Here is a 57671-nt window from a genome sequence, read left to right as displayed (position 1 = left end):
GAATTGTAGATATGAAAAGATCCCTGGTTTGGTGAAATGTTTTTTAAAGGGAAATATTTTTCCCCAGCGTCTTCGGCAACAAAAGCCGCATGTCGATGTGCGAAGGTTCCCCGCTCGCTGTCCTGCCCGCTGATGCGTACGGGGTGCCCTTCGTCAACCAGGGTCCCATAAGCCAAGAGTTCCGCCATTCCCCAGTCCAGCCGATCGTCGAGAATCATTTGTCGACGATCGGATAAGATTCGGTTGATTTTATTGAAAAACTTCATTCCCTTGGGAACTGAATTGATCTTCTCCGCCAATTCAACCAACCTGGTCCGTTTAACCCCAGTCTTGATAACCTCCGAAAAATCAATTTTGTGTGGCTTTTCAAACGATTCGTACTCGTTCACCAAAAACTGTTTGATCTTCAATTTGTCAATCTCTTCCGAATCTTTATATTTTGAGTTCATCAACTCATCGAAGGCTTTAATCTCCTCTTTAATTTCTTCGGAGGTCATAATCCCTTGCCGAATTAGTTTTTCGGCATAAATATCGCGTGGATTTTTGTGGTCTGCAATGGCCTTATATAATTGAGGCTGTGTAAAACGGGGCTCGTCTCCCTCATTATGTCCATATTTTCGATAGCACAAAATATCAATGAAAACATCGCTATTGAATTTTTGCCTGAACTCCATGGCCAGCTTGATGGTGTATATGAGCGATTCAACATCATCGCCATTTACGTGAAACACCGGAGAACGGGTTACCTTAGCCACATCGGTACAATAAGTACTGGACCGGGCATCGAGATAGTTGGTGGTAAAACCCACTTGGTTATTAATCACCAGGTGAATGGTACCGCCAGTTCTGTAGCCATTCAGTTGCGACATTTGAATAACCTCATAAACAACACCTTGTGCAGCAATAGCGGCGTCACCGTGAATGATAATGGGGGCCAATTTATCGTAGTCTCCATCGTAAAGCGAATCAATGCGTGAGCGCGACATTCCTTCAACCAGGGGAGCAACCGCTTCCAAGTGCGAAGGATTAGGCATTAAGCTTAGCTTTATCTTCTCACCATGATCAGAAGTCACCTCATTTTCAAATCCAAGGTGGTACTTCACATCGCCCAAGGCAATATCTTCTTCGTATTCCGTACCATAAAATTCCTTAAAAATATATTCGTAAGGCTTATTCATGATGTTGGCCAGAATGTTTAACCTCCCGCGGTGCGCCATGCCGATGATAAATTCACGGATCCCCAGATCAGCTCCCTGTTCAATCACAGCATCCAAGGCTGGAATCAACGACTCTGCACCTTCCAGCGAGAAGCGCTTCTGCCCCACAAATTTTTTATGAATAAAACTTTCAAACCCAACTGCTAATTTTAGATGGTAGAAAATATGCCGTTTCATTTCATCCGTAAACTCCTGCGAATTTTTCGATCCTTCCATCTTTTCCTGAAGCCAGGTCAACACTTTTGGATCACGCACAAACACATATTCAACCCCGATAGAGTTACAATAAGTAGCTTCGAGGTGGGCAATAATGTCTTTAAGCTTCGCCGGACCAATGCCAATATTTGTACCAGCCTGAAAAATCTTATCCAGATCGCTTTCTTCCAGTCCGAAATTCTCGATAGATAAAGTCGGTGTGTAGGTTCTTCGTGAACGAACGGGATTTGTTTTTGTGAACAAATGGCCTCGCTGACGATAGCCATGAATCAGGTTTAGTATAGCAAATTCCTTATCAATGGGCTCATTCCATTGGATCTTTCTGGAAGTATAATTTGCCCTCGCCAGTTCAAAACCTTTAAAAAAGTTTTTCCAGCTTTCTTCAACGCTATCAGGGTCATTTAAAAAATCCTGGTAGAGTTCTTCAACAGCAGCAATCTCTTGATTACCTACTTGTGAAAATTTATCCATATGTTGATTTTATGGTTGTTTACGGTTCTGTAAAAATAGTTTTAATTGCTTTGGTACATTAACAATCCATTTGTTTTTAATGTTTATAGGGGTTTTAAGTTTCAACCCGGCAATGTCGGTTTTTTAAGCCTGAATGAACCAAGACTGAAAAGCAAATAGATTTTCGAAAGCAGCTTGGTTACAAAGCCAACCACTGTTCAATTAATCACAGCTGAGTTTCACCATGTAGTTAAACACATTTTTTGCTATCTTGGTGACCTTTCAAACGTATCGAAATGAATAAAATTTTACGTGCATTGATCGTTCTCGTGCTATTTACAGCCTTTATTTATACAGTTGGTCCCAAACCAGATGAGCCGGTATTCAATCCTGAGCTGGAAGAGTTGAATCTATCCTTGGATGAGTTGGAGAATTTCATCCAGGAGAAAGAAGCCAATTTGCCAGTAAAGTCAGACAATGAATCGAAAGTAATTTGGCACGATGATCTGTTAAAGGGCCAAACAAGCTACTGCCTGCTTTATCTACATGGCTTTTCAGCTTCTGGTTTCGAAGGAAATCCAACCCATCTGAACTTTGCCCGGTATTTTCAGGCCAACGCCTACATCCCAAGGCTGGCTTCGCATGGCCTTGATGTGACGGATCCATTGCTGGACATGACACCCGATCGTTTGTACGAATCAGCGAAAGAGGCATTGCAGATCGCAAATCTGCTGGGCAAGAAGGTGATTATGATGGGTACGTCAACCGGCGGCACACTTTCTTTGAAGTTGGCGGCCGATTTTCCTGAACTAGTAGAAGGCCTGATTTTACTGTCTCCCAATATTCGGATCAATAATCCGGCAGCTTTTTTACTGTCCAAACCCTGGGGCTTGCAAATCGGGCGTCAATCGGTCGGCGGAATCTATCGGTATACAAACGACGATTTAGGCGCTGAAGAATGCCTGTACTGGAACTGCTTCTACCGCATGGAAGCCACGGTTTACCTGCAACAACTGGTTGAATGCACCATGCAAAAAGGCGTATTTAGAAAGGTTAAAGAACCGGTGTTTCTGGCTTATTATTATGAGGATGAAGAGCATCAGGATGATGTTGTTCGGGTTGATGCCATGCTGAAAATGTACGATCAGCTGGGAACTTCGGGATCGCTCAAACGAAAACAGGCGTTTGATGCCGGAACCCATGTGATTGGCTGCGGAATGTTCTCAAAAGCCCAAACCGAAGTTGAACAGGCCTGTATTGATTTTGCTGAAGACATTTTGGGAATGTGATCCACTGACTTCAGCAGCTTAAACAAAAGAAGCATCGCCATATTTCATCAGGTTGTTCCTGAAAATATGGCGATGCTTCAAAAATAGCTTTATCGGATCTGCTGATCAGGAAACTTTCCCAATCAAGTCAAACTCGGTTGAGTCGGCGATCTGAATCGGGTAGAATTGACCAATTTGAATTGATTCCTCTTTTTCAACCAACACTTCCCCATCCACTTCAGGTGAGTCAAATTCAGTCCGGCCAACAAAATAATCTGCCTCCTCGCGATCAATCAATACTTTTAGGGTCTTCCCTACTTTCTCTGTATTTAGTTTTTCAGAAATGTTTTGTTGGAGTTCCATCAGTTCTGCCGCGCGTTCCTGTTTTACGTCTTCCGGAACATCGTCCTCGTACATTTTAAAAGCGTAAGTATCATCTTCGTCCGAATAGGCGAAAACGCCCATGCGATCGAATTTCTGCTCGGCAACAAAGGCTTTCAATTCTTCAAAATCTTCTTCAGTTTCACCCGGGTGGCCAACCAAAAAGGTAGTTCGCAACGCAATTCCCGGTACTTCCTCACGGATCCTGTTGATCAGGCTGATGGTTTCGTCTTTGGTAATTTTTCGGCGCATACGCCCCAGCATTCGGTCGCTTATGTGCTGTAATGGCAAATCCAGGTAGCTGGCCACGTTATGTCGTTCACGGATCACTTTCAGCAAGTCCATCGGAAATTTAGACGGGTAGGCATAATGCAAGCGGATCCATTCCAATCCTTTAATATCGGCCAACCGGTCAATCAGTTCGGCCAACTTGCTTTCGCCATACATATCAATTCCGTAGTATGACAAATCCTGCGCAATGATCAGCAGTTCTTTAGTTCCACTATCAACCAGTGTTTGGGCTTCTTCCAGCAAACTCTCTATGCTGCGCGATTTATGGATTCCGGTAAACTGGGGAATGGCACAAAATGAGCAGTGCCGGTTGCATCCTTCACTGATTTTCAGGTAAGAAAAGTGGCTCGGTGTTGTTTTCAGGCGGTGATACATCTTCTGTTCAAAGAAGTTGGCATTCAAATCCTGAATAATTTGCTTGTAGTCAAATTTGCCGTAGAATTTATCTACTTCCGGAATTTCCTTCTCCAAGTCTTCCTTGTAGCGCGCCGACAAACAACCCATAACCAGCAGCTTATCCAACTTTCCGCTTTTTCGGGCCTGGGCGTGGCTCAAGATCGAATTGATGGATTCTTCCTTGGCATCCATGATAAAGCCACAGGTATTCAGAATAACAATATTGGCATCATCATCTTCACTGTCGTGAACCACTTTAAAACCATTCAGATCAAGCTGGTTGAGCAGCATTTCCGAATCAACCAAATTTTTCGAACACCCCAGGGTGGTTATATTAACTTTTCCTCGTTTCATCTTTTATCTTCTTTTTTTCTCCACCTCTACAACAAACTAAATCCATGGTGGTTTTTTAATTTTCTTTATGGGAATGAGTCATTCCGAACTTATTTTCGGAACCTAATAAGGCGACGGTTCCTGAAACAGGTTCAGGATGACATTCATCCGCTTACGAAGAGATATCTACGAAAACAGTGACTCTACAAACTCTTTTCGCCGGAAAACCTGCAAATCTTCCATTTTTTCGCCAATTCCAATGTATTTGACGGGAATTTTAAATTGATCGGAAATCCCAATAACCACACCTCCTTTGGCCGTTCCATCCAGCTTGGTCAGAGCCAAAGCCGAGACTTCCGTTGCTTTAGTGAACTGTTTGGCCTGTTCAAAAGCGTTTTGTCCGGTCGATCCATCCAAAATGAGCAAAACCTCATGTGGCGCATCAGGCACAATTTTTTGCATCACATTCTTAATTTTAGTTAGCTCATTCATCAGGTTGATTTTATTGTGCAAACGGCCTGCTGTATCAATAATCACCACGTCGGCACCTGAGGCTTTTGCCGAAGCCAGGGCATCGTAGGCCACGGAAGCAGGATCAGATCCCATGCTTTGCCTGATCAGCGGAACATTGACGCGATCGGCCCAAATTTGCAACTGGTCTATGGCCGCCGCACGAAAGGTATCGGCAGCTCCAAGCACCACTTTTTTTCCGTTCTTCTTGAAGTTATAGGCCAGCTTACCGATAGTGGTTGTTTTTCCAACCCCATTAACTCCCACGACCATAATTACATAAGGCAGGTCACTCTGCGGAAGATCAAAATCGGCATCATCGCTGCTGTTATTTTCGTCGAGCAGTGCGGCAATTTCTTCTTTTAAAAGCGTATTGAGTTCATCAACTCCAAAGTATTTATCTTTCGAAACGCGCTCTTCAATTCGCCGGATAATTTTCAACGTTGTATCTACACCAACATCGGAGGTAATCAATACTTCTTCCAGGTTATCAAGGACTTCATCATCAACCTTTGACTTACCAACAATGGCTCGTCCCAACTTTTTGAAAACACTCTCCTTGGTTTTTGAAAGGCCCTGATCCAGGCTTTCTTTTTTCGATTTTGTAAATGATCCGAATAGACCCATAGCTTTCTGAATTTGAGTGGCGCAATTTACAAAAATTGACTGACATAATTCGATTGAAATTTAGGAGCGATGGAAGAGTTAACAAAGGGGAAACTTCATGGTGGCTATTTGACTTTTTCGTCAGACAACAAACGAGCGTAGTGGAAACTCTTAAAATATTCGTGAAACATAAATCATACCAGCTATTGATTTCTCAGCTTCCGAATCTCATCCTTCACTTCCTTCAAAACAGACGAAATATGGGCTGATCTCATCATTTCGGGCTTTGGAAGTTCGAAGCTTAAAACGCCTTTGGCTTTCCACAATTCCAACACTTGCTCCAAGCCAATTACATAAGAATCGTATTCCGGATTATCCGACTTCAGCAGTAACTGGCTGGCAGCTTTCAAAAAGACACGTTTATAAACCAGACCTTCATCTTTGGTGATGAGGATATACGTTTGTCCATTTTTCAAATCTTCCAAATCCGGCACATATTCACAAAACAGATAAGATTCAGGCAGCACAGGTAACATGCTGTCGCCTTTGATCTGAAAGACACGATAGGTGCGTTCGCGCGACAATTCGGGAATAGGCATATAAAAGCGAGGCAGCGACTCCACATAATGCGGGTCAGCAAAACCGTTTAGGTACCCTGCCGAAGCTTTTGCAGGAACAATGGGAATCAATTCTTCATTATTTTGATCCACCACAATGGACAACACCTTGGCTGAAGGTGACCTGCCTTCTTGTTTTTCTTCCAAAGGCCTGCCCAGCAGGTCATCCAATTTCGTATCCAGCAAGACAGCCAGCCGCTGAAGTACGGCGATTTTAGGCGTTGCCCTACCCTCTTCGTACGAACCAACCAATGCACGTTTTATCTGAAGTTCATCAGCCAACTGTTGCTGCGTCCACTGCTTTGTTTTTCGTAAATACTTGATATTCTGTGCTAAAAAATTCATCCACCAAATATACCTAATCCTATTAGTAATTACTAATTTTATTAGTAATTTTATCATCTCGTTTGCCAATAAAAAAACAAGAATCATACAAGCTTATCGATTATGAATGCGACCATTCAAGAAAAACTAAAAATATTAGCCGATGCAGCGAAATACGATGTATCCTGCTCATCGAGCGGAAACAGCCGGAACAACAACGATGGAATTGGAAATGCCGTGGCAGCAGGTATTTGCCACAGCTTTACCGATGACGGACGCTGCATCAGCCTGTTTAAGATTTTGATGACCAACCATTGTATTTACGATTGCGCCTATTGCATTAACCGGCGAACCAACGACCGCCCTCGCGCCGCTTTCACCGTTCAGGAAATCGTTGATCTGACCATTGGTTTTTACCGAAGAAATTACATTGAGGGTTTGTTTTTAAGCTCCGGCGTAATTAAAAATCCGGACTACACGATGGAGCGCATGATGCTGGTAGCCAAAAAACTGCGCTTGAAGGAACGCTACTATGGTTATATTCACCTGAAAGCCATTCCGGGAGCCAGTCGCGAACTGATTTATGAAGCCGGCCGATACGCTGATCGAATGAGCGTGAACATTGAGATACCAACCGAACTGCAACTGAAAAAGCTGGCGCCCGAAAAAGATTACGCAAGTGTTCTGCAGCCAATGAACCAAATCAGCGAAGGCATTCAAGCCTATAAAGAAGAACGCAAAAAGTTTCACAGGGTACCGAAGTTTACACCCGCCGGACAAAGCACCCAGATTATTGTAGGTGCCACACCCGAAAGTGATCGGGACATTCTTCAGCTTTCCTCAAACTTCTATCATCAACAGAAACTGAAACGAGTTTATTATTCCGGTTATTTGCCTGTGAATGAATACGACAAACGGCTTCCGGCTATACAGTCACCACCATTGGTACGCGAAAACCGGCTGTATCAAAGCGACTGGCTGATGCGGTTTTATGAGTTTTCGCCCGATGAAATTCTTACGCCGGAGCGACTTTTTCTGGATCTGGAGATTGATCCGAAGCTGGCATTCGCGATCCGAAACTTACACTTGTTCCCTGTTGATATTAACAAAGCCGACTACCACCTGATTTTACGAGTGCCTGGCATTGGGGTGCAATCCGCCCGAATGATTGTCGATACCCGACGTTTTCGACGACTGACCAGCTTTCATTTGAAAAAGATTGGCGTAGTGATGAAACGAGCGCAGTACTTTATTACATGTAACGAATTGCCACCACGAATGGTCAGCTGGGAACCTGAACGCCTGAAAAATCATATTTTGGCTGAGAGCCAGATGAAACGCCGGAAAGCAGGAGATACCCAGCTGATGCTATTCCCTCCTCAGCCCAGCCCGGTGTGCGGTCCCAAACAGCTTCATTTTAAGAATTAACAGCATGGCTTATTTAATTTACGATGGAACGTTCGAAGGCTTGTTAAGCGTTGTTTTTCAGTGCTATCAACAAAAAATTACGCCAACTGACATTTGTGGCGAAGTTGATTTTCAGGAAGTCTTGTTTACCGAGAAGCAAGTTATTTCAACCAATGAGCAGCAAGCCAATCGTGTTTGGAAAGCCTTGAGGCAAAAGCTTCATCAACGAAACAAAGAATTGCCTTTCATGGCTTTCTTGTCTGCAGAGCCCGGCATCGAGATGATGTTGTTTCGTTTTGTCCGCCGTTTGTTCGACACCAAATTCAGCATTGAATCCGATTATGGCGATGCAGATGTGCTTCAATTGAAAAAGCTGGAACGGAAAGTCCTGCAGGAAACCTCTCGCCTGCTTCAGTTTGTTCGATTCCAGGAAACCAAAGATGGCCTTTATTTCGCCCCGGTTGAACCGGCATACGATGTATTGCCCTTTACCCTCCGGCATTTCAAGAACCGGTTTGCCGATCAACAGTGGCTGATTTACGACCTGAAACGCGATTATGGCTTTTATTACGATCTAAAAACGGTTCGGGAAGTGGAGATTTCGGAGAAGACCTTTTCCCGCCTGGACGGGAAGGTCAATCACAACTTGCTACAGGAGCAGGAAGCCAGCTACCAGGTATTGTGGAAGAATTACTTTGACAGCATCAACATTAAGGAGCGAAAGAACCACAAACTGCAACGCCAGCATATGCCCCGGCGGTATTGGAAGTTTCTGCCGGAGAAATCGCCGGAATGACTCGAATGAGTAATCTAAAAGACGGATAACAAAAAAGCTCCCATCAATCGATGGAAGCTTTTCTGTTTAAGCAAACAAATATCTTTACTTCTTAAAATAGTCTTTAACCATTTCATTAGGAATCATTTCTTCCTGAAATGTGAATGCTCCGGTTTTTTCAGACTTTACCATTTTAATTACTTTGGAAAAACCTTTACCGGCACCTTTTTGCAATGATGCAACTGCTTTCTTTGCCATATCTCAATTTATTTAATTTCGCGGTGAACAGTTACTTTTTTCAAAACCGGGTTGTACTTTTTCAATTCCAAACGATCAGGTGTATTTTTCCTGTTCTTGGTTGAAATGTACCGTGATGTTCCGGGCACACCACTGTCTTTATGCTCGGTACATTCTAAAATAACCTGAACCCTATTACCTTTTTTAGCCATTTTTCTACGCTTTTAAATATTCGTTACGTATCCTTTTTCCTTCGCTTCTTTCAGCGCAGCCACCAAACCTCTTTTATTGATTGTACGGATTCCTGCTGCAGAAACTGTTAACGAAATCCAACGGTCTTCCTCTGGAAGATAGAATTTCTTCTTGAACAAGTTCGGATAAAACCGACGCTTCGTTCTTCTTTTCGAGTGTGAAACATTGTTTCCCACCATCATTTTTTTACCGGTAACTTGACAAACTTTTGACATTGTCTTATTTTTTATTCAGAATCACACATTTTTCAAACAGTTCGCAAAATAAGCGCTTTTTCTTGTAAAAATCAAATTGTTTCAGAAAAAAATCGTGGTTTTTTCAACAACAAACTGTTCACAAACAAATAACTTTTTTGGTCTCTGTTTCAATGGGATAGCAAATCGTGTTTTTCCAATGATTAATAGCCGAACAAAGGTAATCTTTTTCACCACTTAAAGATGAACATATTTCTGAAAAAGAAGTTATTATGAAACCAGAACATTAATCCTAATTAAAAAAGATCATGGAAGAACAAATTAATCAAATGCCTCGGATTGGTGATATGGCTCCTGACTTTACAGCCGATACCACCTATGGGCCGTTAAAATTCTCGGAGTATAACAAAGGAAGTTGGGTCATCCTGTTTTCGCATCCGGCTGACTTTACGCCGGTTTGTACCACTGAAATGAGTGGTTTTGCCATACAAAGCGACGAATTTAAAGCATTAAACACCAAACTGATGGGTTTGAGTATCGACAGCATTCATGCTCACGTGGCTTGGGTGAACAATGTAAAAAAGAACAGCGGTGTGTTGTTCAATTTTCCGATTATTGCTGATATTGACATGAAAGTGTCGAAGCTTTACGGCATGCTGCAGCCCAACGAAAGCGAAACGGCAGCCGTTCGTGCGGTGTTTATTATTGATCCAACCGGCAAGGTTCGACTGATGATGTATTATCCGCTGAATGTTGGGCGTAACATGAATGAGATTCTGCGGGTGTTGAAAGCTTTGCAAACAGCCGACAAACATGGTGTGGCCCTTCCGTTGAACTGGGTTCCCGGAGAAAAAGTCATTGTTCCACCGCCAAAAACAGTTCCGGATATGGAGGAACGCGAAAAATCGGACTACGAAATGGTTGACTTTTACCTGGCCAGAAAAGATTTGTAGCAAAGAAACTGATAAGGAAATAAAGCAGGAGGTGCTAATTATAGCGTCTCCTGTTTCATTTTAAGGAAAAGTCCGCTATTTTAGAGCAAGTTTAAAACGAACTATGAATTCGACTCAGAGACCTTACTTCCCGACAATCTTAGGGGCGGCACATTTGGTTATTTTATACATCTTCATTCAAACCGTGGTTGATTTTCCATTGGCGATTTGGGATTATTACCATGGTACAGAGTATTTGTCGAATCCGATTAAGAAGATCGCCCTTTCGCTCGGCTCCATCTTGTTTATCCTTTATTTTGCCTACCGGAAAGCTCAAACCAAACTCGGCATCTTGTTTCCAATCAAGCGGTTTAACCTGCTTATTTTTATTCCTGTGCTGACTTTTTTAGCGGCAGCACATGTGTTTTTGGGTGAAATCAACAAGAAAATCGACCAGGTGTTTCCTCCCCCGCCTTGGTTTTGGGAGCTTTTCGAACGAATCTTTGAAAACGATTATGGCTTTTTAGGCGCCTTTTTGAAAGTCGCCATTGTTGCCCCCATTGTTGAAGAGCTGATTTTCCGTGGTGTAATTATGCATGGCTTTATGCGCAACTACCCCAAGATTATCGCCATTTTGGTATCGGCCTTGTTCTTCGCCTTGTTTCATTTAAACCCCTGGCAATTTCCGGCTACTTTTTTACTGGGCTTGCTGTTGGGCTGGGTGATGGTTATTACGCGCAATATTTTAGCCTGCATCATAGGGCACTCCATCAATAATATACTGGTACTGCTGTCCATCGAATATTGGGACGAGATCAGCCAGTTCTCCTTCTTCCTGCTTGAGAAGGAAGAGCAGCTAATGGTCAGCTACCTGGTAGCCGGACTGAGTCTGGTGTTGATTGGCCTGCTGGCCACGGTTGCCCGAAAACAAACACAACCAACAACTTAGCTATGGATTACGTTTTAATTACGTTGGGCGTTCTCTTTATCATCAGTGGTATTTTAGGGGGTATATTGCCAGTTCTTCCCGGGCCGCCATTAAGTTATGTGGGGCTGATCCTGTTACACCTCACGGAGCGCTACCAGTTTTCCACCAACTTCTTAATTGTTTGGGGTGTGATTACCATCGTCGTGTATTTGCTCGATTACCTCATTCCGATTTGGGGCACCAAAAAGTTTGGCGGAAGCAAACGCGGGGTTTGGGGAAGTATCATTGGTCTACTGGTCGGAATGTTGCTTTTTCCGCCTTTCGGAATTATTGTCGGCCCGTTTTTGGGCGCAGTGCTGGGCGAACTCAGCAGCGGCAAACAATCGCGCGAGGCTTTTCGATCCGGCTTCGGTTCGTTTCTCGGCTTTTTAGTGGGAACCCTGCTTAAACTGATTGTCTCGGGCATGATGGCCTGGTATTTTTTCGCAAAGATGGTATAGAGATTGAGGATTGATTGCTGATTCTCGATTCTGGATTCTGGATGCTTGACTCTACACTTCCATCTAAAAATTCCTACATTACACGGAAAGGTTTCTGCTTAACGAGAAGAGCTAATTGCTTTGCACCGACTTTATTGTTTGGCGGATGCCCTCTGCGTCTAAAGAAATTCCTACCTTTGTTTGATCTAAAACCATTGGATGTTTAAAATTGAAACGGATCGGGTAAAGTAAATAACCCGGGGCATTCGCCGCTGGTTATCCCTCAATTGAACTCGGGCATGTACTTGTCGGAGTTATTTTCACATCTCGATTTTAATAACCTGTTGAAATCTGAAGAGCAATCGTACATTCTTTGCTTAAGGGTTTCAATCCTATAAATTTCAACACTCATGGATAACGATCATACATCTATTCACGAATTTGACTTCGATTTAATTTGCGAATATTTTTCAAACCTGGAACGACAAGGGCCGGGAAGCCCCGAAGTGACTTTAAAAGCCTTGAGTTTTATTAGTGGACTGAGCGGTGAATCGCACATTGCTGACATTGGGTGCGGAACTGGCGGACAAACCATGGTGCTGGCACAGCATGCGCCGGGACAAATTACAGGCATCGATTTATTTCCCGTGTTTATCGACCTTTTTAACCACAACGCCGGCAAGCTGAACTTGCAGGATCGCGTAAAAGGCGTTGTAGGTTCGATGGACAAGCTTCCTTTTCAACCGGAAACCTTAGACATGATCTGGTCGGAAGGCGCGATCTACAATATCGGCTTTGAACGGGGCTTAAACGAATGGCGGAAATTTCTGAAACCTGGTGGGTACATCGCCATCACAGAAGCTTCGTGGTTCACCGAAGAGCGGCCTGACGAAATCGATGCCTTCTGGCAGGATGCTTACCCGGGAATTGACACTATTCCCAACAAGTTGGGCCAAATGCAACATGCCGGCTATGTTCCTGTGGCCAGCTTTATCTTGCCCGAAAACTGCTGGATCGAACATTTTTATGTACCACAAGTTTCGGCTCAGGATGCTTTTCGAAAGAAGCATGCAGGAAATCAAACAGCCAAAGCGTTGATCGCCAACCAACGGCACGAAGCAAAGCTGTACATTAAGTATAAAGCCTATTACGGCTATGTATTCTATGTGGGAAGAAAACTGTAGCGATAAAAAAAAAGAAGCCAAAATTGGCTTCTTTTTTTTTATCGCCGATATGATCGGTTTTGCGATTTATTTCGATTGGCGAAGAACTCCTGCTTTCGCTTGCTCTTTTCCTTTTCAAAGGCCTTTTTTTCATTGGCCGTCATAGGCTTATCCGTTTGCGGATAAGGATTTTGCTGTACGCGTTCAATCCGTTGATTGATCAGGCGCTCAATATCTTTGACATAAGCATTCTCTTCGGGCTCGCACATTGAAATGGCAACCCCCTCGTCGCCTGCCCTGCCCGACCGACCAATGCGGTGTACGTAGGTTTCAGCCACATTCGGAATGTCGTAATTAATCACATACTTCAGCTTGTCAATGTCGATTCCGCGCGCAGCAATGTCAGTAGCTACCAGCACCCTGATTTCGCGGTCTTTGAATTTAGCCAGCGCCTTTTGCCGCTGATTTTGGGCCTTATCACCGTGAATGGCAGCCGATTCAATCTTGTGCTTTTGCAGGTTACGTACAATTTTGTCTGCTCCATGCTTGGTACGGGCAAACAACAATACCGGGTCCAGTTTCTGGTTCTTCAGAATGTGAACCAGCAGGTCGTTCTTGTCGCTCTTGTTGGTATAATACAAGTACTGAGTAATAGTTTCGGCAGTAGACGAAATCGGACTGACATCAATCTTTTCCGGGTTTCTCAGGATTTTGGATGACAGCTCAACAATATTGTCGGGCATGGTGGCCGAAAAAAACAGCGACTGTCGCTTTGCAGGCAGTTTGGCAATAATCTTTTTAATTTCGTTGATGAAACCCATATCCAACATGCGGTCGGCTTCATCAAGCACAAAATACTCAATATGACTCAGGCTAATAAAGCCCTGATCCATTAAATCGAGCAAGCGTCCTGGCGTGGCAACCAAAATATCGATACCACTGCGCAAGGCATTTGTTTGGGCACCTTGCTTCACCCCGCCGAAAATCACGGTATTTTTAATGCCTGTGTACTTTCCGTAAGTCGACAGACTTTCCCCAATCTGAATAGCCAGCTCGCGGGTTGGCGTAATAATCAACGACTTGATCATGCGCTGGTGATTACGTTGCCGCTGGTCATGAAAAAGGTGTTGCAGAATGGGAATTGCAAAAGCAGCTGTTTTTCCCGTTCCGGTTTGAGCGCTTCCAAGCACGTCTTTTCGAGAGAGTATGATGGGGATGGCTTTTTCTTGTATCGGGGTTGGATTCGTGTAATTTTCTTCTTTTAAGGCCTTCAGAATTGGCTCAATGATTTCTAACTTTTCAAATGGTGTCATTCACTAATTTTTGTTCCCATCTAAAAATAGTTTCTAAAAGTGATGGGATGATAAATAAAGGACGCAAAGGTAGCATTTAAATTCAACATGGTAATCGTGACGCTTAATTCGAAAATTTTACCCCGGTGTTTTGCATCTGACAACTTTCTGATCGGCTATTTTAACATTAGATTCTTGGTGTAGAAAAAGTACAACACCCGTGTACTGTTTGCCACGTACAAAAACAAACAATCAAACTTATTATCAGGCTATTTCAGCGTACTCCGCAGGATTGAAAAATCGAACTCTTGATGGCATGGTTTTTTCAGTTTTAGATTGAAAAAAGACAGCTATGGACCAACACAAGCACTCAGATCTCAGTGATCACAATAAAAACAGAGATCAATCTGACGATCAGCATCACAAGGAGCATTCCGGAAAACATGAAAAACAAAATGAGCAAGCCCATGAAAGCAGACACGAAAAATCCGAAACGAAATCAGGAACAAAAAAGAAGCACGACCATCACAATCCCTCATTTGACAGGAACAAGCAGAACCACAACACTCCCGAAAAGAGAAGCGAATCAGCGGAGGAAAAAGAACACCACCATCATCATTCCCGGGAAGAAGAAAATGTGAGAGGGGATCATCACGATCATGGTTCTCATGACCATTCCGGGCATCATGCGGCCATGATCCAGGACTTTAAAAAACGGTTTTGGATATCGTTAGCACTTACCTTGCCGATTCTCATTCTGTCACCGATGATCCAGGATTTGCTTGGCTATGAACTGACCTTTGATGCTTCCAATTATGTCCTGTTCAGCTTGTCGTCCGTCGTCTACTTTTATGGTGGGTGGCCTTTTTTGACAGGTCTGGCTGACGAGCTTAAAAAGAAACAACCGGGCATGATGACGTTGATTGCGGTGGCTATTACCATCGCCTGGGGTTACAGTTCGGCCACCACCTTCGGACTGGAAGGCAAAACCTTTTTCTGGGAACTCGCTACATTAATTGATGTTATGCTGCTCGGGCACTGGATTGAGATGAAATCGGTGATGGGAGCTTCAAAATCGTTACAACAGCTGGTTGACTTGATGCCGTCGGAAGCCCACCGACTGAAAAATGGCGATACAGAAGATGTAACTGTTGATCAGCTTGAAAAAGGAGACCTGGTGCTGGTGCGTCCGGGTGAAAAAATACCCGTTGACGGGGTAATTAGCGAGGGAGAAAGCAACGTAAACCAGGCTATGGTTACCGGTGAATCGCAGCCGGTCAAAAAATCAACAGACGACCAGGTGATCGGTGGAACAATCAACGGCAACAGCTCGCTTAAGATAAAGGTGGAGCAAGTAGGTGAAGATGCGTACCTTGAAAAAGTCATTAACATGGTGCAGGATGCCCAAAATAAAAAATCAAAAACTCAACATTTAGCAGATCGCATTGCCTTTTGGTTGACCATTGTAGCCCTGACCATTGGCTTTGGCACCCTGGCGGTTTGGTTGGCAGCTGGCGAGCCTTTTGCCTTCGCGCTTGAGCGCATGGCCAGCGTGATGGTCATTACTTGTCCACATGCATTGGGATTAGCAGTTCCTCTGGTGGTGGCCATTTCAACATCCATATCGGCACAAAACGGCCTGCTGATCCGCAACCGGACAGCCTTTGAAAATTCGCGTAAAATATCCTTAATGGCCTTCGACAAGACCGGTACGCTGACCAAAGGCAATTTTGGGGTGACGCGCTTTCAGTCAGTCCAAGAACAGTTGTCAGATGACGAAATTTTAAAGCTGGCCGGTGCAGTCGAATCTGAATCCGAACACCCGCTGGCGATCGGCATTTTGGATAAAGTGAAAGAAGAGACAATTAAACTTCCGGACATCGAGAATTTCAAAGCCCTGACCGGAAAGGGAATTGAAGCGGACATTGGGGAGCGAAAAGTAAAAGTGGTCAGTCCTGGCTTTCTAAAGGAAAACAACCTAGATATTCCGGATGAAGCCAGTCAGAATGGGAAGGAAACTATTGTTTTTGTCGTGGTTGATGACCAGCTTGCAGGCTTTATTGCCATGGCCGACGAGATTCGTGAAGAATCGTACGAGGCAATAAAAACATTGAAAGAGAATGGAATGAAGGTTTACATGATGACTGGCGACAACGAGCAAGTAGCCAAAAGTGTCAGCGAGGAACTGGGCTTGGATGGTTATTTTGCCGGCATTCTGCCCGACGAAAAGCTGGATAAAGTAAAGGAATTTCAGCAACAAGGCGAGTTTGTGGCCATGACCGGCGATGGAATCAACGACGCGCCTGCTCTGGCCACAGCCGATGTTGGTATAGCTGTCGGATCAGGGACCGATGTTGCTGCCGAAACTGCTGATATCATTCTGGTTAACAGCAATCCAAACGACATCGTTTCGCTGGTGATGTTTGGAAAGGAAACTTACAGAAAAATGATCCAGAATTTTGTTTGGGCAACAGCTTACAACATTGTGGCGATTCCTTTGGCTGCAGGTGTTTTGTACCAATCGGGCATACTTATCAGCCCGGCACTTGGAGCAGGATTAATGAGTCTTAGCACTATCATTGTCGCCATCAATGCCCAATTGTTAAAAAAGAAACTACATATTAACCACTAATTTTTAAGAAAAGGAGACCTGATATGATGAATGGATTTGAATTTCATGGCTGGGGAATGGGCTTTGGCTGGACCATTGTTCTTATTCTGATTTTGGCCATGCTTTGGCTTCTCTTGCGCACGGTTGGAAAGCGTAAGCGAAAACCGAGAAGAAGACATAAAACGGCCTTTGATATTCTGAGAGACCGTTACGCCAAAGGAGAAATTGACCAGCAGGAGTATGAAAAACGCAGAAAGGATCTGAAGTAAATGCACAGCCTGCCCCAACATTTTTATATTCGTAAATTACAGCTAAATTCCTACTTGAGTCCTTACCGATCTGACAAATTCGACAGGAGCAAACAAAGGCGAACTCCAAACTGTTGTTAGCTTAACAACAATGAACATATGACGATTTAAACTCGATTTAAATAAATTTTATTAATCACCTAAAAGAACAATAATCATGAAGTATTACATTGATAAAGTGACGGACTACACCTTTGACGAGGCCGTTGAAAAAGTGACAGAAGAGTTGAAAAAAGAGGGATTTGGTGTTTTATCTGAAATTAACATCCACGAAAAGCTGAAAGAAAAGTTGGATGTTGACTTCCGGAAATATCGGATCCTCGGTGCCTGTAATCCACCGGCAGCCTATCAGGCCTTGCAAGCTGAAGATAAGATTGGCACCATGCTGCCCTGCAATGTCATTGTACAGGAAACCAGTAACAACAAAGTTGAAGTGGCCGCTGTGAATCCGATTGCCTCCATGATGGCCGTAGAGAATCCAGCGTTGGAGGCGATTGCTACAGATATTACTGACCGACTTAAGCGTGTGATTGCGGCTTTGTAGTTAGATGAGTCAAGAGATGAATAGCGCTGGTGGGTTGATTCAATTCGTTGAACTAAACTGCCAGCCTTTCTTTCACATGCTTCACTTTCTCACTTTTAGATGAGTACTTATTCCGATATTCGATTGGCGAAATACCAGCCACTTTTTTAAACACATCGCGAAAAGCCTTCACATCGACATAACCCACATCATACATCACTTCGCTCACAGTTTTAACTCCCGCTTCCAGTTCTTTTTTCGCGGCTTCCATTTTTACCCGCTGCATGTATTCGGCAATGGTATTCGATGTTGCCCGCTTGAACCGGCGCTCCAACGTTCGTCGCCCGACGTTCACCTGCTGCGACAATTTGTCAATGGTAATTTTATCCGAAAAATTTTGCTCAATAAACTCCTGCGCCTTCAAAACCACCTCATCCTGATGTGCTTTCTGCCCCATAAACATCATAAACGGCGACTGGCTGTAACGTTCAATGTCAATCATAAAAGCTTTCGAAGCCATGACTGCAAGCTCGCGATCAGTATATTTTTCAATGAGATACATCAGCAGGTTGGTGAATGAATATGCTCCTCCGCTGGTATAAATACCATCTGCTTCGGTCACAATCTTATGATCCTTCAGAATAACCTTCGGAAACTGCTTTCTGAATTCGTGCGCAAACTGCCAGTGGGTGGAACAGGGCTTTCCATTCAGCAAGCCCGTAGCTGCCAGAAAAAAGGAGCCAATACACAAGCTGACTACTTCGGCACCACGGTGGTAATGATTAACAATCCAAGGCGCCAGGAAAGCATTCATCCGCAGGTTTTGCCGCAGGTCGCCATGAATGGCTGGAATGATGATCAGATCGGTCTTTGTGACTTCATCAATCAGCAAATCGGGGTTAATCGTAAACAGACCATTGGTTTGGGTCATCGACCGGGAAACACCAACCAAATGCAAATTAAACAAGGGTTCGCGGTTGGTTGATTGCAGAAATTCATTCACCCAGGAAAAAATCTGGTGAGTCCCCTCAATGTTCACGAGACTATAATGTCCATTCGGAATAAGTATTGATACATGTTTCATTGTTTTCAGGTTTTGTGGTTTAATGTCGCAATACGCCCTTTAATATGACGGCATTACACATTGTTAACAACGAAAGTGATTATTAAGTTTGTATATCGATCAACAGAAAATAAATGAAATATGAAAACGACAGAAAAGAGTCATCCTGCAAGGAATGGCACAAACGAAAAAGAACATCAACAAAAAATCAGACCATGCCTATGGTTTAGCGACCAGGCTGAAGAAGCAACCGCTTTTTACACCTCCCTATTCGACAACTCGCGTATTGGCCGAACTTCCTACTATGGCGAAGCAGGAAAGGAAACCCACCGGATGGAACCGGGAACTGTCTTGTCCATTGATTTTCAAATTCAAGGATTTCAGTTTACAGCCTTGAATGCTGGGCCCCATTTTAAATTTACCCCCGCGATTTCTTTCTTCATCAACTGTCAGACCCCGGAAGAAGTTGATCGCTTATGGGCACGGCTTTCAGAGGGAGGTACCGCACTAATGCCACTAAACAAGTACCCGTTTAGCGAAAAATATGGGTGGATTGAAGATAAGTATGGCCTATCGTGGCAATTAAATCTCACCAACGATATGGCGAGGATTGTTCCGTCGCTCCTCTTTGTAGGTCGAAATAATGGGAAGGCAGAAGAGGCCATTCATTTCTATACTTCTGTTTTTGAGAACTCTTCGGTTGGGGCGCTCAGCCGCTACAAAGAAGGCGAAGGCGGCACCGAAGGAACACTCAATTATGCGGCATTCAAACTTGACGGACAGCAATTTGCAGCGATGGATAGTAGTTTACAACACGCTTTTGCGTTCACAGAGGCAATATCAATGATGATTGCCTGTCAAACACAAGAAGAAGTCGATTATTTCTGGGATAACCTATCTACAGGAGGCGATTTGAATGCACAGCAATGTGGCTGGCTTAAAGATAAATATGGCGTTTCCTGGCAAATTGTCCCCTCAATAATGGCTGATTTGATTGGCGATCCCGACATTGAAAAGTCAGGGAGAGTAATGAAGGCCATGATGCAAATGAAAAAGCTGGATATTGCCGAGCTGAAAAAAGCCTATGAAAACAAATAATGGTTTTATTGAAGGCAACAAATGGGTGTCGATCGGTGCTGGTGTTTTCGCGCTACATCTGGCGGGAAATTGAATCAATCAGTTTTTCTGATTTATTTCTAATTTTGTCCTTGCAGAGAAATCAAATGGCTGACAAAAGCACTTGGCCATTTGAAATGGGAGCTGGCTGAGAAATACGGACAGCAAACAACAGATCGGACAAAATGAAAAAAGTAAAAGGAAAGAACTTAATTCGGGCGGAAGAAATCGCCAATAGCATCTCGCATGGCATCGGGATTGGGCTGGCAATAGCCGGAGTAACCATTTTAACCGTGTTTGGTGCGCTTTACGGCAATGCCTGGCACATTGTCAGTTTTGCAGTATTTGGAGCCAGCATGATTTTGTTGTACCTTGCTTCGACCCTCTTTCACAGTGCCAAAAATCCGCGGCTAAAAGCCAAACTGAACCGAGTAGACCACTCGGCCATATACATTCTGATTGCTGGCTCGTACACGCCCATTTCGTTGATTTCGCTTCGTGGATGGATTGGCTGGACGATTTTTGGACTGATTTGGGGGATGGCTATTGCTGGAATTGTTTTTAAGATGCGGTTCTACTCCTCTAAATGGCGTAACCTTTCGGCTTGGCTTTATGTGGCTATGGGTTGGCTGATTGTTGTGGCTATTGTACCCGTCATTCAGAATGTCCCCAACACGTCGCTTTGGTTTTTGCTGGCGGGCGGACTAAGCTACACATCGGGAGCCATTTTTTATCTGTTTCCAAAAGTGCCATTTTTCCATCTCGTTTTTCACCTATTCATTTTAGGTGGCTCCATCTGCCACTTTTTCTCATTTTTGTACCTGCTTCCGATCCAGGCGATTTCAAATTCTTGAGGAGTCTGGCCTCCCTTCAGTTGCAGTTTCAAATTCCACCTGTTCATCCCTGTCGATAGCACCTTCAAGAACCGACTCGCCCACAACAAAAATGACTACTACCTCATAACTATGCTTGAACAGCCTCAAGCAATCGTTCAAACTCATCTGGAAATTTAGCTTCAAAACTTAGCTTTTCACCCGACACCGGGTGAGTAAAGGCCAGTTTCGACGCGTGCAACATCAACCGGCTAAATCCCCATTCGGCTTTGATTAGCTTGTTCAGGGTGAAATCGCCATGGTGCGAGTCGCCAACAATGTCGTGTCGGTTTTTGGCAAAGTGCTGCCTGATTTGATGCCAACGTCCCGTATCCGGCATTACACGAACCAGACTCAGGCAAACATTGGTGTGTTCTTTATACGAAATATTGGTTTGCACCAGCCGCTCCCGCTGAAAGCGTGTCAAGGCATCCTTTTTGAACTTGCTTTTTTTCTTAACGACTACCTTCCCGTCAAAAAAGCCTTTATCGGGCACTTCCCCCAACACAATAGTCAAGTACTCCTTATCAACTTCCTTTCGCTCAAACTGTAACGTTAGATGATGCGCCACCTCCGATGAGCGAGCCAGAATAATCAGGCCGGATGTTTTTGAGTCGAGCCGGTGCACATTGTAGATCCACTGTCCGGTCTCGTCGCCAATCAATTTGGTCAGGTACGGCGCATCGTGAGGCATAAAATCGTTTTTATGCACCGGCAGATCAACTGGCTTATCAACAACCAAAAGATATTCATCCTGGTAGATTATGGGTATTTCCATAAATTATTGGAATTATTTTCTGTTTCTGATTTCGGCCGCAAGATACCTTACTTTTGACAGTTAAAGCCAAAGCTCCATTCAATATTTTTCAAATCATTTTTAACTCAGAACACCAAAAGCGCAAAATATGACAAAAATAACAGAGGGTAATGATTGCCGAACAAAATCATCCATCTGGCTGTCTGTATAAAAAAACAGTGACATTCTTTTTCTTTCAGGTGGAACAACGAGTGAAGATGAAACAATTCAGTTATTTTATATTGCTCCTATTGCTGGACTGGTCCGTACCCGCCTGTACACAGAATCTTAAAAACAATACAATCATGGAATACAATCAGTTAAATCAGTTCGAAGAATATGTCATCATCCATAAAGGCACAGAACCTGCTTTCTCCGGAAAATATGACAAGCACAAAGAAGCGGGCACATATATTTGTAAACAATGCGACGCCCCTTTGTACCAGTCGGCCAATAAGTTTGATTCGGGCTGTGGCTGGCCCAGCTTTGATGATGAAATCGCAGGAGCCGTTAAACGAACGACCGATGCCGACGGAAGACGGACCGAAATTACCTGCACAAATTGCGGAGGACACTTGGGCCATGTTTTTACCGGTGAAGGTTTTACGGCTAAAAACACCCGCCATTGTGTAAATTCAGTTTCTTTGAAATTCGTACCCGCAAGCGAAGCGAAATAACATTAAAAAGAGGCTGCCAAGCACACGGGCTCTGTCAACTTATTCAACTTCTTCGCTTGATATTCCATCGAGGTAGAAAATAGAGTAGTAACCTTTTTCGCTGGCCTCGATTTTCTGGCGCATTTTCGCAAGCTGATTCACTTGATCCTGATCATGATCTCCGCCATCAACTTCATGGTTTCCATCGTGCCCCATGGCATGATCCGCGTCGCTGACGGTGCCTTCATCTTCTATTTCAGCCGCCATCTCGGCTACGTAGGCATCATCAATCCGAATTTCCTGCAATACGCCCTTCACTTTTAAGTCACTCCCCATTTGCTCCTGGTTGAAGGAGCCAATCTGGTGGCCGGCTTCAACGCGAATGGTTGCCTCCTCCTGGCTTCCCATTAAAAAGCAACGGGCGCCGCTATGTTTGCAAACATGCGAAACCATTCCGGTGACAACAACTTCCTTTCCAACAAAATCATCACCTTGTTGCTGAATTTCATCTACTGTAAAAGTGAGAAGTTCTTCATTTGAGCTTTCCGAATTTTGGCGCGATGACTGGCAGGCTGCGAGAATCAATAAACCAAATAGAATAAAGCTAAGTTTTTTCATACAACTCAATTTTTAGTTTTTAACGGTCAAGATATGTAAAAAATCAGAAAGAACAGAGGAACAATGAAACCCAACAAGGTCAGCCACCATCCCCTTCCGGAAAGTCCATTTTTCCCACCAAGCAGAAATAATCCGGATACCGACACAAAGATCAAAACGACCGATAAAATGTCAGACACCCAAATCCAAGCTTTGGAAGTAGCTGCCATATGTAATTTATTGATGTGATAGAAAACTGGTCGTCTGACAAGCAGCTCCATTTCAGCGGTTCCATTGAGCGGATCATAAATTATCATCCCATTTTCAATAAATATCTTTACGACTTTTTGATTGCTGTTGAAATGCTTTTTATAAACCGGTCCGTGATCGAAAAGCTTTAGCACCTGCCTTATTTCTTCAGCACTGTACGCTCTCCATGGTCTCTCATCAAACAGCATTGTTTCGGAAACCACCCGGTAATCCGGATTCCAATCTTTGCGATGGTTAAGTGCGATTCCTGAAACCGCATAAATAAGCACTAAACCAGTGATGAAGTATCCCAGGTCGCGATGCCAAATTCGTAACAGACGTCTGATTTTCATTAAAACTTGCCTTTAAGAGCATTTGTTCTTTATATTTGTATCGAAAATTGCACCAAAAATAAACAAAAATAAAATCAAAAAAAGATGAAAAAAATTGCCATACCCTCCAAAGCAGATCAAATTGACGAACATTTTGGTCATTGCGAATACTTTTCGGTCGTTGAATTGAATGACCAACTGCAAGTTACAAAACGGTACAAAATGGCTGCAGCAGAAAATTGCGGATGCAAAAGCAACCTGGCACAGGAGCTGGCAGCCAAAGGAATATCGGTTTTGTTGGCTGGCGGCATCGGACAAGGAGCCATCAACAAACTACAATCAGTAAATATTGAGGTTGTAGCGGGTTTTAGCGGATCAATTGAAGCCGCTATTGAACGTTGGAAGAACAAGGACTACCAGCCTGATAATTCCGTTTGCAGAGATCACGATTCGTGTTCGCACTAGCGTTCGGAAAAATCGACGGGGTAATTTTGCATTTGTATTAGCCGGTAAACATCGTCGAATGTGTTGGCATTCATGAGCTCTGCTCTTAAATGGGCAGCACCTTCAAATCCATTGGCGTAGATTTTATAAAAGCGTTTCAAAATATTGAAGTTTTTAATGCCTCCCCAATTCTTCTCAAAGAGTCGGGTGTGCCTAACCAGTTGCTCAAGTTTCTCGGCTTTATCTGGATTTTTGGGAATGGAATTGAAAAACCAGGGATTGTGAAAAATCCCTCGTCCGATCATAATGCCATCCACCCCATATTGCTGCGAATAGTCAGCCGACTGCCCATAAGATAGCACATCACCGTTTCCCAGAATCGGAATTTTAAGGCCCGACGCATCCCGCAACCCAACAGCTTTGGCGATTTCGCCCCAGTTGGCTTCGCCCTCCGATTGCTGTTTTTGAATGCGGCCGTGTAAAGTAATGGCCGCCGGCCTGGTTTCCAGCAGTTGGTTAATCCACCGCTCCGTATCGTGTTGCTTAACACCTGTCCTGGTTTTTACCGAAACTGGCAGATGCGTGGCTTCCTTTGAGGCCTGAATAATTTCCTGCGCCAAGGCCGGCTGATCGATCAAGGCACTACACGATCCTTGTTTTACCACATTTTTTACCGGGCAACCCATATTGATGTCGATGCCGTCAAACGCATACTCTTCGGTAATTTCTTTGGTAATCTTGTGGAACACCTCCGGCTTGTTTCCCCAAATCTGTGCCACCAGCCGAATCCCTTTTTCTTTCAGAAGTTGCCGTTCGGTCTCACTCACAATAAGCCGTTCCGCAACCCGCAGCTTGCCTTTGGGGTGGTTCATACCATCTACCGCTGTGAATTCGGTAAATAACACATGCAAACATCCGGTTTCTGAAATGCTGGCTACCAACTCACGAAAGGAAGTATCCGTCACATCCTCCATCGGTGCCAATGCCATGATCGGTTGTTTAATATCTTGCCAAAAATTACTCATTACTATGCCTTTGCTGCCTGACCATCGAGATTTAACTTATTATCGATGCTTTTCCGAAAGCTTTTTCGGTTGCCAAATTTACGCTTGAAAGTTTGAACATACAACAAGCGTTCCTCTTCGGAGGCGTGTAAAACCGTTTTACATTCGTTTGTACAGCATCCTTCAAATTCCTTCGCACATGCTTCACACTGGATAAAAAGGATGTGGCACAGATTGTTGGCGCAGTTGGTGTGCGTATCAGACTTCCGCCCACATTGGTGACAATGCGCAATCACTTCTCCATTGACGGTTTCACCCAGCCGCTCATCAAAAACAAAGTTTTTGCCAACAAACTTCGAGTTCAGGTTCAGCTTTTTAATTTGCCGGGCATATTCAATAATTCCGCCATGCAGTTGGTTGACATCATTAAACCCGTGATGCCTCAGATAGGCACTGGCTTTTTCGCAACGAATGCCTCCAGTGCAGTACAACAAAATTTTTCGATTTTTCTGGTCCTTCAGGTCATTGACGACAAGCTCAATTTCTTCACGAAAAGTATCGGCTTCGGGGCAAATAGCTCCTCTAAAGTGACCAATTTCGCTTTCGTAATGGTTTCGCATATCTATTAGCAGGCATTCCGGATCATCCACTAGGTCGTGGAATTCCGTCGCGGTTAAGTGTTTTCCGACATTGCTGGCGTCGAAGACGTTTTCATCTAATCCGTCCGCAACAATCTTTGGGCGTACTTTGATCGTCAACTTGTAAAATGATTTACCATCATCTTCAATCGCATATTTAATTGGTATCTCTTTCAACTCGGGTGCCTCGTTCAGCTGAGCCAAAAATGTTTCCAAATGGTGTTCAGGGACGCTCATTTGAGCGTTGATACCTTCGCGGGCAACATAAATTCGCCCCAGGCAACCCAAGGCGCTCCAGTCGTGGTACAGTTGATTTCGAAATTCCAGAGGTTCCTGAATCGACACATAACGATAAAATGAAATGGTTTTTCGTTTGAATGTCTCAGCCATCAAGCGCACTTTCAGCTCTTCTTTGTTGAATCGATTATACAATTGCATGTTCAGAAATTTGCTCGCAAAGATAAAAAAACTTCATGATTAGGAATAAAAGACCGTTTTGTCTTGTCAAGTTCACAGTTTTTCGATGACATTTCTGGAATATTGAAACATTTTCGATCAAATATGTTACAGTTTCAAATGTATTGTACAACATATTTACATTTTTTAACGTCTGATAAACAAATATTTATATCATGACCAAATTGCAGTATTTCCTATTCATTAAGAAATTTTAAGGTTTTTTTAATATTCAAATGAAATAGTTGCTATATTAGCAGAGCATTTGAAAACAACTACTTTTAAATGAAAGAATTATAGAATACCTTTTCTCTCTTTAAACCAATATTTATTTTCTGGTCTAACTAAACTAAATTATGAATTACGGGTTGCCATGACGATGGCAACCCGTTTTTTTTTGAGATGCTCCTTCTATAGCACTGCGATTCACGACCTGGTTGACATTGACATCATTTTTCAATCCTAAAAATTTCAAGATTCCATATTTCGAATTTGTCCATACTTCAACGAGTGCCAACTCAACGGCAAAAGTAATATCTTATCCGAAAGCTATTTAAACAAAAATCTCCCACTTTTAGACGTAATGTATTCTGAATTATTTATATTTGGAAAGCAGGGATTTGTAATTCCCCGCCAGTGCTTTCGGGTTGCGAGACTTTTTTTTGACTAGTCAACTTAATGAACGTCGTCAAAACCATTCTATTTGTGCCAGCTTGAGAAAAGCTAAGAGAGAGTTTAAAGAAATTTGATGTGCCCATATTAAGCGAAGGGCACAAAATAAAACGCCTGTTGTTAATTAAATTCAGCATAGGCGTAATTGTTTTTGCCATGTGGTAGATAAGGTAGTAGAATGCACAAATTTCAATGAATGGATAATATGCAAGAAAGTGATAGCGGATTTGTTAGACGAATGATTCGTTCTGCATCAGAAATTTCGTCAGGGCAATTATACAGCGACACGACTGAAATCGAAAAAATCAGCGTGCTTCATCTTGAAGACACACCGGAAGATTCCGATCTGATCCGGATGACCCTCAAAAGAGAGGGATGGAAAATCGATTATAGACGGGTAGATAATGAAAAGCACTTTTTGGAAGCGCTTAATCAGTTCAATTTTGATGTAATATTGGCCGATTATCATTTACCTGGATACAATGGGATTGAAGCGTTACAGGTTTGCTCCGAACATTATCCCGAAACACCTTTTATTATCGTTTCTGGTACATTAGGAGAGGAAATTGCCGTTGAAATGTTAAAATATGGAGCAACTGATTACCTCCTCAAACAAAACCTCCAGCGCTTATGCCCGGCTATTAAACAGGCACTTTTTGAAACGCACCTGAAACAGCAAAAAATCAAGGCGGAAGAAGAGCTCAAGCGAAGTGAGGAAAAGTACCGGAATATTTTTGAAAATATTCAGGATGTATTTTTTCAGATTGACAAAGCCGGTAAGCTTATGGAAATCAGCCCATCTATATCCCGCATGAATGGCCATTCGATCAATGAACTGATCAATTGCAGGGCGACGATTCTTTTTGAAGATCCGTCTATTTTCAATCATTTGATCGAACAGATTAAAAAAGATGGAGAGGTTTGGGATTTTGAGGCCAGGTTTACGACGAAAAGCGGCCCCCTGAAATTTGTTTCTATCAATGCACATCTGATCATCGGCAACGATAATGAATACGTCGGCTTTGAAGGCTCAATACGAGACATTGATGAGCGAAAAAAAGCTGAAAAAGAATTAATCAAGGCGAAGGAACAAGCAGAAGAAAGTGACCGCCTAAAATCAGCCTTTCTGGCCAATATTAGCCACGAAATCCGAACTCCAATGAACGGAATTTTAGGCTTTGCAAGTCTGTTAAAAGAACCTTTTCTGGATCACAAAATGCAACAACGTTATATTCGGATTATTGAAGAAAGCGGAGAACGTATGCTCAACCTGATCAATCAAATCATTGACATCTCAAAGATTGAATCCGGGCAGATGAAAGTCGACTTAACCAAGGTAAATATTAACATCGAAGTGGATAAGCTTTTCAATTTCTTTCTGCCGATGGCTCAACAAAAAGGTCTTCAATTCTTGTGCAAAAAGCCCTTTACCAACGTCCATCCGGTGATTCTGAGCGACCAGGAAAAAGTCCAGGCAGTACTCACCAATCTAATCAACAATGCAATCAAATATACCGAAACCGGAAAGGTAGAGTTTGGATATGAAATCCATGGTAGCACCCTTGAATTTTTCGTGAATGATACCGGAATTGGAATTGAGCCGAAAAAGCTGAACGCTATTTTCGATCGTTTTGTCCAAGCCGACACTTCGGTGTCAAAGGCCTACGAAGGAGCCGGACTGGGACTTTCCATTTCGAAAGCATACATTGAAATGCTTGGAGGAAAAATTCAGGTTTCATCGGCTAAAGGTGCAGGATCACGTTTCATATTCACCCTCCCCGACGCACAAGAAAGAAAAAAAGAAGTATCGGAATAATCCTTGCAACGCTGATGCGCCTAATCCAACGCCCCCAGAGCAGATTCAATGTCTTCAATCAAATCTGCAGCCGCTTCAATCCCCACTGACAATCGGACAGCCGTTGGACTGATTTTCATTGCCAGCCGTTCTTCCTCTGTAAATTCAGCATAAATGGTTGACCAAGGATGAATAATCAGCGATTTGTTGTCATTGAGGTTGGTGGCACGCCGAATTGTACGCAAATGATTCATAAACGTGAAACAGGCTGCTTCCGACTCCAGTTCAAAGGTTAGGATCGTTCCCGGTTTTCCTTCAAACTGCGTGACTGCCAGCTCGTATCCAGCCGAATCTTTTAAGCCGGGATAGGTTACGTTTGTTACCAATGAATGCTGAGACAGAAATTCGCCCAGTTTTAGACAGTTTTCATAAGAACGCTCGAAGCGAAGCTCAAGAATATCTAGTCCCATGATCTGGTAATGAGCTGTATGAGCTGACATAGCCCCGCCTGTATTTCGAAAATAGTTTTTACGCAGACGGGCAATAAAAGCATCTTTCTCAAACTTTATGCTGAAGGATTTCAGGTTGGGATTAAGCGACCAGTTGTAGCTCCCATGATCCAAAATGACACCACCAAATGAAGTCCCTCCCCCTGAAATATGTTTGGTCGTTGACATCACTTCGATATCAATGCCATGAAAACGACCATTGAAGATTACGGGTGGTGTAACCGTGCTGTCGGCAATCAAAACCAAATCGTATTTTCTGGCTATCGCAGCCAATTTTGAAATATCGGCAATCTCCAGTTGGGGATTTGTCACTGTTTCAAAATAAATCGCCCTGGTATTTTTATCTACCAGTTTCTCTACCGCATCAGCATCGGTGGTATCAACAAAGCGTGATTCAAGGCCATAATTACGTAAACTGTGGTCAAGCAAAGCATAGGAATGGGCAAACAAGTGATTTCCGGAGATAATGTTATCCCCACTTTTACAAATAGCTAAAATCGTATTGGAAATGGCAGCCATTCCGGAAGCAACGGCTAAGGCTTGGTGAGCACCGGTGAGCGCTTTCATTTTTTGCTCGAAGTACTCGACAGTAGGATTGCTCGACCGCGAATAAACATGAGCAGGCAGTCTGCCACTGAAGTTATCAACCATATCTTCGGCCGTTTCAAAATCATATGCAACCGATTCATAAACAGGCATATCCAACGCCCTGTGGGCATCAATTTTCGAAAAAGGAACATGAAGCGACCGGGTTGTAAAACTCTTTTTCATATGTTTATCGTTTCAAATTAACTGTGTATCATTTTTGTACTAAACTGCTTCTCATCGGCTTGCGGCAGCAATGCATGCAACTCGCACTTTAATCATCGTCTCTTGATTTCTGATTAAACCTACTCGCTACATCCTTTTCGCACTATTTAGCATTCGGCAAAGATAACAACTGGAATTTAAATCAGTTCTATAAAAATACCTTCGAATCTTATTTTATGCTCCATTCGATGTCGGCCTCCAACTGAATCGATTACTATGAGCTAAATTATTCATGATGTGCTTTATTCACTTTCTACTCGCCCTCCAACTGGCGATATTGCTCATTCTTGCTATCTTTGTTTTTTAAATAAAACCGGACATGAAAACAAGCTATGTCACCATTCTATTTTTGTTTCTTGCGCCTGTACTTTTCAGCCAAAACCCGAATTTAAAGGTGGCTTTGTTAAAGTACAATGGCGGCGGGGACTGGTATGCTGATCCAACGGCCTTGCCCAATCTCATTCGGTTTTGCAACCTGGAAATCAGCACCAACATTGATCCCAATCCGGCAACGGTTGAGCTTGGCAGCATCGAATTATTTAATTACCCGTTTGTCCACCTTACGGGACACGGCAACGTGATTTTCTCGAAAGAAGAGAGTCGGAATATGCGAGTCTATCTGGAAGCTGGCGGTTTTTTGTACATCGATGATAATTATGGATTGGACGAATATATCCGACGCGAAATAAAAAAAGTATTTCCCGACCAAGAGTTTGTGGAACTCCCACCCGACCATCCGATTTACAGGCAAAAATACCAGTTTGAAAATGGTCTGCCCAAAATTCATGAACATGACAATAAACGACCACAAGGTTTTGGCTTGTTTATTGAGGGGCGGTTGGCTTGTTTTTACACGTATGAATCAGATTTGAGTGACGGCTGGGAAGATCCTTCCGTGCATAACGATCCACCAGAAGTTAGAAAAAAAGCCCTTCAGATGGGGGCCAATCTGATTTCCTATGTTTTCAGCAACTAAAAATCAACGATAAAGCAACAACGTGAAAGTATTAGCAATAAACGCAAGTCCGCGTAAAAATGGCAACACCAAATTATTGATCGAACGGGTATTTCAGCCACTGCAGGCAGCCGGCATTGAAACGGAGCTTTACCAGCTTGGCGGGAAACAAGTGCATGGTTGCGCCGCTTGCGGCAAGTGCCGTGAAATAAAGAACGGGCGCTGTCATATTAAGAACGACGCCATTAACGAATGCATTGAAAAAATGCTCGAGGCTGATGGTATATTGCTGGGGTCCCCGGTATATTTCGCCGATGTAAATACCGAAATGAAGGCACTCATTGATGTAGCCGGGTATGTGACCCGCGGAAATGGTCATCTGCTAAAGAAAAAGGTTGGCGCTGGCGTGCTGGCCGTTCGACGTGGCGGACAACTCCATGCCTTTACCACGCTCAACAACTTCTTTCTGATTAGCCAAATGATCATACCTGGTTCAAGTTATTGGAATTTTGCAATTGGAGGTCCGCAAGGCGCTGTATTGCAAGACGAAGAAGGACTGGAGATTATGGATACACTGGGTGAGAATATGGCTTGGCTTTTAAAAAAATTAAAGGACTGAATTAAAATGAACTAAGCGACAATCAACTTGTTTTCAACAGTAAAACAAGTATTATGGATTGGAATAAAGAAACAGAGAAAATCACAAAAGAATTTACGTTCAAGGATTTTAAGGAAGCTTTGGCTTTTGTTAACAAAGTAGGCGAATTGGCAGAGAGTATGGATCATCATCCCGACATCCTGATTCATTCGTACAAAAAAGTGTCCATTAGCCTGACCTCACACAGCGATGGCAAAGTAACCGACAAAGACCACCAGCTGGCTTCGAAAATTGATAAAGTTTAACAGTACCACTTTAAAAAGGGATTTTCAACAACGGATGCATGAAAGACTTTTTATTGTTTGTGCTTCTGAAAAATGGCTCCAAATGCGTTTAAACACGGATTTGGAGTCACATAAAAACACTAAATGAAACTAATAAAAAAGTTTAAATTCCTTTTTAAAAACATACTGAAAGGGCTGCTTTGGTTAGCAATCCTTGCTGTTTTGTATTTGCTGGCTAAAGAGTATATTGTCAGCGACAATCAAGATATTTGGCTTGAAAGATTCTACAGCAGGCCGTTGCTCATCTATGGAATCTACATAGGATCCGAAATCTTTTTCGGTTTATTTCCGCCCGAAATTTTTATGTTGTGGGCGTATTTCAAAGGTGATACCTGGCATTACGTCTTCAACCTGATATTTTTTGCAGGTGTATCGTATGGTGCTGGCTACCTGGCCTTCTTAATAGGTCGTTATCTTCGAAAGGTGGTAATGTTTCGCTTTTTAGGTCGAAAGTTTTTCAGCAAATACTGGCCATTATTTCGAAAATACGGATCTTTTCTGATTATCACCGCAGCGCTTACCCCACTCCCTTGGTCACTGATCAGCATGCTTGTCGGAACCACAGAATATCCAATGAATAGATACCTGAACTTTGCCTTGTTCCGCCTTTTGAGGTTTGGAATTTACGGACTCATCATTTTTCAGTCCCACCAGTTTGGGTAAAATACTCAGTTTATGGCCGAAGAATTCATTCAGGAAAGCTGAATTGTTGCTTCGTCAATTTTTTCATGTGCGCGTCAAAACAAATCTGATAGTCTGCGGTTATTGCTCACCAAAAGAATTACGGCTGGCACAAACAACCCGTAAGATTGACGTATTTACCCCTTTCATTAAGTCATTCAGTGCGATATATTTGCATGAGTATCCTGCGAAACTGAAAATTATATGATTAAGTCAGATTCTGTTTTAGCTTCCAAGTTGGAAGTTTTGGTATTTCGAACGAACATCAACAATCAACTGAAAGTGGATTTAATCATTGACTTGCTTTCTAAAACAGAGGGAGTCCATTCCATTCACGTTGACCTGGAAGATTGGGAAAAAATTTTAAGGATCGAATGTCATCCGGGGATTGCCGCCAAAGACATTGAAATACAAATGGCCCGTTTGGGAGTTGATTGCTCCGAACTGGAAGAATAGCAATCCAGGAAACCTGCCAACTAACGAATCCGATCAATTGAGCGAATCAGTGCTTCGTCTTTTCCAATGTTACGAATGGCAAGGTAATCAAGAATGATGGCAATCAATGGAAATACAACCGCTATTTTAAAGCTCACTTCAAAACCTTTAAAACTGTAGAATGTAAAAAAATAAAACATTCCAAACAGACCCAGCATCAGCAGAATAGCAAAAACAAGAAGACGCATTTGCCGAATCCGTTTCTTATACATAAAAATGGCCGCGATGTGAATAATCAGAATGATTCCAACAAACAACATAATTGGAAGCCCGTTTTCAACCACCTCACCGTCATACAAGATTCCTTGGATATTGAACAGGTAAAACTTGTCGTTGGCAGCGATTTCGGCAAATGGCAGGGCAAATAAAAGTCCGATTACAATAGAAGCGATAAGTATATAGACCGTTTGAATGCGTTGAATCATAATGTTGAATTTTGTGACAAAATTACATTTTTGGGCAAATGTGGCAATAGTAAAAGGAGAAATGTTTTGATTTAACGCCACCTTCCAGTAAGTTGTTAGTCGCAGTCGCAGTTTCCAGTTTCGTCGAACCACTGGCACTCAGTGACCGCCGCATTGAATTCCATCTGCCAGCTGGCGGACAAATTCAAAAAAACAAACACATACTAAGGCGCGGGTTCGAGCATTCAGAATCCAACTCCGTTGGATGATTAGCAAGTTCTTGCGGACAAGGCACACAGCCACCGGTGCCTCAGAACTAATCATCCAACCTTTACACGTTTATTGGTTTGGGTGTACCAAATGTAGCCGGAAACATTCGGGTAGCCGCAGCGCTTCAACTCATTCACATAAGTTCGAACCTGGTAGTGATATTTGTCCAGTTCCATCTCGCCTGACTTATAATCCACCACAATCACTTCCTCGTCGTTCAGCATGATGCGGTCGGGACGTTTCAACTCTGTGCCAGTTAATATCGATCGCTCATTCAGTACCCGATAGCTCCCATCGAACCATAATTTAACTTCGGGGTCGGTGACCAACTCATGCAATTGCAGCTTCATTTGTTCTCCTTCAGCGGCCTGCACCACACCTTTAAACACCAGCTCACTGACAGCAAAGTCAACATCCGCTGCGGTTGAAATCCGGGCCAGTACTTCATGAAAAATCCGGCCTTTGTTTATTTTGGTTGAAGTCAACTGATCGGCTGCAAAAAAGTGCTCATTGCGTTTTCTCAGGTTCAGGCAATTATGAAAATCAGCGAAGCGAAATTCATTCAATACCAGTCCGTTTTCTTTCACTTTTTCTTTTTTCGATGAGACAGAAATTTCACCAAACGAAAAGCAGGAATTGTCTGAATCGTAGTAGTCCGACAATTTGCAAAAAAGCGAATCCGCTGCGTTTAAAGGCAAATGATCAGCCAGCTCCATGGCATTATGCAGTACGTCGGCCATATTTCCAAACTTGCCGGTTGTAACCGACCAGGTGAACAGAGCGGTGCGTGCCCGTGTAAAGGCCACATAAAGCATGTTCAGATTATCAATGTAATGACTTATCTTTTCCTGAAAATATTCCTGAAAGAAAATAGATTCGCCCATTCGTTTTTCAAATTTAACGGGTACCAGTTCCAGTTGGTCAAAAGGTGCCAACTTGGGTTGACACCATAGAATGGGTGCATGTTGCGCCGCTACATCTGTTTTCCAATCGCAAAAGGGAATAAACACATAATTATACTCCAGACCCTTGGCTTTGTGAATGGTTTGGATTCGGATGGCGTCCAGCTCTTCGGAAACAGCAACCGTTTTCTTATGTCCCTGTTCATCCCACCAGCCGAGGAAAGCCGCAATATCGGCCGTTCGGGTTACCATAAATTCGGCCACCTGGTCGATAAAGGCCTGTAAGTAAGCCAGCTCTTCATTCAGACTAAACAGGTTAAAGATTTCAGAAATTTTAAAGGCGATCTCCTGAATGTTTCGTCCGCCCAGCGTTTCTGAAAAATAGTCGCTGGATAAGAAGTCAGAAAGCACGTTGCTTTCATGCTTTCGTTTTTCAAACCAACTGGTTTTATCCGGTTTCTCATGCGCCTCAAATCCAAGGGTCAGTTGCGGAGAAGAAGAAATCGACAAATCGGGCACCTGGCCAATGCTTTTGAGCTGATCAAACAGCTCGTTGTAGTATAGATGATTCGCAAGCGCCAAGGCGACATCATCGTTCGGATCGGCAAGCAACTGGAGCAAAGCCAACACAAAACCCACGGCGGGCGAATTTTTAACAAACAGCGACTCGCTTGAAAGAATATTGAAATTGCAGTTCAAATCCGACTTCGATTTTTCCTGCAACAGCCGGTCTGCAACCAACTTGGCTTCATCCTTTTTACGCACCAAAACGGCTATTTCCCGCCCCTTCGCACCAATGTTTTGCACCTCCCGGATCCGTTCCACCAGCTCATCCAAAATTGTTTCAAGCAATTCCTCTTTCTCTTGATCTTTGGGCTTATTAAAGAAACGCATGCGAACGGCACCCTCATTATTCAGCTTGACATTGGCTATTTCTTGCAGGCTTTCGCCATACAGCAACTCAATTTGCCTGGCCATTTCGGTATCTTTAAGCCGGTTCTCTTCCAACTCACTATTAATGTTTTGCTGAAATAACTTCGGCAAAATCTGGAAGATACTGTTGTTGAACCGAATGACATTGCCGGTACTTCGCCAGTTTTTCTGAAGAGTCTCCTCCTCCACTCCATTGGCTGGAAACTGCTTCCCAACCTGGCTTGCCAGCAAATTCCAGTCACCATTTCGCCAACGGTAAATAGCTTGTTTCACATCACCCACCACCATTCCCAGATGGTCTTCTGACAGTGCGTTGGTGATCAGTGGCCTAAAATTGCCCCACTGCAAGCCTGACGTATCCTGAAATTCATCGATCATAAAATGATTGTAAAAAACACCCGTCTTTTCGTAGATAAACGGTGCGTCCGAATCGTCAATGATTTTTTTTAGCAAAGTGCCCGACTCGGAAATGAGCACCACGCCCTTTTCCTGCGTCACCTTGCGCACCATGGACTGCAAATCGACCAAAATTCCCAGCGTATAAAGCTGGCTGGTAATGAGCTTGGCACTGTTATATTCATGCAGTTTTTTAAAATAGAAAGTTACGGCTTCCTGCAGAAGTGGTTGGAGGGCCGCCACAGCTTCCTTCACATTAACCTTCGAGGTTTGCGTGGTCCACACTTCGGGATCGTCAGCCGCTTCAACCACGCGTTTTCCCGGCCAGGTATCAAGGTTGAAATCGGCCAACCGCTGAAATGAAGTGGACGCTCCGCTTTTTTTGTATTTGAAATCATCGACCGAAACCCCGTGTTGCTGCATTGCCTGTAAACCAGCGCGGCCAATTTTCTTCAGGGTACTTTCAAACTGAAAAATCAGGCTGTTTAATGTCTTTTTATAGTTGGTGATAAACTGTTTGTTGTTGATCTTTTCATGCAGGGTTTGATTGAGTGCTTTAAACGTCTCGTCGTAAATCTGTACGCCAAGCTTCAGAATATCGTTCTTTAGGTTCCAGCCACCACCTTCCCGTATCTTTTCATTGGCAAACGTTTTAAGCCATTCCAGCAACTCCGGATTGTCTTCAATAGATAACAACAATTCATCCACCGCTTCTTCCAAAATCAGGTTGTCTTCCAGGTCCACTTGGTAAGCGGCATTGATTCCCAGTTCGCGGTTAAAGGATTTGATGACCCGCTGAAAAAAGCTGTCGATGGTGCTGATTGAAAAACGGGAATAATCATGCAGAATCCTTTTTAGGCTTTTTCTGGCCCGGTCAGCAATCTCCACAGCACTCAGCTTCATTTCATCCATGAGGATGGGCAAATAAGCCGAAGACTGCTCTTTAGCCAGCACGTACAATTCTTCAATCACCCGCTCTTTCATTTCGGTGGTTGCCTTATTGGTGAAGGTTACCGCCAGAATATTTTTGTAATTCCATTCATTCGCCAAGGCGATTTTCAGGTACTCCAGTGCCAGACGAAAGGTCTTTCCCGAACCGGCCGAAGCTTTGTATATTTTGAGTTTTGACATGCGTTTATGCTAAGAGGTCGATTGAAAATTGAATCCGGCCTTCAACCGGTGCTGAGACAAAATTACACGATTAATGAGAAGATTCAAGGATTCGGAATAATTCTCATGTCATTTTCGGGATCAGCCAAATGCTGATATTTTCTAGGATTCGCATCCCGTATCTTTTCGTTAGCTTCCTGGTCTTCTTGCCGATCTGCCTGCGGCTCTTCATCCAAGTGACTTGAAGCTGGTTCAAAATGAAGCTTGACATACATGGGAAAATGATCGGACCCAACTGACCTCAAGCGTTTAATTTGAATCAACTTAAAATCGGACGAATGAAAAATATGATCCAGTGGCCAGCGCATCAGCGCGTAATTGGCATGGAAAGTATTGAAAAAACCTCTGCCAACACGGGGATCCAACAGCTGGCTAACTTTCTGAAACAAGCGGGTAGATTTAGACCAGGCTACATCGTTAAAATCGCCGAAAACCATCGCAGGCTTACGGTCCTTTTCAATTTTCTTCCCAATCAGCAGCAGTTCGCCATCGCGATTGGTAGAGGTATCACTTTCGGTTGGAAACGGAGGTTTGGGATGCAAACAGTAAATTTGAATGAACTGGCCCGACCGCAGCTTAACCTGTGCCTCAATGGAAGGAATATCTTCTTCAATCAGGTAATTTATTTTCGCATCTTTCAGCTCCAGTTTGGAGTATAAAATCATGCCATACAAATTATCCAAGGTTTTTTTCACGGTGTGTATATAGTCCTTTTCAATGGGGCACATATGCTTCTCCCACCAATCGTCTGTTTCAACGGTGAGCAACATATCAGGCTTCATTTTTTCAATAAGCTTGAGTAATTTCAACGCATTTTGGTTGGTTTGAAGCACATTACTCACCATCAATGAAACAGATTGGGACTCATTATTTCCGTGATAATCCATGACCTGCTTCGGCCAAAAGATGGTGTAGCGAATGATTTTTTCCAATTGATATGCGATGCTTAAAATCAACAAGCCACTGATTGATATCTGCCACACGTTATCAAAACGATAAAAAGTCAGACTCACAATTAAAATTACCAGCATCGCTGAGGTGATCTGCAGACGTGGGAAATCAGTTAGCCGAATCCACCAAGCCGTCCATTTCAAATGAGAAGCAATTGTGGCCACTACAAAAAGCGCTGCCAAGGACAACAATATGATTTGGGAACCACTCACGCCTGATCATGCTTGGCAATGATCCATACGGCATGCACGATTCCCGGAATAAAGCCAAGTAGGGTGAGTAAAATATTCAACCAAAATGCACCTTTCAACCCAACGGTGAGAAAAACGCCTAGGGGAGGAAGAATAATAGCAAAAATTATACGAAGAATGCTCATAATTTCAGAATTAGTGATTTGCGAATTATTTACCGGTCAAAATACAATTTTTTTCTTTAAGCCGATGAGGTATTTCAAGGATTCATTTTCGGTCAGGCGCACCAACCCCCGCATTGTCTGGCTTCATTTTATTCGCTTATGAAAACGGGTAGAAGGTCGCACTTACGAGGGAAACGATAAAATAGCAGTGCTCGTGGTTCCTTAGTTTGAAAAGCCCGCAGGCAATCGTACATTTGCAGAAAGCGATTAATTACTCCGGATATGGTACTTCAGGTTCTATTGGCAATTTCCATTGTGCTGCAAATTTTTGCTGTTGGCGTAGCTATTAAGCTGACCCGGGTGACGAAGTACAATTTTTCATGGATTTTACTGACCATTGGCTTTATTTTCATGGCCGTCAGCCGAATGCTCGAATTTCTGCCTTACATCAGTAATTTTGAGCCTCAGGAACTGGGTGAAGTGGCCGTTTGGTTTGGAGTGGTCATTTCCCTCTCTTTCGCTATTGGCGTGTTTATGATTCAGCGTATTTTTAAATACATGAAACGGGTGGAAGATTCGCGTCGCCTTACGGAGAAGATGTTTCTGAATGCCATCATTCAAACCGAAGAAAAAGAACGCAAGCGGTTTGCCAAAGATCTGCACGACGGACTTGGGCCACTGCTCTCAACCGTAAAGATGTCGGTCTCTTCGCTGGCCCAGCTGGAGCATGATCAGGCTTCGAAAGAAATTGTAGACAACACCGAAATGGTGATCAATGAGGCTATCAAATCGCTGAAAGAAATATCGGATAATCTGAGTCCTCATGTACTCAACAACTTTGGTTTGTTGCGAGCTTTGCGCAACTTCAGCAATAAAATTAATGCCACCCGGGCTATCCACATTGAACTCGAATCAAATCTGGGAAATGAGCGTTTCAGCAATAATATTGAAGTGGTTTTGTATCGTGTGGTTTGCGAGCTGATCAACAACACGATCAAACATGCTCAAGCAAAGACCATTTCTATTCAACTGCAAAAGGAAGCCAGTGATCTTTTGATATCATATCAGGATGACGGGATCGGTTTTGACATGGAAAAGCTGGAGGAACAACCCTTGGTGGGCGGTATGGGCTTTTCAAATATTTATTCGCGTATCAATTCCCTAAAAGGCGAAATATCGCTTAAAAGCAAAACCGGGGAGGGAACACAGGTTTACATTAAAGTAAAAACAACCGATGAGTAAAGCACCGTATAGAATCATGTTGGTCGACGACCATACTTTATTTCGCAACGGCTTGCGAATATTGTTGAATAATTTGAATGAATACAAAGTGACTGCTGAAGCAGCAAACGGCCGGGAGTTTATCGATTTGCTCGAATCGCACGTTCCTGATTTGGTTTTGCTCGACATCGACATGCCGGTGATGGATGGAATTGATGCAGCCCGGTTGGCGCTCGAAAAATTGCCTGATCTGAAAATCATTACGCTGTCGATGTATGGCGAAGAAGATTATTACTACAAGATGGTTGATGCCGGCGTAAAGGGGTTTTTGCTGAAAAACTCCGATATCAACGAAGTGAAAGCAGCTTTGCAAACTGTACTGGAAGGTGGTACCTATTTTTCGTCCGAACTACTGAAAAACCTTGTCAACAGCCTTCGCTCCAAATCACAACACCACGAAAAACAAAACGTACTTTCGGAACGCGAAACGGAAATTTTGATCTTGATATGCCAGGGTTTTTCGAACCAGGAGATTGCTGATCAACTCTACATTTCGAAACGAACGGTAGATAAACACCGCTCCAATATTCTGGAAAAAAGCGAAAGCAAAAATACCGCACAACTGGTGATGTACGCCATAAAAAACCAGTTGGTGGAGATTTGAATGTTGGTGATTGGATAATTGGTGATTTGCTGGATGTAGGATGGAATTTGGAAATTAGACCCTGGAATTTATTCGTAAGCAATTGATTCCGGCGTGCATCGGACGCCGCTGGTGCCTTAGCCGAAAAGCATTATCCTTCATTTGACCGCCTTGGAACTCATCCATATGAGTTTGGGAAGCGTTTGTAGGAGCTTGTGAATCATCCGCAAGAACTTGCGAAGCTATTGGTGTTGTCGGATTTTCCCGATTTATAAATACCGTTGGGCCATGCTAAGGGCTTGACTTCCGTAGGATCCGCCAAACAGGAAATAGTGATTCAGCACATGGTAAATCTGGTAAAGCTGAATGCGTTCTTCCCATCCAGCTTGCAATGGAAACTCATTTTGGTAGGCGCGCCAGGTTGTTGGCGAAAATCCGCCAAACATGGTCATCATTGAAAGCTCCATTTCCCGATCGGCATAATAACTTGCCGGATCAATCAGGGCCGGCCCTTGCGTAGTGTACAGATAATTTCCGGACCAAAGGTCGCCATGAATCAGCGAGGCCTCCGGATTTGAAGGAATCAGATTAGGCAAACGGTCAACCAGCTTGCTGTAAGTTTCTCTTTCGGTTGATGTAAGTGATCGGGTCTGGCTTATTTTCTCAACCAGAAAGCAAATTCGTTGTTGTCCGAAAAAATCAATCCAATCCGGATTCCAACGGTTGTCTTGTTCTGTCGATCCGCAATAGTTGTTGTGATGAAAGCCGAAAGCATCGTTTGTTTTTCGATGGAGGCGTGCCAGTCCAATTCCAAGTTTTTCATCTTCGGCAGCCGTATGGCCCGAGGAGAGGAATTCGAGCAACAGATAGCCGGGCAGGTCTGACGCTTGATTGGCGAGGATTGCTTTGGGGATCCGCAAACCTGACTGGTTACCTGTCCCTAATTCGTTGAGTGATTCGGCTTCGCGCACAAACAAATCATCGGGAGTATTGGTGTTCCATTTCAAAAAGAAAACGCCGTGGTTGGTCTCCAGTTTCAGACTGTGGCTGATACAACCGCCTCCAACCGATTGCTTATTATTAATGACCAACTTTTCCGAAAATTCGGATTCGTATTTTTTGATGATCTCGCTGATAATTTGTTGTTCCATAACATCAAATTTCAGCATAATAAAAAAAAGTAGCAAATCTGCTTCAAAGCATGATTTGCTACTTCCATATTTCGAACGTCAATAAAAACCTTAAGCCTCGGACTCTGATTCCATGTTACCATCAGTTTCCGATTCTTCGTCAAAATTCAGAAGTTCTTTGCTTTGCAGTAAGTTATACCACTGAATTACTTTTTTCATATCTGAAACGTACACACGATCCTTGTCGTATTCCGGCAAGACTTCTTCAAAATAGGTTTTCAGCTCATTGCCAGAACCTTTTATTGTTGCCTGGCCTCCGTTCTCTTTTTCTGAAATGGATTTAAGAACCTCTTTCAATGGCACTTCGCTAGTTGTGGTAAAGATTGCAATATCTTCCAATGCACTGATTTTTGAAGTGGAGTAAGCCGGCATTCTCTTTCCGGTAACAAGCGACTCAACAATGATACTATTCTTTGCTTCGGCTACCAGCTTAAATAACCCTGGCTGGCCTGATATCGACATAATTCCTTTCAACATAAATTCTAATTTTTTATCCCGGCGAAGATACTATTTTCAGCTGATTCGTCCTAAACAACATTAACAGATTTATTTCCGATTTGGCCTTATTGGCTACTGGCTTACTCCAGATATTTGCGATAATAGTTGGCTGTGTCCGGATCTTCAAAGCGGTTGTAAATATTGACCAAATAAGCTGCATATCGAGGGTTTTGATCAATTTCCCATAAGGGTTTAAAATACTCCAATGCCTTTCGAAAATCGGCAGTCACAGTTTTCAGCTCCTGAGTCAGCTTAATGTGCTGAACCCGTGTTCTGTTTGCTTCGTACTTTTTCATTTCGCGTTGATAGCGTTCTTCGGCTTGGTTATAATATTTTATCCCCAACCATTCCAAGGCTGGGATATTTTTTGGATTAATCTCCACAAGTGCTTCCGCAATTGAATCACTCACTGATTCATTATCGAGCCGTCGCTGAATAGCGAAATAGTTGGCAAGATTTTCTTCTTCCTGACGATCTTCCTGCCGCATCTGAGGCCAAAGCTCCAAGGCTTTTTTCTCGTCCTTAATTTGGGCATAGATCTGAAATAAACGGCTATTGACCCCTTCCAAGTCCGTTTTGTCCTGATAATTGCGATGGTAAAATTCCAGGGCTTCCAGCTCTTTTTGCAGATCTCCTTTCTCCTTGTAAATGTTGGCCAAATCGAGGTACATGCCGGCATCAGCATAATTTCCATATTCAGCCTGTTGAAACCAATCCAGCGCCAAATCGGCTTGGTTGGCGCGAAAAGCCATTTTACCGGCCTGGGCATAATGCTCCGGAGCAATTTCATTTTCTTCAAGCAATTGCTGCTCAAAGAACAATCGCCAATTTGCGGTTGCCGCTTCGAAATTTCCTTCGGCTACGGCCTGTTCCGCAAGATTCTGGTATGATGTTGTTACTTTTGGGGCACCACATCCTGCCACAAGCATGGCTATTATCACGATTAAACCAATTGTTGTATATCTCATAATTCTCAATGTTTTTATACGAGTTATTGCAAATACAAATGTTATACCACCAACGTTGACTCAAGTTGTTCTTGCTCTTCAAACAGCCTGCCGAATTTGCTTTTCCGGAATTCGTGCAGGTGAGTGTTTCTATTTGATAAGGCCAAAAATAAAGGGCGTTCCAGCACTTTGGAATGCCCTTTCATAAAATCTTCTCCTATTAGAAAGATCAAATTTGACCGACTTAAATCTGTTTGAAAAAATCATTTCCTTTATCATCAACAATGATGAATGCGGGAAAATTCTCCACACGTATCTTTCGGATAGCCTCCATTCCCAGTTCCTCAAAATCTACAACTTCAACCGATTTAATGTTGCTTTTTGCAAGAATTGCTGCCGGGCCACCGATCGATCCCAGGTAAAAACCTCCATACTTTTGACAGGCATCGGTTACTTGTTGCGAGCGGTTACCTTTGGCCAGCATAATCATAGAGCCCCCAAGACTCTGAAACAAATCGACATACGGATCCATTCGGCCGGCGGTTGTGGGACCAAAACTTCCGGAAGCCATACCTACAGGTGTTTTCGCAGGTCCGGCATAGTACACCGGATGCTTCTTTAAATAATCCGGCATCTCCTGCCCTTCATCAATCATTTGTTTCAAGCGGGCATGAGCCATATCGCGGGCAACAATTAGCGTTCCTTTCAGGTTCAGGCGAGTTTTAATCGGATACTTGCTCAATTCGGCCAACACTTCCTCCATCGGGCGATCCAGGTCGATATCGACGGCCGGGGCCAATTCCGGTGCTTGCTCGGGCAGGTATTTGGCCGGATCTTTTTCGAGCTGCTCCACGAAAATACCTTCTTCAGTAATTTTCGCCTTGATGTTACGGTCGGCACTGCAGCTGACGCCCAGGCCCACCGGACAAGAAGCGGCGTGACGCGGCAAACGGATGACACGAACATCATGTACAAAATATTTGCCTCCAAATTGGGCACCGATCTCACTTTCCTGGCAAATCTGCTGCACTTTTTCTTCCCATTCTAAATCGCGAAATGCCTGACCACCTTCATTGCCTTCGGTTGGCAAATGGTCGTAGTAACCAGCCGAAGCCTTTTTCACCGTAGCCAAAGTGGCTTCAGCCGAAGTTCCTCCAATAACCAATGCTAAATGATATGGAGGACAGGCAGAAGTTCCCAAATCTTTGATTTTTTCTTTGACAAAATTGGCCAGGTTTACTTCATTCAGCAACGACTTGGTTTGCTGATACAAGAAGGTTTTATTACCTGAGCCACCGCCTTTGGTGACAAATAAGAATTCGTACGTGTTACCCTTTTCAGCATAAATATCAATTTGTGCAGGTAGATTATTGCCCGTATTCTTTTCTTCGAACATCGAGAATGGCACCACCTGCGAATAGCGTAAATTACGATTCAGGTAAGTATCAAAAATTCCCTTCGACAAATGTTCTGCGTCGGTTGCGCCAGTGTATACATCTTCGCCTTTTTTTGCCACAACAATAGCGGTTCCGGTGTCCTGGCAGGTTGGCAACTCACCTTCGGCAGAAACAACCTGGTTCATTAACATCGTGTGAGCTACAAAACGATCATTGTCCGATGCTTCGTCATCTGTCAGAATATGCTTCAACTTTTCGAGGTGCGTTGGACGCAGGTAGAACGAAACATCAGCAAAAGCTTCCCTGGCAAGGTATTCCAAGCCTTTCGGATCAACTTTCAAAATTTTCCGGCCATCTGCTTCAACAATCGATACATAGTCGTTGGTTAATAATCGGTAAGGAGTGGTGTCTTTTAAGATAGGAAACGGTTTTTGATACTTAAATTCAGACATAGCTTATTATTATTCAAAAGATTATTAATTGGTTGATTTTTTATTATGAGCTATTTCAAAGATTCAATTTAAAGGCTAACAAATATAGGTATATTCAGAAAACGGGACATGAATTTGGTTCAATTTTAGGTAGAAAATGGATTTCTTCACAAAGCCTTTACAATCCTTTGTTTTTGATGTTTTTAATGTATGTTTCAATCTCTTCGTCATAGGCTTTCATCAGTAGTCGAAGTGCCTGGTGTTGAGGGTCAAATTTTTGCTTGCCAATTGACGAAACCGGTAATACTTTTGGTGACGTCCCTGTCAGAAACACCGCATCGTACACAGCAGTCTGGTCCACATCGATTGTCTTGTCAATGCAAGGAAGTTTTAGCCTTGCCAAACATTCCACCACCTTTTGACGGGTTATTCCGGGTAAAACAAATTCGGATGGAGGAGTGTAAAATTCGTTTCCTTTTACAAAAAAAATGTTGGTCCGGCTACCTTCCAGAATTTGGTTTTCCGAGTTCACCAAAATCACCTCAAAGAGCCCGCTTTTCTGAATTGCTGAATTTGCTTCCTCGCGCAATCGTTGCTGGACAGTTTTGGCACGTGGCAGATTGCGTTCTGCCAGTAAAAAATCAGTTTTTACACCCTGACGATAATTGTCGGCAGTTGGATACACATGCGGAATGAAATAAAAAAAAGCTCCTTGCTGGCTATTTCCGTATTGAACCAAAATTTTTATGTTTCCGTTTGGCATTTTATTAGCCTGGATCAATGCTTGGATCTCTACAGCAAATTCGCCTTCCGTCATTTTTAACGGGACACCTGCCAGCTTGGCGGAATTTAACAGCCGCTTGTAATGATCCCCCAAAAACAAACAAACTCCGTCTATTACCCGCGTAACTTCATAAATCAGAATGGCATCGGTTGTTAAAACTTCAACCATTCCGACTGGAAAAAGGTGACCATCTTTGATAAAATATGTTCCTTTACACTCAATCATGTTTTGAAAGTAAAAAAAATAGATTTAATTTTATTAACTATAAATCAAAAGTAGCGAATTTGATTCAAAAACTTTCTTTATTCTAATCGTTCGTTTACCGAAGTAAATCGCAGGAATATGAAACGTCTCTTTGCTGTTAAAATTGCAGTTGCATACTTTATTCTTGGCTTCCTGTGGATTTTAAGCTCAGACCATATTCTGGCATTCATGGTTCCTGACGATATTGAGTTCCTGACAAAACTTCAAAATTATAAAGGCTGGTTTTACATTGCAATAACGGCCGTCTTGCTCTATTTACTGATTCGTGGTGAGCTAAGGCGAAGGAACAAATTGCTTGAAGACCTGGAAAAGGCCAAGATTAAAGCTGAAGAATCGGACCGGTTGAAAACTGCCTTTCTATCGAACATGTCGCATGAAATCCGAACCCCTTTGAATGGTCTAATGGGGTTTAGTAACTTGATTGGCGAAGAACAAACATCGCCTGATGAGCGAAGTTTGTATGCGAGACACATCAACATGAACGGCAAGCAGTTATTGAAAATCATCAACGATATCATGGAAATCTCCAAAATTCAGGAGAAACAACTGGAAATAAACATTCAACAGGTTGAATTAAATCAACTAATTGACAACCTTATAAAAGCATATACCGTCAATAAAAACTCGTTTGAACAGAAAGGATTGGAACTTCGGATTTTAAACGATCTGGATTCAGAACCGACGTATCTTGAATCAGATCCGGCGCGAATCATGCAAGTGCTGGTTAATCTGATGGATAACGCACTGAAATACACCAATCAGGGGTGGATTTCCATTGGTTATGAATCGAACAAACAGGAAGTACAGATTTTTATTGAAGACACGGGGCGGGGCATTGATGAAGACGGGCAACGGAACATTTTCGAACGGTTCAAAGAAACTTCAAAGTTTAAAGATACCGGAGCCGGATTTGGATTGAGCTTATCCATCAGCAAGGGAATTATGGAAGCCCTAAATGGCCAGCTCCTATTGGATTCAACGGCCGGAAAAGGAAGCCGGTTCACCATGGTTTTACCCCGCAAAGGCACACTGCCTCATTAAAGTCCACTCACACCTTCAGCCAGTGTCAGCAAATTCATCACCGAACTTTTGTATCTTCTTCCAATGGGTAGCTCCACACCCGCAAGCTCTACTGACGTATTGGTGTATGCCTCCACGTGCAACAAGCAAACCATGTACGACTTATGGATGCGCAGAAAAAACTGACGCGGAAGCTTTTCTTCCATCTGGCTCATACCCATTTTGGTAATGACTTTTTTCCGACTGGTGTGAATCCGGACATATTCACCAAGTCCTTCAATGTATTGGATATCGCACAACGAAATTTTAACTTCTTTTTTATGCTCGCGTACAAAAATAAACGGCTTCCCGCCGTTAAAATCAGCTTGAATGACCCCGGCAATTTGCTGATACTTGTTCACTGCCCGCATAAATCGTTCGAATTTGATTGGCTTGAGAAGGTAGTCTACCACATCCAACTCAAAACCTTCCATCGCGTATTCGCGATAGGCAGTGGTGACAATGATTTTTGGCGGATACTGAAGCGATTTTAAGAATTCAAGCCCGGAAGTTTTAGGCAAGTGGATATCTAAAAAAATCAGGTCGACCGGCAGTTGGAGCAGCATTTGCCTGGCTTCCTCTGCATCAGAACACTGCGCAACAACCTGGAGGTCTTCAAACTTCTCTGCATAATTAAAAATTACATCACGTGCCAAAGGCTCATCATCCAAGATCAGGCATCTGGTTTTCATTCGTTTTCTGTTTTAGCGGTTCTGAAAAATAGGTGATCGCTTAAACGGTATGTCTCCTGTTTCCAGGTATTGGTCTTTGGGGTCCGTGAAATATTACGAATAAAAACACACTTTTTATCCCGTTGGTTGCACCATTCGTCGAAAAGACAGAAAAACGTGAACGCCGGCCGTATTACTTCACGGCAATGGTTTCGATCTCAACCAGAACGCCAAGGGGCAGATCCTTTACTGCAAAAGCTGCGCGCGCTGGCGGATTTTCAGCATAATATTTACCATAAACCTCATTCATAGCTTTAAAATTGGCCATATCGCTCAGCAGGCAAGTCGTTTTAACCACATCTGCATACACATAGCCAGCAGCTTCCAAGATGGCACCAATATTTTTCATCACTTGTTCTGTTTGCTCCGTAATGCCGCCATCAACAACTTTGGCTGTTGCCGGATTCAGTGGCACCTGTCCTGAGATGTATAACGTTCCGTTGGCCTCAATCGCCTGGCTGTAAGGGCCAATCGCGGCCGGTGCATTCGGTGTTGAAATGATACGTTTCATATTCTAATTCGATTTGAGTATTTTTTTAATTTCATGACAGTCATCAGGCATCCAGCATTCAGACTCAGCATTCAGCTTTCTATTTTACTCAGCATCAAACCATAAGCTCGGCGCCGCAAGTACAATGTCGAGCATCAAGGATCCGATCGTCACCTGGAATCAACCTTTATACAAAGAAACTAATTTTCATCCGGACTTGTTTTCGTATTTTTAGGGCAAATTTGAAATTATGACGACCGAAAATATTCAGGAAAAGATTAATCAACTGCGCAACGAGCTCGAAGAACACAACTATAAGTATTACGTCCTCTCCCTTCCCGAAATCAGCGATTTCGATTTTGACATGAAGTTAAAAGAGCTGGAAAAGCTGGAGCAGGACCACCCAGAATTTCAGGATCCAAACTCACCAACACAGCGTGTAGGAAGCGATATCAACCAGGAATTCAGCCAGGTGAAACACCGTTATCCGATGCTTTCGCTGAGCAACTCCTACTCCACGGAGGAACTGCAAGAGTTTGATGCCCGAATCCGCCGAACAATTGGCGAAGAATTTGACTATGTATGCGAGCTGAAGTTTGATGGCGCATCCATCAGTTTATTGTATGAAAACGGCCGGTTGGTGAGAGCCGTCACTCGCGGTGATGGCGAAAAAGGCGATGATGTGACTTCCAACGCAAGGACCATTCGAAGCGTACCACTAAGTTTAAAGGGCGATTCCTATCCTGAGTCATTCGAAATTCGAGGGGAAGTGCTGTTGCCCTTCCAAGTTTTTGCTGAACTGAACAAAGCCCGTGAAGAAGCCGGCGAACAGCTTTACGCCAACCCGCGCAACACGGCTTCGGGATCGCTTAAAATGCAAAACTCGGCCGAGGTAGCCAAGCGAAAGCTGGATGCCTACTTTTACTATGTGCTCGGTGAAAACCTGTCTGAAGATGGTCATTACGAAACCATTCAGCAAGCTGGCGAATGGGGTTTTAAAGTGTCAGAGCATACAAAAAAATGCCGCAATATTGATGAAGTGATTGACTACATCAATCATTGGGACATGGCTCGTTTTGATTTGCCAGTGGCCACCGATGGCATTGTGATTAAGGTGAACTCGCGTAGGTTGCAAAACAACCTGGGTTTTACGGCCAAGTCGCCTCGATGGGCCATCGCTTATAAATTTACCGCCGAGCAGGTCGCCACCAAACTCGAATCATTGAGCTACCAGATTGGACGTACCGGCGCTGTGACTCCTGTGGCTAACCTGAGCCCGGTACTTCTGGCCGGAACAACCGTCAAACGAGCCTCACTGCACAATGCCGACATTATTGAAAAACTGGATTTGCATCTGGATGATGTGGTTTTTGTTGAAAAAGGAGGCGAAATTATTCCCAAGATTGTTGGCGTGGATGAATCAGCACGGCAGCCGGACGCTGAGAAAGTTCAATTCATTGCGCAGTGCCCGGAGTGTGGAACCGGATTGGTGCGCAATGACGGAGAAGCCGCCCACTATTGTCCTAATGAGACAGGATGTGCTCCGCAAATCAAGGGCAAGATTGAGCACTTTATCAGTCGCAAAGCCATGGACATCGACGGCTTGGGACAGGAAACCATTGACCTGCTTTTTAATCAGGGACTGATCCATAACATCGCCGATCTTTATCACCTGAAGAAAGATCAGTTGACTGTACTGGAACGCATGGGCAAAAAATCGGCCGAACGTATTTTGAAGAGTCTAAAACAATCTAAAGAAGTTCCCTTCGAACGGGTGCTCTTTGCCCTTGGAATTCGCTTTGTTGGCGAAACGGTTGCCAAAAAGCTGGCCAACAAGCTGGTGAAAATTGACGCCATTGCCAACGCCAATTACGAAGAATTAATTGATATCGATGAAATTGGCGGGCGTATTGCTGAAAGCATCAGGCAATATTTTGACAAGGAAGACAATCGAAAACTGGTGGACGAATTGAAAGCGCAGGGCCTTCAATTTGAATTGCACGAAAGCAGTTTAGAAGGAAGAAGCAATAAACTCGAGGGACTAAGCATCGTGATTTCGGGCACCTTTGAAAAGCACTCACGAGATGAGCTAAAGAAAATGATTGAACAGCACGGAGGCAAAAATGTCGGGTCAATTTCAAAAAATACGTCCTATTTGCTAGGGGGAAGCAACGTTGGTCCTTCCAAAATGCAGAAAGTTGACAAACTCGGCGTCCCGGTTATTTCTGAAGATGAATTCTTGGAGATGATTAAGTGATTGGGGCATCGGCTATAGGTCATTAAGGGGTATTCAGTGCCAGTGGTTGGACAAAACTGAAAACCGGGACTACGACTGAAAACTTCTAACCGCTACATTTGATTTGCTCTGATTCGGCTTATCACAAACAATTTGCTAATTTTGCCTTGACTATGAGTTGGAAAAATCAAATCATCACCTGGTTGCTGAAGCGTAAGCATAAACAGCTAAAACGGACGGTTCGAGTGATCAACCTCGGACAAGTTAAAACAGCTGGCATTCTTTGGAAAGCAGATGATCGTGAAGTATTTGATGTGCTTACCAACCAACTGAAAGTATTGGGCATTGAAGTCAGCAGCTTGTGCTTCTCCGCCCAACGTGGATCCGTTCGTGGTGAGGCCGTTTTCAGTCCCGATGATATTTCGGTATTTGGGAAGATCAAAAATCAGGAGATTGCCCGGTTCATAGCTCACAAATTTGACGTACTGATTGATGTTAGTTTAAGTCCAGGAATTGAAATCCAGTATTTACGGTGCTTATCTCATGCCCGTTTCAAAGCCGGATGGTCCGAAGCCCGTCCCGACTATTTTGATTTGAGCATTGACGTGAGCAAGCGCAAAGAACCGAGCTACCTGGCCGAACAAATCATTCATTATTTAGGTGAACTAAACAAACAAACAGTGGTTTAAACAGAAATAAATAATCTCTAATAAATAACACATGACACACCCGTTTAAAGGAGCCGGAGTTGCCTTAGTAACTCCATTTAAAGAAGATTCCTCCATTGATTTCAATGTGCTGGAAAACATCGTTGAAGATCAAATAAGCAATGGCATGGACTACCTGGTGGCTCTCGGAACAACCGCCGAAACACCAACTTTGTCTGTTGAAGAGCAAAAAGAAGTGGTTGCCTGCATCAAAGCTAAAACCAACAAACGGGTTCCACTGGTTTTAGGGATGGGCGGAAACGACCCATACAAAATCATGCAAACAATTCAAGCTACGGACTTTAACGGTATTGACGGTATTTTGAGCGTTACGCCGTTCTATAACAAACCTTCGCAAAAAGGACTGATTGAACATTATAAACTAGTTTGCAAAACCAGCCCGGTACCTGTTATTCTATACAATGTACCTTCGCGCACCGGCGTTAACATGGACGGTTCAACATCGGTTGAAATTGCCAAAATCTGCCCCAATGCCATAGCCATCAAAGAAGCTTCCGGCATTTCGTCGCAGGTTTCACGAATGGTGAAACATGGTCCCGAAGGCTTTGGCGTTATTTCGGGCGACGATGTACTGGCTTTACCGATCATTGCTGTTGGCGGGATTGGTGTCATTTCAGTGGTAGCCAATGTGCTTCCTGGAAAGCTGAGCCAGCTGATTCATTTCGCCAACGAAGGGAAATTTGCTGAGGCGCGTGAGCTGCACCTGCAAATGATCGACTTTTTCAAACTGCTGTTCCGCGAGGGAAATCCGGGTGGCGTGAAGGCGGCCATGGAAATTACCGGCAAATTGAAAAGCATTGTCCGCCTGCCACTTTACCCCATCAGTAAAAAACTGTATGGCCAAATTGAGGCGGAATTGAAAACTTTGCTTTAAAGGCAACCAAAGAAAATAGAAAAAGAGATGCAACGGGTTGGTGCATCTCTTTTTCTATTTTTGAAGCAGGTTTTTAACAAAAATCGAACCAGAAGACTACGACCCTGATCAAATGAAAACCGACTAATCACTTCCTGCCTTCGTCATGGACTTGTCTGATTTTTCGGCAAGGAGCCTTCTCTGAATGTCGCCCAAGCCTCCGCATGCCACCAATGGGATTGCATTAAATAATTTAAAAATGGAGGTTTTCGGCAACCGAAAATTAGCTACTACAGGCTGTTTATTTTTTTTACGGCGCAACCCGGCTCAAATTTCATTGATTTTACTATTTTCAGGGCTGCAAATTTTCTGGGGAGGCGGTCTCCTCAATCCAAAACATTTCATAACTAATTAGACGTTTTTAATAAATTTAGAATGATGGAAAAGAAAATTACCCGAACCATTTCAGCAATTAGAACAATCGTGCCAATTCTTGTAATTATTCTAAGTTTTTCTTCCTGCAACAAGAAGAAACCTGAGAATGGACCGATCTACAAAAAAGAATTCAAACAAGCCATTTTGGATGCGCGAAAAGAGTTGGCCACGCACATGATCACCAGCTTTACCCCGGGCACCTCGGTTTCTGTTTCGGTTGACGGCGAAATTGTCTGGTCTGAAGGACTTGGCATGGCTAGCACAGAACTGAATACCCCGGTAACCCGTGACACTAAGTTCCGCATAGGCAGCAGTTCACAGTTGTTTACCGCCTTCCTAATTGCCAAGATGCAGGAAGAGGGTTTGTTGGATCTGGATGACAGCTTTTATGACTATATTCCGGAATTTCCAAAGAAAGATTTCGATTTCACCCTGCGGATGCTGGCCGTTCAAACTGCCGGATTTCCGGAAAGCTCTCAAAGCCAACTGCTTCAGCAAGATTCACAGATTCGCACCTTAAAAGACTACATCAGCGAGTATGAAAATGACCCGTTGGTATACGAACCCAACACCTACTATTTCAGATCAGATTATAGCCTGGCGCTACTGGGAATCCTGGCAGAGGATCTGACTAAAAAGAGCTACTCCAGTCTGATTCGTGAGAACATTCTGGACACGCTCAGGCTTGACAATACTGTAATTGACAATCAAATGAGCATTATTCCGAATCGAAGCAATGCTTATCATCGTGATTACATCGCCCGCCTGGTGAATGCCCCCAAAGTGAACCTGGCGCCTATGGCTCCAGCAGTAGGCTTCTTATCAACTGCCGACGATTTAAACAAAGCCGCCCAGCAAATTATGGCACCCGGCTTTTTCAGTCAGGAGAGCATTGACTTGTTTCAGGAACCGCATGAGCTGAGTACCGGGCAGCAACTCAACAGTAGTTTTGGATGGCTCGCCACCGTTGATCGCGATGGACGGAAACTACTGGGACAGGCGGGAAGCACCATTGGAGGGAGTTCGGTAATTGCCGTTTACCCTGAGGAAAAGGTGGTGGTTAGCATTTGCTCCAACTTGGGAGACGAAATGGATGAACTGCCCGTTTTAAAAATTGCCAGCCACTTTTTAAATCAGGTCAGCCCACTGCCTGTGGATACATTAAGCACTCCGGTAGAATAAAGTCCGGTAACCCAATAAAACGAGCATGTTTAGTCAACGTAAAAGGAAATGATTGATGTGCAATTCCCATCTGATACCATAAAACGCAGACAATTTGATCCTATGAAACGAGCCATGAAAAACCACGGTCTACGCCTAAGGGGATTTTTATCGGTGAGTTCCATACGTCGATGTTCACCAAAAAGCATTGAAGTTCAGTATGAAACTTATGCACAGTTAATTAATATGAAACGATAAGCATATGAAAAAAGGGTGCCTCCGCTTAGCAGGCACCCTTTTTTCGTTTCTGCTCGTTTAACGAGCTATTGCTTTATTTTTCCGTCTTCCATGATCAGTTCATAAAAATAGCCGGCACCAAAATCTTTGTCCAGGGTGACCGTACCTTCAACAACAATCACGTCACCCACTTCAGCCGCTTCACTCGACGTGATGGTTAAGTCGTAATTTTCGCCATGCTTGGTTCCGTCCTGAATGTGTAGCCAATTGCGCGACATGATGTTCTTATTTACTTTCACAACCTGCCCTTTTACCATGACTTTTTGTCCTGAATAATCGTCTTTCGATGCATACAGTTCAGCGATAGTCAACCCGCCTTCGACCGGATTGACCTGAAGCCCTTCATTAAAATCTTCCAGAGCCTTACCCTGTGGCGATTGTTTTCCGGCCACCGGATTATTCGACTCAATGGGCTGTTTGCTGAATTTCTGTACAAAATAGATGGATTCAAACACCCGATCCAATGCTTTGCTTTCGAAATCCTTCATTTCCAGAGCCGATTCATAATAATATTGCTCTCCCACTTCAACTTCCTGCCGGTTTACAGCCAGCCATTTTTCCTGGCTATTCTCAGTTACTTTCAAATAAGTATACGTGCTGGTTTGAATCACTTCATCAACCGTAACCTGATGAACCAGTGAACTGGTATCGAGAGGTTGTACAGCTTCCTTTTTCTTGTTCTGAACACAGGAAGGCAACGAAAGAGCACCAATTAGCAATGCAAATAGTAATAATCTCATAATACAATCATGTTAATTTTATTCTTAAAACATCTGGCTTACAAAGAAAGTTGAAATTATTCACGACTACTATAAAAACGATTCAAAATTGCTCCATCGTTAGTTTCTTTCGAAAGCGACTCTATCACGCCTTTGGGCACATCGTAAACATCGAGCAAAATTAAGCCATCCAAACAATTGTTAAACTTGGGGTCGACATTGAATCCGATGATTTTTGAATTCAGCTTGATGTATTTTTTTAGCAATACCGGCAGTCCGGTATTGAGCTGATCAACGTCGCCAATAAACCGGTCGAGCTTGTTGATGTCATCCAGGTTTTCCATGATGACATTCATGTTCGGATCCGGACTTTTAAACTTGAATGCTTTTCGCGGAGCAACCAGCCGGGCGTTTTGCCAGTCGAAATGATGCGACATGATAAACTTGATGATCAACTCTTTCGATGTTTTCGCGTAATTGGCGCTGATACTGACAGGACCAATCAAATAACGGTACTCCGGGTTTTTCAGCAGAAAATATAAAATACCTTTCCACAGCAAAAACAAGGGTAATGGCTGACGCTGGTACTCCTTTACCACAAACGACCGACCGAGTTCAATGGCCTGCTCCAGCACTGGTTCGAATGTGTCGCGCAACTTAAACAGACTGTGAACGTAAAACCCGCGCAGGCCAAACTCATGCAAAATATCCGCTCCTTTGCCTATGCGATAGGCCCCGACGAGCTTCCCGGCTTCGTCATCCCAAATAAAAAGCTGGTGGTAATACAGGTCGAACTCATCCAAATCAATACTTCGATTAGTGCCCTCGCCCACTTCGCGAAAAGTGATTTCGCGCAAGCGGCCAATCTCATAGAGGATGGTCGGAATTTCGCTGGACGGCGCACAGAACACCCTGAAGTTTTTCACCTGAAACAATAAACTTTCGCTTTTTAATCCTGCTATTTCATTCTTGATCGTCTCGGGCGACGACGGTTTCGTAATCTCTTCGACCCGTTTCTGCCGTTTCAGCGAGTAGTTGAAAAAGCGCTTTACCTGAATTCGCGAATTCAAGCTATAAGTTCTGGCTCTCAGGTAGCGTCCAAACTGGTACACCTCAGGAAAGGCGTCCTGCTCACTAACCGAAATGGCGGAACCAATCCTAACTTTTACAGGCTTACGCCTTTTGTTTAGCAATTCTGATGGCAACTTTACCTGCTGCAGGTTGGGCTTGATTCGGCCTATGAGATAAAACAAGCGGCTGTTGTGACCGCTAAAATAAACCGGGACAACCGGAACATTCGCGTGCTTGATAAATTTAAGTGCCGAATACTGCCACTGTTGATCGGTAATTTTATAATTGGCCTGGTATCCCGAAACCTCGCCAGACGGGAACAGGCAAAGCCCGCCTCCCGAATCCAGATGCTTCATCGCACTTTTAATTCCGCCAAAGTCAGATGAAATGGTTTTGCGGGATTCGAATGGATTGACTGGCAAAAAAAAATCACTGATAGGATCAATCTTTTTCAACAAGAAATTAGCCATCACCTTGACATCCGGACGCACTAGGGATAAGATTTTAATTAGCAGAATGGCATCGAGCCCGCCAAACGGATGGTTGGCCACAACAATGAAAGCCCCTGTTTTAGGGACCTTACGTAACTCATCTGCATCAAACTCGTAGTTGATTTCCAGAATTTTAATCAACTCATCAACAAACTCAATGCCCTGCTTGTCAGCAATCTGGCCGTAAAGGCGGTTAAGCTTACTAAACCGCAAAACATACATGATAAACTTCGCGAGGTTCTCTCCTCCCAAATATGCCAGATAAGGGTTGGCTTTTAGAATGTCTTTGGGTTTGACAATGTCCATGATTAAGGTTTTAAACTTGGTCTAAATTTAGAAAGTATAAAGCTTGGTTTTACATGATTGCATGGTTTTTTAAACATATTCCCACCTAAAAAAGAGGTCAAAGTCTTTTAAATCAATAAAAGCAGGTTAACTTTGCATACACAAATCAAGAATAAGCCATACGTGAATCAGTTATACGAAAAATACCAGACAACCGATTGGTTGCCAACCACCAGGAAAGAAATGGACGAACGCGGTTGGGATGAAGCAGATATCATCCTGTTTACGGGCGATGCCTATGTTGACCACCCATCGTTTGGAGCTGCTGTAATTGGCAGGATACTGGAAGCCGAAGGATTACGCGTGGCCATTGTCCCCCAGCCCAACTGGCTCGACGACTTGCGTGATTTCAAAAAGCTGGGTACTCCCCGCCTCTACTTTGCGGTGACCTCGGGGAATATGGATTCGATGGTGAATCACTACACCGCCAACAAGCGCAAGCGATCCAAAGATGCCTATACTCCTGGCGGGCAGCATGACAAACGCCCGGATTATGCCGCCACCGTGTATTGCAACATTCTGAAGAAATTATACCCTGACACACCAGTCATGCTGGGTGGAATTGAAGCTTCCCTGCGCCGTGTGACGCACTACGATTACTGGCAAGACAAGCTGAAACCATCCATCCTGAAAGAGGCAAAAGCGGATCTACTTTTCTACGGAATGGGCGAAAAATCGATTCTCGACTTTACCCGATTGGTGCAGCGAGGAGTTGATGCCCGCACCATTACGAATCTTCCACAAACAGCCTTTTTGGTTGATAAAGATGACAACTACGCCACCAATAAAAGGTGGAATAACATCGATCTGTATTCGCACGAAGAATGCCTGAGTGACAAAAAGAAGTTTGCCAAAAACTTCATGCATATTGAAGAGGAATCCAATAAGTCAGAAGCCAATAAGATCACCCAGCAAATCGGAAACCAGCAGGTGGTAGTTAATCCGCCCTGGCCACCGCTCGAAGAAAAGGAAATCGACCGTTTTTATGACTTGCCATTTACGCGACTTCCGCACCCAAAATACAAAAACAAGGAAACCATACCTGCCTACGAGATGATTCGGCACTCCATCAACATTCACCGCGGGTGCTTTGGTGGCTGTACTTTTTGTACGATTTCGGCACACCAGGGAAAATTCATTGCCAGCCGCTCAGAGAAATCCATTTTGAAAGAGGTGGAACAAGTCACTCAAATGCCCGACTTCAAAGGATATATCTCTGATTTGGGCGGCCCGTCGGCCAATATGTACAAAATGAAGGGGATCCATGAAGAGATCTGTCGTAAATGCAAGCGCCCGTCGTGTATCTTCCCCGAAGTATGCAAAAATCTGGACGTGGATCATAAACCGATGCTCGACCTGTACCGCAAGGTTCGCCAAAATCCGAAAATCAAAAAAGCTTTTGTGGGAAGCGGTATTCGCTATGATATGATTTTACATGAAACGAAAGATAAGCAGGTCAACAAAAACAACATGGAATACCTGCGCGAAGTGGTGAAATACCATGTCT

The 57671-nt window shown here is 43.5% G+C and carries 55 protein-coding genes and 1 pseudogene (2 of these 56 cut by a window edge); 28 read left to right on the top strand and 28 right to left on the bottom strand.

Going from position 1 to position 57671, the window contains the following annotated elements; genetic code table 11:
* Nucleotides 1-1904, bottom strand: the 5' portion of a protein-coding gene (locus tag AAC033_RS01860) for a 2-oxoglutarate dehydrogenase E1 component (protein WP_339734765.1). Its footprint begins 829 nt before the window's first position; only the first 1904 of its 2733 coding nucleotides appear in the window; it begins with the start codon at nucleotides 1902-1904; the stop codon falls past the left edge of the window.
* 275 nt (nucleotides 1905-2179) lie between these two features.
* Between AAC033_RS01860 and AAC033_RS01855 the strand changes: the two genes are divergently transcribed.
* Nucleotides 2180-3172 (top strand): alpha/beta hydrolase, encoded by a 993-nt coding sequence (locus AAC033_RS01855; protein WP_339734763.1) that lies wholly within the window; start codon nucleotides 2180-2182, stop codon nucleotides 3170-3172.
* 105 nt (nucleotides 3173-3277) lie between these two features.
* Here the strand turns inward: AAC033_RS01855 and rimO are convergent, their stop codons facing one another.
* From rimO to AAC033_RS01840, 3 genes are all read right to left on the bottom strand, one after another.
* Entirely contained in the window at nucleotides 3278-4573 is a 1296-nt protein-coding gene (gene rimO / locus AAC033_RS01850; protein ID WP_339734761.1) for a 30S ribosomal protein S12 methylthiotransferase RimO, read from the bottom strand.
* Between the two features lie 165 nt (nucleotides 4574-4738).
* Entirely contained in the window at nucleotides 4739-5689 is a 951-nt protein-coding gene (gene ftsY / locus AAC033_RS01845; RefSeq protein ID WP_339734759.1) for a signal recognition particle-docking protein FtsY, read from the bottom strand.
* 182 nt (nucleotides 5690-5871) lie between these two features.
* Nucleotides 5872-6630 carry a LexA family transcriptional regulator gene (locus AAC033_RS01840; protein ID WP_339734757.1) on the bottom strand — a complete coding sequence of 253 codons (759 nt, stop codon included), beginning with the start codon at nucleotides 6628-6630 and terminating at the stop codon, nucleotides 5872-5874.
* A 102-nt stretch (nucleotides 6631-6732) separates the two neighbouring features.
* Here AAC033_RS01840 and AAC033_RS01835 point away from each other — a divergent pair, with 102 nt between their 5' ends.
* Both AAC033_RS01835 and AAC033_RS01830 read left to right on the top strand, forming a co-directional pair.
* The gene (locus tag AAC033_RS01835) at nucleotides 6733-8037 is read left to right on the top strand and encodes a putative DNA modification/repair radical SAM protein (RefSeq protein WP_339734755.1); all 1305 of its coding nucleotides are present in this window, start codon (nucleotides 6733-6735) and stop codon (nucleotides 8035-8037) included.
* Nucleotides 8038-8041: 4 nt separating this feature from the next.
* The gene (locus AAC033_RS01830; RefSeq protein ID WP_339734753.1) at nucleotides 8042-8812 is read left to right on the top strand and encodes a TIGR03915 family putative DNA repair protein; all 771 of its coding nucleotides are present in this window, start codon (nucleotides 8042-8044) and stop codon (nucleotides 8810-8812) included.
* A gap of 84 nt (nucleotides 8813-8896) precedes the next feature.
* On the opposite strand, the gene AAC033_RS01825 is transcribed toward AAC033_RS01830, so the two are convergent.
* The 3 genes from AAC033_RS01825 to rpmB are packed head-to-tail and all read right to left on the bottom strand — an operon-like array spanning nucleotide 8897 to nucleotide 9495.
* Nucleotides 8897-9049, bottom strand: a complete 153-nt coding sequence (locus tag AAC033_RS01825; RefSeq protein WP_339734751.1) for a DUF4295 domain-containing protein — start codon at nucleotides 9047-9049, stop codon at nucleotides 8897-8899.
* An 8-nt stretch (nucleotides 9050-9057) separates the two neighbouring features.
* On the bottom strand, nucleotides 9058-9240 hold the full coding sequence (gene rpmG, locus AAC033_RS01820) for a 50S ribosomal protein L33 (protein ID WP_137080132.1): 183 nt from the start codon (nucleotides 9238-9240) through the stop codon (nucleotides 9058-9060).
* A gap of 12 nt (nucleotides 9241-9252) precedes the next feature.
* Nucleotides 9253-9495 carry a 50S ribosomal protein L28 gene (gene rpmB, locus AAC033_RS01815; protein WP_339734745.1) on the bottom strand — a complete coding sequence of 81 codons (243 nt, stop codon included), beginning with the start codon at nucleotides 9493-9495 and terminating at the stop codon, nucleotides 9253-9255.
* Nucleotides 9496-9782: 287 nt separating this feature from the next.
* Here rpmB and AAC033_RS01810 point away from each other — a divergent pair, with 287 nt between their 5' ends.
* The 4 genes from AAC033_RS01810 (at nucleotide 9783) to AAC033_RS01795 (ending at nucleotide 12997) form a co-directional block, all read left to right on the top strand.
* Nucleotides 9783-10427 carry a peroxiredoxin gene (locus AAC033_RS01810; protein WP_339734743.1) on the top strand — a complete coding sequence of 215 codons (645 nt, stop codon included), beginning with the start codon at nucleotides 9783-9785 and terminating at the stop codon, nucleotides 10425-10427.
* 103 nt (nucleotides 10428-10530) lie between these two features.
* The gene (locus AAC033_RS01805) at nucleotides 10531-11355 is read left to right on the top strand and encodes a CPBP family intramembrane glutamic endopeptidase (RefSeq protein ID WP_339734741.1); all 825 of its coding nucleotides are present in this window, start codon (nucleotides 10531-10533) and stop codon (nucleotides 11353-11355) included.
* A gap of 2 nt (nucleotides 11356-11357) precedes the next feature.
* Nucleotides 11358-11834, top strand: coding sequence for a DUF456 domain-containing protein (locus tag AAC033_RS01800; protein WP_339734739.1), 477 nt, complete (start codon nucleotides 11358-11360; stop codon nucleotides 11832-11834).
* A gap of 389 nt (nucleotides 11835-12223) precedes the next feature.
* Nucleotides 12224-12997, top strand: coding sequence for a class I SAM-dependent methyltransferase (locus AAC033_RS01795; RefSeq protein ID WP_339734737.1), 774 nt, complete (start codon nucleotides 12224-12226; stop codon nucleotides 12995-12997).
* A 38-nt stretch (nucleotides 12998-13035) separates the two neighbouring features.
* Here the strand turns inward: AAC033_RS01795 and AAC033_RS01790 are convergent, their stop codons facing one another.
* Entirely contained in the window at nucleotides 13036-14289 is a 1254-nt protein-coding gene (locus AAC033_RS01790; RefSeq protein WP_339734735.1) for a DEAD/DEAH box helicase, read from the bottom strand.
* A 331-nt stretch (nucleotides 14290-14620) separates the two neighbouring features.
* On the opposite strand from AAC033_RS01790, the gene AAC033_RS01785 reads away from it, so the two are divergent.
* From AAC033_RS01785 to AAC033_RS01775, 3 genes are all read left to right on the top strand, one after another.
* On the top strand, nucleotides 14621-16900 hold the full coding sequence (locus AAC033_RS01785; protein WP_339734733.1) for a copper-translocating P-type ATPase: 2280 nt from the start codon (nucleotides 14621-14623) through the stop codon (nucleotides 16898-16900).
* A gap of 23 nt (nucleotides 16901-16923) precedes the next feature.
* On the top strand, nucleotides 16924-17148 hold the full coding sequence (locus AAC033_RS01780; protein ID WP_339734731.1) for an SHOCT domain-containing protein: 225 nt from the start codon (nucleotides 16924-16926) through the stop codon (nucleotides 17146-17148).
* 196 nt (nucleotides 17149-17344) lie between these two features.
* Nucleotides 17345-17731: a DUF302 domain-containing protein gene (locus AAC033_RS01775; RefSeq protein ID WP_339734729.1), complete on the top strand. Its 387-nt coding sequence runs from the start codon at nucleotides 17345-17347 to the stop codon at nucleotides 17729-17731.
* Nucleotides 17732-17783: 52 nt separating this feature from the next.
* Here the strand turns inward: AAC033_RS01775 and AAC033_RS01770 are convergent, their stop codons facing one another.
* The gene (locus AAC033_RS01770) at nucleotides 17784-18794 is read right to left on the bottom strand and encodes a helix-turn-helix domain-containing protein (protein WP_339734727.1); all 1011 of its coding nucleotides are present in this window, start codon (nucleotides 18792-18794) and stop codon (nucleotides 17784-17786) included.
* A gap of 120 nt (nucleotides 18795-18914) precedes the next feature.
* On the opposite strand from AAC033_RS01770, the gene AAC033_RS01765 reads away from it, so the two are divergent.
* Both AAC033_RS01765 and AAC033_RS01760 read left to right on the top strand, forming a co-directional pair.
* A complete protein-coding gene (locus AAC033_RS01765; protein WP_339734725.1) occupies nucleotides 18915-19871 on the top strand; it encodes a VOC family protein in 957 nt (318 codons plus the stop codon).
* A 203-nt stretch (nucleotides 19872-20074) separates the two neighbouring features.
* Nucleotides 20075-20743 (top strand): hemolysin III family protein, encoded by a 669-nt coding sequence (locus AAC033_RS01760; RefSeq protein ID WP_339734723.1) that lies wholly within the window; start codon nucleotides 20075-20077, stop codon nucleotides 20741-20743.
* A gap of 109 nt (nucleotides 20744-20852) precedes the next feature.
* Here AAC033_RS01760 and AAC033_RS01755 read toward each other — a convergent pair whose 3' ends face one another.
* Nucleotides 20853-21539 carry a pseudouridine synthase gene (locus AAC033_RS01755; RefSeq protein WP_339734721.1) on the bottom strand — a complete coding sequence of 229 codons (687 nt, stop codon included), beginning with the start codon at nucleotides 21537-21539 and terminating at the stop codon, nucleotides 20853-20855.
* A gap of 323 nt (nucleotides 21540-21862) precedes the next feature.
* Between AAC033_RS01755 and AAC033_RS01750 the strand changes: the two genes are divergently transcribed.
* Nucleotides 21863-22234 carry a methionine-R-sulfoxide reductase gene (locus AAC033_RS01750; RefSeq protein WP_339734719.1) on the top strand — a complete coding sequence of 124 codons (372 nt, stop codon included), beginning with the start codon at nucleotides 21863-21865 and terminating at the stop codon, nucleotides 22232-22234.
* 39 nt (nucleotides 22235-22273) lie between these two features.
* On the opposite strand, the gene AAC033_RS01745 is transcribed toward AAC033_RS01750, so the two are convergent.
* Complete coding sequence (locus tag AAC033_RS01745) at nucleotides 22274-22831, bottom strand: hypothetical protein (RefSeq protein ID WP_339734717.1); 558 nt, start codon at nucleotides 22829-22831, stop codon at nucleotides 22274-22276.
* 26 nt (nucleotides 22832-22857) lie between these two features.
* Nucleotides 22858-23412, bottom strand: coding sequence for a PepSY-associated TM helix domain-containing protein (locus AAC033_RS01740; RefSeq protein ID WP_339734715.1), 555 nt, complete (start codon nucleotides 23410-23412; stop codon nucleotides 22858-22860).
* Between the two features lie 84 nt (nucleotides 23413-23496).
* Between AAC033_RS01740 and AAC033_RS01735 the strand changes: the two genes are divergently transcribed.
* Complete coding sequence (locus AAC033_RS01735) at nucleotides 23497-23856, top strand: NifB/NifX family molybdenum-iron cluster-binding protein (protein WP_339734713.1); 360 nt, start codon at nucleotides 23497-23499, stop codon at nucleotides 23854-23856.
* Here the strand turns inward: AAC033_RS01735 and AAC033_RS01730 are convergent.
* Nucleotides 23853-24824 carry a tRNA-dihydrouridine synthase gene (locus tag AAC033_RS01730; protein ID WP_339734711.1) on the bottom strand — a complete coding sequence of 324 codons (972 nt, stop codon included), beginning with the start codon at nucleotides 24822-24824 and terminating at the stop codon, nucleotides 23853-23855. The genes AAC033_RS01735 and AAC033_RS01730 overlap by 4 nt on opposite strands.
* Nucleotides 24825-24862: 38 nt before the next feature.
* Entirely contained in the window at nucleotides 24863-25915 is a 1053-nt protein-coding gene (locus tag AAC033_RS01725; protein ID WP_339734709.1) for a rhodanese-related sulfurtransferase, read from the bottom strand.
* Between the two features lie 886 nt (nucleotides 25916-26801).
* On the opposite strand from AAC033_RS01725, the gene AAC033_RS01720 reads away from it, so the two are divergent.
* Nucleotides 26802-28421: an ATP-binding protein gene (locus tag AAC033_RS01720; RefSeq protein WP_339734707.1), complete on the top strand. Its 1620-nt coding sequence runs from the start codon at nucleotides 26802-26804 to the stop codon at nucleotides 28419-28421.
* Between the two features lie 20 nt (nucleotides 28422-28441).
* Here AAC033_RS01720 and AAC033_RS01715 read toward each other — a convergent pair whose 3' ends face one another.
* Nucleotides 28442-29680 (bottom strand): aminotransferase class I/II-fold pyridoxal phosphate-dependent enzyme, encoded by a 1239-nt coding sequence (locus AAC033_RS01715; RefSeq protein WP_339734705.1) that lies wholly within the window; start codon nucleotides 29678-29680, stop codon nucleotides 28442-28444.
* A 358-nt stretch (nucleotides 29681-30038) separates the two neighbouring features.
* On the opposite strand from AAC033_RS01715, the gene AAC033_RS01710 reads away from it, so the two are divergent.
* The 5 genes and pseudogenes from AAC033_RS01710 to AAC033_RS01690 all read left to right on the top strand — a co-directional run bounded on the left by AAC033_RS01710 (nucleotide 30039) and on the right by AAC033_RS01690 (nucleotide 32753).
* Nucleotides 30039-30695, top strand: a complete 657-nt coding sequence (locus AAC033_RS01710; RefSeq protein WP_339734703.1) for a DUF4159 domain-containing protein — start codon at nucleotides 30039-30041, stop codon at nucleotides 30693-30695.
* Nucleotides 30696-30717: 22 nt separating this feature from the next.
* On the top strand, nucleotides 30718-31293 hold the full coding sequence (locus AAC033_RS01705) for a flavodoxin family protein (protein ID WP_339734701.1): 576 nt from the start codon (nucleotides 30718-30720) through the stop codon (nucleotides 31291-31293).
* Nucleotides 31294-31340: 47 nt separating this feature from the next.
* Nucleotides 31341-31577, top strand: a pseudogene (locus tag AAC033_RS01700) (4a-hydroxytetrahydrobiopterin dehydratase); the annotation flags it as partial.
* A 123-nt stretch (nucleotides 31578-31700) separates the two neighbouring features.
* Entirely contained in the window at nucleotides 31701-32279 is a 579-nt protein-coding gene (locus AAC033_RS01695; RefSeq protein WP_339734699.1) for a hypothetical protein, read from the top strand.
* A gap of 222 nt (nucleotides 32280-32501) precedes the next feature.
* Nucleotides 32502-32753 (top strand): hypothetical protein, encoded by a 252-nt coding sequence (locus tag AAC033_RS01690; RefSeq protein ID WP_339734697.1) that lies wholly within the window; start codon nucleotides 32502-32504, stop codon nucleotides 32751-32753.
* Nucleotides 32754-32773: 20 nt separating this feature from the next.
* On the opposite strand, the gene AAC033_RS01685 is transcribed toward AAC033_RS01690, so the two are convergent.
* The 4 genes from AAC033_RS01685 to AAC033_RS01670 form a co-directional block, all read right to left on the bottom strand.
* Entirely contained in the window at nucleotides 32774-33217 is a 444-nt protein-coding gene (locus AAC033_RS01685; RefSeq protein WP_339734695.1) for a DUF4293 domain-containing protein, read from the bottom strand.
* 299 nt (nucleotides 33218-33516) lie between these two features.
* Complete coding sequence (locus AAC033_RS01680) at nucleotides 33517-36828, bottom strand: UvrD-helicase domain-containing protein (RefSeq protein WP_339734693.1); 3312 nt, start codon at nucleotides 36826-36828, stop codon at nucleotides 33517-33519.
* Between the two features lie 83 nt (nucleotides 36829-36911).
* Nucleotides 36912-37898, bottom strand: a complete 987-nt coding sequence (locus tag AAC033_RS01675) for an endonuclease/exonuclease/phosphatase family protein (protein WP_339734691.1) — start codon at nucleotides 37896-37898, stop codon at nucleotides 36912-36914.
* 128 nt (nucleotides 37899-38026) lie between these two features.
* A complete protein-coding gene (locus AAC033_RS01670) occupies nucleotides 38027-38194 on the bottom strand; it encodes a YqaE/Pmp3 family membrane protein (protein WP_339734689.1) in 168 nt (55 codons plus the stop codon).
* A gap of 261 nt (nucleotides 38195-38455) precedes the next feature.
* Between AAC033_RS01670 and AAC033_RS01665 the strand changes: the two genes are divergently transcribed.
* A complete protein-coding gene (locus tag AAC033_RS01665) occupies nucleotides 38456-39415 on the top strand; it encodes an ATP-binding protein (RefSeq protein ID WP_339734687.1) in 960 nt (319 codons plus the stop codon).
* Nucleotides 39408-40058, top strand: coding sequence for a response regulator transcription factor (locus AAC033_RS01660; protein ID WP_339734685.1), 651 nt, complete (start codon nucleotides 39408-39410; stop codon nucleotides 40056-40058). Before AAC033_RS01665 ends, AAC033_RS01660 begins: the two co-directional genes overlap by 8 nt.
* Nucleotides 40059-40306: 248 nt before the next feature.
* Here AAC033_RS01660 and AAC033_RS01655 read toward each other — a convergent pair whose 3' ends face one another.
* The 5 genes from AAC033_RS01655 to AAC033_RS01635 all read right to left on the bottom strand — a co-directional run bounded on the left by AAC033_RS01655 (nucleotide 40307) and on the right by AAC033_RS01635 (nucleotide 45509).
* Nucleotides 40307-41188 (bottom strand): fructosamine kinase family protein, encoded by an 882-nt coding sequence (locus AAC033_RS01655; protein ID WP_339734683.1) that lies wholly within the window; start codon nucleotides 41186-41188, stop codon nucleotides 40307-40309.
* 90 nt (nucleotides 41189-41278) lie between these two features.
* Complete coding sequence (locus AAC033_RS01650) at nucleotides 41279-41704, bottom strand: DUF5606 domain-containing protein (RefSeq protein WP_339734681.1); 426 nt, start codon at nucleotides 41702-41704, stop codon at nucleotides 41279-41281.
* A 101-nt stretch (nucleotides 41705-41805) separates the two neighbouring features.
* On the bottom strand, nucleotides 41806-42693 hold the full coding sequence (locus AAC033_RS01645) for a hypothetical protein (RefSeq protein WP_339734679.1): 888 nt from the start codon (nucleotides 42691-42693) through the stop codon (nucleotides 41806-41808).
* 223 nt (nucleotides 42694-42916) lie between these two features.
* Entirely contained in the window at nucleotides 42917-44521 is a 1605-nt protein-coding gene (locus AAC033_RS01640) for a fumarate hydratase (protein WP_339734677.1), read from the bottom strand.
* Between the two features lie 157 nt (nucleotides 44522-44678).
* Nucleotides 44679-45509, bottom strand: coding sequence for an aminotransferase class IV (locus AAC033_RS01635; RefSeq protein WP_339734675.1), 831 nt, complete (start codon nucleotides 45507-45509; stop codon nucleotides 44679-44681).
* A 117-nt stretch (nucleotides 45510-45626) separates the two neighbouring features.
* On the opposite strand from AAC033_RS01635, the gene AAC033_RS01630 reads away from it, so the two are divergent.
* The gene (locus AAC033_RS01630; RefSeq protein ID WP_339734673.1) at nucleotides 45627-46589 is read left to right on the top strand and encodes a HAMP domain-containing sensor histidine kinase; all 963 of its coding nucleotides are present in this window, start codon (nucleotides 45627-45629) and stop codon (nucleotides 46587-46589) included.
* Here AAC033_RS01630 and AAC033_RS01625 read toward each other — a convergent pair.
* Nucleotides 46586-47299, bottom strand: coding sequence for a response regulator transcription factor (locus AAC033_RS01625; RefSeq protein ID WP_339734671.1), 714 nt, complete (start codon nucleotides 47297-47299; stop codon nucleotides 46586-46588). The genes AAC033_RS01630 and AAC033_RS01625 overlap by 4 nt on opposite strands.
* Nucleotides 47300-47471: 172 nt before the next feature.
* Nucleotides 47472-47849 (bottom strand): RidA family protein, encoded by a 378-nt coding sequence (locus AAC033_RS01620; RefSeq protein ID WP_339734669.1) that lies wholly within the window; start codon nucleotides 47847-47849, stop codon nucleotides 47472-47474.
* Between the two features lie 229 nt (nucleotides 47850-48078).
* On the opposite strand from AAC033_RS01620, the gene ligA reads away from it, so the two are divergent.
* From ligA to AAC033_RS01600, 4 genes are all read left to right on the top strand, one after another.
* Entirely contained in the window at nucleotides 48079-50085 is a 2007-nt protein-coding gene (ligA, locus tag AAC033_RS01615; protein ID WP_339734667.1) for an NAD-dependent DNA ligase LigA, read from the top strand.
* Nucleotides 50086-50237: 152 nt separating this feature from the next.
* Nucleotides 50238-50753, top strand: coding sequence for a hypothetical protein (locus AAC033_RS01610; RefSeq protein WP_339734665.1), 516 nt, complete (start codon nucleotides 50238-50240; stop codon nucleotides 50751-50753).
* A 31-nt stretch (nucleotides 50754-50784) separates the two neighbouring features.
* Nucleotides 50785-51666 carry a 4-hydroxy-tetrahydrodipicolinate synthase gene (gene dapA / locus AAC033_RS01605; protein ID WP_339734663.1) on the top strand — a complete coding sequence of 294 codons (882 nt, stop codon included), beginning with the start codon at nucleotides 50785-50787 and terminating at the stop codon, nucleotides 51664-51666.
* A 414-nt stretch (nucleotides 51667-52080) separates the two neighbouring features.
* On the top strand, nucleotides 52081-53262 hold the full coding sequence (locus AAC033_RS01600) for a serine hydrolase domain-containing protein (RefSeq protein ID WP_339734661.1): 1182 nt from the start codon (nucleotides 52081-52083) through the stop codon (nucleotides 53260-53262).
* 302 nt (nucleotides 53263-53564) lie between these two features.
* Here the strand turns inward: AAC033_RS01600 and AAC033_RS01595 are convergent, their stop codons facing one another.
* Together AAC033_RS01595 and AAC033_RS01590 are read right to left on the bottom strand one after the other, a co-directional pair.
* Nucleotides 53565-54278, bottom strand: a complete 714-nt coding sequence (locus AAC033_RS01595; RefSeq protein WP_339734659.1) for a GW dipeptide domain-containing protein — start codon at nucleotides 54276-54278, stop codon at nucleotides 53565-53567.
* Between the two features lie 56 nt (nucleotides 54279-54334).
* Entirely contained in the window at nucleotides 54335-56125 is a 1791-nt protein-coding gene (locus AAC033_RS01590) for a GNAT family N-acyltransferase (RefSeq protein WP_339734657.1), read from the bottom strand.
* A 132-nt stretch (nucleotides 56126-56257) separates the two neighbouring features.
* On the opposite strand from AAC033_RS01590, the gene AAC033_RS01585 reads away from it, so the two are divergent.
* Nucleotides 56258-57671 carry the 5' portion of a YgiQ family radical SAM protein gene (locus tag AAC033_RS01585; RefSeq protein WP_339734655.1) on the top strand. It continues 458 nt past the right edge of the window, so only the first 1414 of its 1872 coding nucleotides appear in the window; the start codon lies at nucleotides 56258-56260; its stop codon lies off the right edge, out of view.

The organism is uncultured Sunxiuqinia sp. (genome assembly GCF_963974515.1).
In the GTDB taxonomy this organism is placed as follows: Bacteria; Bacteroidota; Bacteroidia; order Bacteroidales; family Prolixibacteraceae; genus Sunxiuqinia.
The sequence above is the reverse complement of the archived record's forward strand: the minus strand, read 5'-3'. Positions and strand labels throughout refer to the sequence as shown.

Bases quoted from the DNA above. Each gene is read 5' to 3' on its own strand.
- AAC033_RS01855 (WP_339734763.1), top strand. From the start codon at position 2,180: ATGAATAAAATTTTACGTGCATTGATCGTTCTCGTGCTATTTACAGCC.
- rimO (WP_339734761.1), bottom strand. From the start codon at position 4,573: ATGAAACGAGGAAAAGTTAATATAACCACCCTGGGGTGTTCGAAAAAT.
- ftsY (WP_339734759.1), bottom strand. From the start codon at position 5,689: ATGGGTCTATTCGGATCATTTACAAAATCGAAAAAAGAAAGCCTGGAT.
- AAC033_RS01840 (WP_339734757.1), bottom strand. From the start codon at position 6,630: ATGAATTTTTTAGCACAGAATATCAAGTATTTACGAAAAACAAAGCAG.
- AAC033_RS01835 (WP_339734755.1), top strand. From the start codon at position 6,733: ATGAATGCGACCATTCAAGAAAAACTAAAAATATTAGCCGATGCAGCG.
- AAC033_RS01830 (WP_339734753.1), top strand. From the start codon at position 8,042: ATGGCTTATTTAATTTACGATGGAACGTTCGAAGGCTTGTTAAGCGTT.
- AAC033_RS01825 (WP_339734751.1), bottom strand. From the start codon at position 9,049: ATGGCAAAGAAAGCAGTTGCATCATTGCAAAAAGGTGCCGGTAAAGGT.
- rpmG (WP_137080132.1), bottom strand. From the start codon at position 9,240: ATGGCTAAAAAAGGTAATAGGGTTCAGGTTATTTTAGAATGTACCGAG.
- rpmB (WP_339734745.1), bottom strand. From the start codon at position 9,495: ATGTCAAAAGTTTGTCAAGTTACCGGTAAAAAAATGATGGTGGGAAAC.
- AAC033_RS01810 (WP_339734743.1), top strand. From the start codon at position 9,783: ATGGAAGAACAAATTAATCAAATGCCTCGGATTGGTGATATGGCTCCT.
- AAC033_RS01805 (WP_339734741.1), top strand. From the start codon at position 10,531: ATGAATTCGACTCAGAGACCTTACTTCCCGACAATCTTAGGGGCGGCA.
- AAC033_RS01800 (WP_339734739.1), top strand. From the start codon at position 11,358: ATGGATTACGTTTTAATTACGTTGGGCGTTCTCTTTATCATCAGTGGT.
- AAC033_RS01795 (WP_339734737.1), top strand. From the start codon at position 12,224: ATGGATAACGATCATACATCTATTCACGAATTTGACTTCGATTTAATT.
- AAC033_RS01790 (WP_339734735.1), bottom strand. From the start codon at position 14,289: ATGACACCATTTGAAAAGTTAGAAATCATTGAGCCAATTCTGAAGGCC.
- AAC033_RS01785 (WP_339734733.1), top strand. From the start codon at position 14,621: ATGGACCAACACAAGCACTCAGATCTCAGTGATCACAATAAAAACAGA.
- AAC033_RS01780 (WP_339734731.1), top strand. From the start codon at position 16,924: ATGATGAATGGATTTGAATTTCATGGCTGGGGAATGGGCTTTGGCTGG.
- AAC033_RS01775 (WP_339734729.1), top strand. From the start codon at position 17,345: ATGAAGTATTACATTGATAAAGTGACGGACTACACCTTTGACGAGGCC.
- AAC033_RS01770 (WP_339734727.1), bottom strand. From the start codon at position 18,794: ATGAAACATGTATCAATACTTATTCCGAATGGACATTATAGTCTCGTG.
- AAC033_RS01765 (WP_339734725.1), top strand. From the start codon at position 18,915: ATGAAAACGACAGAAAAGAGTCATCCTGCAAGGAATGGCACAAACGAA.
- AAC033_RS01760 (WP_339734723.1), top strand. From the start codon at position 20,075: ATGAAAAAAGTAAAAGGAAAGAACTTAATTCGGGCGGAAGAAATCGCC.
- AAC033_RS01755 (WP_339734721.1), bottom strand. From the start codon at position 21,539: ATGGAAATACCCATAATCTACCAGGATGAATATCTTTTGGTTGTTGAT.
- AAC033_RS01750 (WP_339734719.1), top strand. From the start codon at position 21,863: ATGGAATACAATCAGTTAAATCAGTTCGAAGAATATGTCATCATCCAT.
- AAC033_RS01745 (WP_339734717.1), bottom strand. From the start codon at position 22,831: ATGAAAAAACTTAGCTTTATTCTATTTGGTTTATTGATTCTCGCAGCC.
- AAC033_RS01740 (WP_339734715.1), bottom strand. From the start codon at position 23,412: ATGAAAATCAGACGTCTGTTACGAATTTGGCATCGCGACCTGGGATAC.
- AAC033_RS01735 (WP_339734713.1), top strand. From the start codon at position 23,497: ATGAAAAAAATTGCCATACCCTCCAAAGCAGATCAAATTGACGAACAT.
- AAC033_RS01730 (WP_339734711.1), bottom strand. From the start codon at position 24,824: ATGGCATTGGCACCGATGGAGGATGTGACGGATACTTCCTTTCGTGAG.
- AAC033_RS01725 (WP_339734709.1), bottom strand. From the start codon at position 25,915: ATGCAATTGTATAATCGATTCAACAAAGAAGAGCTGAAAGTGCGCTTG.
- AAC033_RS01720 (WP_339734707.1), top strand. From the start codon at position 26,802: ATGGATAATATGCAAGAAAGTGATAGCGGATTTGTTAGACGAATGATT.
- AAC033_RS01715 (WP_339734705.1), bottom strand. From the start codon at position 29,680: ATGAAAAAGAGTTTTACAACCCGGTCGCTTCATGTTCCTTTTTCGAAA.
- AAC033_RS01710 (WP_339734703.1), top strand. From the start codon at position 30,039: ATGAAAACAAGCTATGTCACCATTCTATTTTTGTTTCTTGCGCCTGTA.
- AAC033_RS01695 (WP_339734699.1), top strand. From the start codon at position 31,701: ATGAAACTAATAAAAAAGTTTAAATTCCTTTTTAAAAACATACTGAAA.
- AAC033_RS01690 (WP_339734697.1), top strand. From the start codon at position 32,502: ATGATTAAGTCAGATTCTGTTTTAGCTTCCAAGTTGGAAGTTTTGGTA.
- AAC033_RS01685 (WP_339734695.1), bottom strand. From the start codon at position 33,217: ATGATTCAACGCATTCAAACGGTCTATATACTTATCGCTTCTATTGTA.
- AAC033_RS01680 (WP_339734693.1), bottom strand. From the start codon at position 36,828: ATGTCAAAACTCAAAATATACAAAGCTTCGGCCGGTTCGGGAAAGACC.
- AAC033_RS01675 (WP_339734691.1), bottom strand. From the start codon at position 37,898: ATGCTGGTAATTTTAATTGTGAGTCTGACTTTTTATCGTTTTGATAAC.
- AAC033_RS01670 (WP_339734689.1), bottom strand. From the start codon at position 38,194: ATGAGCATTCTTCGTATAATTTTTGCTATTATTCTTCCTCCCCTAGGC.
- AAC033_RS01665 (WP_339734687.1), top strand. From the start codon at position 38,456: ATGGTACTTCAGGTTCTATTGGCAATTTCCATTGTGCTGCAAATTTTT.
- AAC033_RS01660 (WP_339734685.1), top strand. From the start codon at position 39,408: ATGAGTAAAGCACCGTATAGAATCATGTTGGTCGACGACCATACTTTA.
- AAC033_RS01655 (WP_339734683.1), bottom strand. From the start codon at position 41,188: ATGGAACAACAAATTATCAGCGAGATCATCAAAAAATACGAATCCGAA.
- AAC033_RS01650 (WP_339734681.1), bottom strand. From the start codon at position 41,704: ATGTTGAAAGGAATTATGTCGATATCAGGCCAGCCAGGGTTATTTAAG.
- AAC033_RS01645 (WP_339734679.1), bottom strand. From the start codon at position 42,693: ATGAGATATACAACAATTGGTTTAATCGTGATAATAGCCATGCTTGTG.
- AAC033_RS01640 (WP_339734677.1), bottom strand. From the start codon at position 44,521: ATGTCTGAATTTAAGTATCAAAAACCGTTTCCTATCTTAAAAGACACC.
- AAC033_RS01635 (WP_339734675.1), bottom strand. From the start codon at position 45,509: ATGATTGAGTGTAAAGGAACATATTTTATCAAAGATGGTCACCTTTTT.
- AAC033_RS01630 (WP_339734673.1), top strand. From the start codon at position 45,627: ATGAAACGTCTCTTTGCTGTTAAAATTGCAGTTGCATACTTTATTCTT.
- AAC033_RS01625 (WP_339734671.1), bottom strand. From the start codon at position 47,299: ATGAAAACCAGATGCCTGATCTTGGATGATGAGCCTTTGGCACGTGAT.
- AAC033_RS01620 (WP_339734669.1), bottom strand. From the start codon at position 47,849: ATGAAACGTATCATTTCAACACCGAATGCACCGGCCGCGATTGGCCCT.
- ligA (WP_339734667.1), top strand. From the start codon at position 48,079: ATGACGACCGAAAATATTCAGGAAAAGATTAATCAACTGCGCAACGAG.
- AAC033_RS01610 (WP_339734665.1), top strand. From the start codon at position 50,238: ATGAGTTGGAAAAATCAAATCATCACCTGGTTGCTGAAGCGTAAGCAT.
- dapA (WP_339734663.1), top strand. From the start codon at position 50,785: ATGACACACCCGTTTAAAGGAGCCGGAGTTGCCTTAGTAACTCCATTT.
- AAC033_RS01600 (WP_339734661.1), top strand. From the start codon at position 52,081: ATGATGGAAAAGAAAATTACCCGAACCATTTCAGCAATTAGAACAATC.
- AAC033_RS01595 (WP_339734659.1), bottom strand. From the start codon at position 54,278: ATGAGATTATTACTATTTGCATTGCTAATTGGTGCTCTTTCGTTGCCT.
- AAC033_RS01590 (WP_339734657.1), bottom strand. From the start codon at position 56,125: ATGGACATTGTCAAACCCAAAGACATTCTAAAAGCCAACCCTTATCTG.